At 69.1% G+C, this 48694-nt stretch carries 45 protein-coding genes (1 of these 45 cut by a window edge); 16 read left to right on the top strand and 29 right to left on the bottom strand.

From position 1 onward, the window contains the following. Positions 1-227: 227 nt before the first annotated feature. The 3 genes from AB0C30_RS24555 to AB0C30_RS24545 all read right to left on the bottom strand — a co-directional run bounded on the left by AB0C30_RS24555 (position 228) and on the right by AB0C30_RS24545 (position 2491). Positions 228-794 carry a hypothetical protein gene (locus AB0C30_RS24555; RefSeq protein WP_357948100.1) on the bottom strand — a complete coding sequence of 189 codons (567 nt, stop codon included), beginning with the start codon at positions 792-794 and terminating at the stop codon, positions 228-230. 333 nt (positions 795-1127) lie between these two features. Further along, positions 1128-1463, bottom strand: coding sequence for a helix-turn-helix transcriptional regulator (locus AB0C30_RS24550; RefSeq protein ID WP_357948098.1), 336 nt, complete (start codon positions 1461-1463; stop codon positions 1128-1130). Further along, on the bottom strand, positions 1460-2491 hold the full coding sequence (locus AB0C30_RS24545) for a site-specific integrase (RefSeq protein ID WP_357948096.1): 1032 nt from the start codon (positions 2489-2491) through the stop codon (positions 1460-1462). Before AB0C30_RS24545 ends, AB0C30_RS24550 begins: the two co-directional genes overlap by 4 nt. Positions 2492-2779: 288 nt before the next feature. Between AB0C30_RS24545 and AB0C30_RS24540 the strand changes: the two genes are divergently transcribed. Beyond that, on the top strand, positions 2780-3127 hold the full coding sequence (locus AB0C30_RS24540) for a DoxX family protein (protein WP_357948094.1): 348 nt from the start codon (positions 2780-2782) through the stop codon (positions 3125-3127). A 238-nt stretch (positions 3128-3365) separates the two neighbouring features. Here the strand turns inward: AB0C30_RS24540 and AB0C30_RS24535 are convergent, their stop codons facing one another. Both AB0C30_RS24535 and AB0C30_RS24530 read right to left on the bottom strand, forming a co-directional pair. Next, positions 3366-3578: a DUF397 domain-containing protein gene (locus AB0C30_RS24535; protein WP_357948091.1), complete on the bottom strand. Its 213-nt coding sequence runs from the start codon at positions 3576-3578 to the stop codon at positions 3366-3368. 13 nt (positions 3579-3591) lie between these two features. Then, a complete protein-coding gene (locus tag AB0C30_RS24530) occupies positions 3592-4443 on the bottom strand; it encodes a helix-turn-helix transcriptional regulator (protein WP_357948088.1) in 852 nt (283 codons plus the stop codon). Positions 4444-4923: 480 nt separating this feature from the next. Between AB0C30_RS24530 and AB0C30_RS24525 the strand changes: the two genes are divergently transcribed. Together AB0C30_RS24525 and AB0C30_RS24520 are read left to right on the top strand one after the other, a co-directional pair. Next, the gene (locus AB0C30_RS24525) at positions 4924-5397 is read left to right on the top strand and encodes an ATP-binding protein (RefSeq protein WP_357948086.1); all 474 of its coding nucleotides are present in this window, start codon (positions 4924-4926) and stop codon (positions 5395-5397) included. Between the two features lie 890 nt (positions 5398-6287). Further along, the gene (locus tag AB0C30_RS24520; protein ID WP_357948084.1) at positions 6288-7061 is read left to right on the top strand and encodes an aminoglycoside phosphotransferase family protein; all 774 of its coding nucleotides are present in this window, start codon (positions 6288-6290) and stop codon (positions 7059-7061) included. A gap of 83 nt (positions 7062-7144) precedes the next feature. Here the strand turns inward: AB0C30_RS24520 and AB0C30_RS24515 are convergent, their stop codons facing one another. Further along, positions 7145-7288 carry a hypothetical protein gene (locus AB0C30_RS24515; RefSeq protein WP_357948082.1) on the bottom strand — a complete coding sequence of 48 codons (144 nt, stop codon included), beginning with the start codon at positions 7286-7288 and terminating at the stop codon, positions 7145-7147. Between the two features lie 110 nt (positions 7289-7398). On the opposite strand from AB0C30_RS24515, the gene AB0C30_RS24510 reads away from it, so the two are divergent. From AB0C30_RS24510 to AB0C30_RS24500, 3 genes are all read left to right on the top strand, one after another. After that, positions 7399-8106: a DUF4386 domain-containing protein gene (locus tag AB0C30_RS24510; protein WP_357948080.1), complete on the top strand. Its 708-nt coding sequence runs from the start codon at positions 7399-7401 to the stop codon at positions 8104-8106. A 584-nt stretch (positions 8107-8690) separates the two neighbouring features. After that, on the top strand, positions 8691-10235 hold the full coding sequence (locus tag AB0C30_RS24505; RefSeq protein WP_357948077.1) for a serine/threonine-protein kinase: 1545 nt from the start codon (positions 8691-8693) through the stop codon (positions 10233-10235). Between the two features lie 9 nt (positions 10236-10244). After that, a complete protein-coding gene (locus tag AB0C30_RS24500; RefSeq protein ID WP_357948074.1) occupies positions 10245-10745 on the top strand; it encodes an NUDIX domain-containing protein in 501 nt (166 codons plus the stop codon). Here the strand turns inward: AB0C30_RS24500 and AB0C30_RS24495 are convergent. The 3 genes from AB0C30_RS24495 to AB0C30_RS24485 are packed head-to-tail and all read right to left on the bottom strand — an operon-like array spanning position 10731 to position 13848. Beyond that, positions 10731-11552 carry a carbohydrate ABC transporter permease gene (locus AB0C30_RS24495; protein WP_357948071.1) on the bottom strand — a complete coding sequence of 274 codons (822 nt, stop codon included), beginning with the start codon at positions 11550-11552 and terminating at the stop codon, positions 10731-10733. The two genes, AB0C30_RS24500 and AB0C30_RS24495, sit on opposite strands and share 15 nt — an antisense overlap. Then, the gene (locus tag AB0C30_RS24490; RefSeq protein WP_357948068.1) at positions 11552-12481 is read right to left on the bottom strand and encodes a sugar ABC transporter permease; all 930 of its coding nucleotides are present in this window, start codon (positions 12479-12481) and stop codon (positions 11552-11554) included. The genes AB0C30_RS24495 and AB0C30_RS24490 overlap by 1 nt, the downstream gene beginning before the upstream one ends. Continuing rightward, a complete protein-coding gene (locus AB0C30_RS24485; RefSeq protein WP_357948065.1) occupies positions 12478-13848 on the bottom strand; it encodes an extracellular solute-binding protein in 1371 nt (456 codons plus the stop codon). Before AB0C30_RS24485 ends, AB0C30_RS24490 begins: the two co-directional genes overlap by 4 nt. Positions 13849-13951: 103 nt before the next feature. Between AB0C30_RS24485 and AB0C30_RS24480 the strand changes: the two genes are divergently transcribed. Further along, positions 13952-15163: an ROK family transcriptional regulator gene (locus AB0C30_RS24480; protein WP_357948062.1), complete on the top strand. Its 1212-nt coding sequence runs from the start codon at positions 13952-13954 to the stop codon at positions 15161-15163. On the opposite strand, the gene AB0C30_RS24475 is transcribed toward AB0C30_RS24480, so the two are convergent. The 6 genes from AB0C30_RS24475 to AB0C30_RS24450 all read right to left on the bottom strand — a co-directional run bounded on the left by AB0C30_RS24475 (position 15141) and on the right by AB0C30_RS24450 (position 20873). After that, entirely contained in the window at positions 15141-15857 is a 717-nt protein-coding gene (locus AB0C30_RS24475; RefSeq protein WP_357948059.1) for a hypothetical protein, read from the bottom strand. The two genes, AB0C30_RS24480 and AB0C30_RS24475, sit on opposite strands and share 23 nt — an antisense overlap. 130 nt (positions 15858-15987) lie before the next feature. After that, on the bottom strand, positions 15988-16788 hold the full coding sequence (locus AB0C30_RS24470) for a 3-oxoacyl-ACP reductase family protein (protein WP_357948056.1): 801 nt from the start codon (positions 16786-16788) through the stop codon (positions 15988-15990). 16 nt (positions 16789-16804) lie between these two features. Then, positions 16805-17581 carry an SDR family NAD(P)-dependent oxidoreductase gene (locus AB0C30_RS24465; protein WP_357948054.1) on the bottom strand — a complete coding sequence of 259 codons (777 nt, stop codon included), beginning with the start codon at positions 17579-17581 and terminating at the stop codon, positions 16805-16807. Further along, complete coding sequence (locus AB0C30_RS24460; protein ID WP_357948052.1) at positions 17578-18903, bottom strand: MFS transporter; 1326 nt, start codon at positions 18901-18903, stop codon at positions 17578-17580. The genes AB0C30_RS24465 and AB0C30_RS24460 overlap by 4 nt, the downstream gene beginning before the upstream one ends. Before the next feature lie 81 nt (positions 18904-18984). Beyond that, entirely contained in the window at positions 18985-19860 is an 876-nt protein-coding gene (locus AB0C30_RS24455) for a polysaccharide deacetylase (RefSeq protein ID WP_357948049.1), read from the bottom strand. Between the two features lie 2 nt (positions 19861-19862). After that, positions 19863-20873, bottom strand: coding sequence for an asparaginase (locus AB0C30_RS24450; protein WP_357948046.1), 1011 nt, complete (start codon positions 20871-20873; stop codon positions 19863-19865). Between the two features lie 160 nt (positions 20874-21033). On the opposite strand from AB0C30_RS24450, the gene AB0C30_RS24445 reads away from it, so the two are divergent. Further along, entirely contained in the window at positions 21034-22056 is a 1023-nt protein-coding gene (locus tag AB0C30_RS24445) for a substrate-binding domain-containing protein (protein ID WP_357948043.1), read from the top strand. Between the two features lie 28 nt (positions 22057-22084). On the opposite strand, the gene AB0C30_RS24440 is transcribed toward AB0C30_RS24445, so the two are convergent. The 5 genes from AB0C30_RS24440 to AB0C30_RS24420 are packed head-to-tail and all read right to left on the bottom strand — an operon-like array spanning position 22085 to position 26502. Beyond that, positions 22085-22849: an amino acid ABC transporter ATP-binding protein gene (locus AB0C30_RS24440; RefSeq protein ID WP_357948040.1), complete on the bottom strand. Its 765-nt coding sequence runs from the start codon at positions 22847-22849 to the stop codon at positions 22085-22087. Further along, positions 22846-23793 carry an amino acid ABC transporter permease gene (locus AB0C30_RS24435; RefSeq protein WP_357948037.1) on the bottom strand — a complete coding sequence of 316 codons (948 nt, stop codon included), beginning with the start codon at positions 23791-23793 and terminating at the stop codon, positions 22846-22848. The genes AB0C30_RS24440 and AB0C30_RS24435 overlap by 4 nt, the downstream gene beginning before the upstream one ends. Further along, positions 23790-24719: an ABC transporter substrate-binding protein gene (locus tag AB0C30_RS24430; protein ID WP_357948034.1), complete on the bottom strand. Its 930-nt coding sequence runs from the start codon at positions 24717-24719 to the stop codon at positions 23790-23792. The genes AB0C30_RS24435 and AB0C30_RS24430 overlap by 4 nt, the downstream gene beginning before the upstream one ends. After that, positions 24719-25564, bottom strand: coding sequence for a nitrilase-related carbon-nitrogen hydrolase (locus AB0C30_RS24425; protein WP_357948031.1), 846 nt, complete (start codon positions 25562-25564; stop codon positions 24719-24721). Before AB0C30_RS24425 ends, AB0C30_RS24430 begins: the two co-directional genes overlap by 1 nt. Then, positions 25561-26502, bottom strand: a complete 942-nt coding sequence (locus tag AB0C30_RS24420) for a hypothetical protein (protein WP_357948029.1) — start codon at positions 26500-26502, stop codon at positions 25561-25563. Before AB0C30_RS24420 ends, AB0C30_RS24425 begins: the two co-directional genes overlap by 4 nt. A 94-nt stretch (positions 26503-26596) precedes the next feature. On the opposite strand from AB0C30_RS24420, the gene AB0C30_RS24415 reads away from it, so the two are divergent. Next, on the top strand, positions 26597-27961 hold the full coding sequence (locus AB0C30_RS24415; protein ID WP_357948025.1) for an aminotransferase class I/II-fold pyridoxal phosphate-dependent enzyme: 1365 nt from the start codon (positions 26597-26599) through the stop codon (positions 27959-27961). Positions 27962-28086: 125 nt separating this feature from the next. Here the strand turns inward: AB0C30_RS24415 and pip are convergent, their stop codons facing one another. The 4 genes from pip to AB0C30_RS24395 all read right to left on the bottom strand — a co-directional run bounded on the left by pip (position 28087) and on the right by AB0C30_RS24395 (position 33756). Continuing rightward, entirely contained in the window at positions 28087-29034 is a 948-nt protein-coding gene (gene pip / locus AB0C30_RS24410; RefSeq protein WP_357948022.1) for a prolyl aminopeptidase, read from the bottom strand. Positions 29035-29091: 57 nt separating this feature from the next. Next, the gene (locus AB0C30_RS24405) at positions 29092-31989 is read right to left on the bottom strand and encodes a M36 family metallopeptidase (protein WP_357948020.1); all 2898 of its coding nucleotides are present in this window, start codon (positions 31987-31989) and stop codon (positions 29092-29094) included. A 151-nt stretch (positions 31990-32140) separates the two neighbouring features. Beyond that, positions 32141-33058, bottom strand: coding sequence for an amidohydrolase family protein (locus AB0C30_RS24400; RefSeq protein WP_357948017.1), 918 nt, complete (start codon positions 33056-33058; stop codon positions 32141-32143). Positions 33059-33063: 5 nt separating this feature from the next. Beyond that, positions 33064-33756, bottom strand: coding sequence for a FadR/GntR family transcriptional regulator (locus tag AB0C30_RS24395; protein ID WP_357948014.1), 693 nt, complete (start codon positions 33754-33756; stop codon positions 33064-33066). 188 nt (positions 33757-33944) lie between these two features. Here AB0C30_RS24395 and AB0C30_RS24390 point away from each other — a divergent pair, with 188 nt between their 5' ends. Beyond that, a complete protein-coding gene (locus tag AB0C30_RS24390; protein WP_357948011.1) occupies positions 33945-36362 on the top strand; it encodes a glycoside hydrolase family 95 protein in 2418 nt (805 codons plus the stop codon). Here the strand turns inward: AB0C30_RS24390 and AB0C30_RS24385 are convergent. Further along, the gene (locus tag AB0C30_RS24385; protein ID WP_357948008.1) at positions 36338-37423 is read right to left on the bottom strand and encodes an FCD domain-containing protein; all 1086 of its coding nucleotides are present in this window, start codon (positions 37421-37423) and stop codon (positions 36338-36340) included. The genes AB0C30_RS24390 and AB0C30_RS24385 overlap by 25 nt on opposite strands. Before the next feature lie 142 nt (positions 37424-37565). Here AB0C30_RS24385 and AB0C30_RS24380 point away from each other — a divergent pair, with 142 nt between their 5' ends. The 6 genes from AB0C30_RS24380 to AB0C30_RS24355 all read left to right on the top strand — a co-directional run bounded on the left by AB0C30_RS24380 (position 37566) and on the right by AB0C30_RS24355 (position 45210). Then, positions 37566-38837 (top strand): extracellular solute-binding protein, encoded by a 1272-nt coding sequence (locus AB0C30_RS24380; protein ID WP_357948006.1) that lies wholly within the window; start codon positions 37566-37568, stop codon positions 38835-38837. Next, a complete protein-coding gene (locus AB0C30_RS24375; protein ID WP_357948003.1) occupies positions 38834-39763 on the top strand; it encodes a sugar ABC transporter permease in 930 nt (309 codons plus the stop codon). The genes AB0C30_RS24380 and AB0C30_RS24375 overlap by 4 nt, the downstream gene beginning before the upstream one ends. Further along, complete coding sequence (locus AB0C30_RS24370) at positions 39760-40566, top strand: carbohydrate ABC transporter permease (protein WP_357948001.1); 807 nt, start codon at positions 39760-39762, stop codon at positions 40564-40566. The genes AB0C30_RS24375 and AB0C30_RS24370 overlap by 4 nt, the downstream gene beginning before the upstream one ends. 1 nt (position 40567) lies before the next feature. Beyond that, complete coding sequence (locus tag AB0C30_RS24365) at positions 40568-42472, top strand: hypothetical protein (protein WP_357947998.1); 1905 nt, start codon at positions 40568-40570, stop codon at positions 42470-42472. Positions 42473-42634: 162 nt separating this feature from the next. Beyond that, entirely contained in the window at positions 42635-43402 is a 768-nt protein-coding gene (locus AB0C30_RS24360; protein ID WP_357947995.1) for a hypothetical protein, read from the top strand. 41 nt (positions 43403-43443) lie between these two features. Next, positions 43444-45210: a right-handed parallel beta-helix repeat-containing protein gene (locus AB0C30_RS24355; RefSeq protein ID WP_357947992.1), complete on the top strand. Its 1767-nt coding sequence runs from the start codon at positions 43444-43446 to the stop codon at positions 45208-45210. A gap of 182 nt (positions 45211-45392) precedes the next feature. Here the strand turns inward: AB0C30_RS24355 and AB0C30_RS24350 are convergent, their stop codons facing one another. The 4 genes from AB0C30_RS24350 to AB0C30_RS24335 form a co-directional block, all read right to left on the bottom strand. Then, positions 45393-47027, bottom strand: coding sequence for an IS200/IS605 family accessory protein TnpB-related protein (locus AB0C30_RS24350; RefSeq protein WP_357947989.1), 1635 nt, complete (start codon positions 47025-47027; stop codon positions 45393-45395). A gap of 404 nt (positions 47028-47431) precedes the next feature. After that, positions 47432-47887, bottom strand: a complete 456-nt coding sequence (locus tag AB0C30_RS24345) for a GNAT family N-acetyltransferase (protein WP_357947986.1) — start codon at positions 47885-47887, stop codon at positions 47432-47434. 82 nt (positions 47888-47969) lie between these two features. Continuing rightward, on the bottom strand, positions 47970-48632 hold the full coding sequence (locus AB0C30_RS24340) for a response regulator transcription factor (RefSeq protein ID WP_357947983.1): 663 nt from the start codon (positions 48630-48632) through the stop codon (positions 47970-47972). After that, on the bottom strand, positions 48629-48694 hold the 3' portion of the coding sequence (locus AB0C30_RS24335) for a histidine kinase (protein ID WP_357947980.1). Its footprint extends 1140 nt past the window's final position; only the last 66 of its 1206 coding nucleotides appear in the window; the start codon falls outside the window, past its right edge; the stop codon is at positions 48629-48631. Before AB0C30_RS24335 ends, AB0C30_RS24340 begins: the two co-directional genes overlap by 4 nt.

Here is a 48694-nt window from a genome sequence, read left to right as displayed (position 1 = left end):
GCCCCGGCCAGCCACATCGTCCACGGCCAGTCCTCGTCGAAATGGAACAGGTAGCCGCCCACGCCGCCGGTTCGCCGTGCCGGTCTAGCTCGCCAGCGCGAGTGTGACGGTCAGTGCCGCCGACCTTGGGTCGAGGTGGCACCAGCAATGGAGAAAACGGGTGGAGTGCCGTCACCGTGCTCATGTTCTTCAGGTCTTTAGCTCAAGCCCGGGGACGGATTGCCACATCATCGATCTGGAACGCGGGCAGCAGCGGGGCGGCGACGGCCGGTACGCCGAGCTTCTCGGCGATGTGTGGCCCGCCAAGAGACTTCCGATGGTAGACGACCATGTCGGCCGGGCGTGCGGCGAGCGCCACCTGGTCGTCGAGCAGGCGGCGGAGCATCGGCTTGACTGATCGGGCAGCGGTCCATCATGAACGCGTACATGTCGCGCATGAGCTCCAGCCGCCGTCTACGAGCCGGGTCGTCGCCGATCGCCCGCAGTCCCTGCTCGGCCAGAATGCGGAAGCTCTCGAACTCGGCCATCTTGGCCCCGACGGCGGGCAGGACGCCGCAGGCCACCAGGAGTTCTTCCAGGTGAGCGGCGACCCGCCAGGGCTGAAGTTCGTGGAAGGCGTCGTGGGTGAGGGGGATCTGCCCGAGAGCGAGCTGCTGCAGCAGCGCCGCCACGTTTCCCAGATGGTTGCGGCGCATTGCCAGCCAGGTCAGCCCGCTGCCGGGCTGTTCCATCGCCACGAGCAGGTCGAACAGGGGCCTCAGCTGTGGGCGGATGCGGCCGGTGCCGTCGTCCAAGACGGCGGTGAGCCGGTCGCTGAGAGTGCAGCGTTCGCAGAGCCGCCCGCCCCGGAGCTTGCCTTCGAACCCGCAGCGCGTAACAGTCGAACGTCTGGGAAAAGCCGGCGCAGGTGGTGCAGATTGTGGCGCCGTCGCTGCTTCGACGTCCAGGAAGAGCGCGGTCCTGGCCGCATCCAGGGCAGGCGCCCCGGATGCGGAGCGCGCGGTCGGCGCAGGTTCGGCAGACGTATCCGTCCGGCCAATGTCCAGCCTTATGGCGGCGACGGCCGCAGCGGCAGCACTCGGCCATGAACCACCGGTCGTATTGCTCGTCGGTGGCGTAGGAGCGGGTCACGCGTCGGGGAGGATGCGGGCCGGTCGTGGGCGCAGCTTCTCGGCCCCGGTGGGCGGGGTGGGTAGGTCGCCGGCGACGGTCTTGCGGACGCCGGCGTTCTCTGCGGTGGTGGCGACCAGATCGGCCGGGGTGCAGGAGAGGATGTCGCAAAGCGCGGACATCACCTGCAGCGACAACCGTTCGGGAGTGCCGGAGACCAGACGGTGGACTTGGGAGGCCGATAGGTCGACGCCGCGCTCGCGCAGCAGCGGCACCAGCTCGGTGGCCGTGTAGATGCGCCGGTCAGCCATGATCTCGCGCAGCTTCCAGGTGTAGCCGACCTTGCGTTTCATGAGTCTCCTCCCGTCTGGGCCTGGAGTGCGGCGGCGACGGTGGCGTCCAGGTGCCGGCGCAGGGTGCGGGTGCGGAAGTCGGAGCTGACGCAGGTGTAGATCGCGGTGGTGCTCGCGTGCTCGTGCCCGACCTGCTCCTGGACGAAGCGCGGGTCCCAGCCGGCCTCGATCAGGTGGGTGACGTAGGAGCGGCGAAAGGAGTGGAAATCCAAGCCCTCATCCAGGCCCAGCGCCTGGCGGTAGGCCAGGAAACGGGAGTTGAGCCGCTGGCAGCCGATCCGCAGCCCTCGCTCCGACGGCCAGGCCGCCGGGTTGTTGTCGGTGCCGAACAACGGGCGGACCTCGGTGAACCACTCCTGCAGGATGTCGGGGGTCCACTCCCACACGGTCAAGACGGTGCGGCGTTTGGGCGGCGAGCCCTTCTTCGCCTTGCCGTACCGAACCTGGCAGCGGCCGTACTCGCCGAACTCCGTGCCGTGCGGGTTGCGGCCGAAGTCGGCGGCGTCCAGCATCCGTGCCTCGTTGCGGCGTAGCCCGTAGGAGTAGGCGGTCTTGAACAAGGTGGCGTCCCGGAAGGCGGGTAGCCAGCCTTTGCGGCCGAAGGCCCGGATGCGGGCGACCTCGTCATCGCAGTGGGTGAAGAAGGCGTGCAACTCGGCCTTGGTGAACGCGCGTTTGGCCGCGTCGGCCTCGTGTTCTTGCACGTGGACCGCGGTGTTCCACTCGTGCACGATCTGGATGGGGTGGGTTCCGAACCGCTCTTCGCATGTCGCGGCCCACCCGTAGAGGGGATCAGTGACGAAGTGGCAGAACGCGCGTACCGCCTCGGAGTAGGAGCGGATGGTCGAGCGCTTCAACTCGCGCAGGGAGCGCAGGTCACCAAGCCATTCGTCCACCATGGCGGGAGCCCACTGCCACGGATAGGCGTTGACGTAGGCGGCGAACGCCTTCACGGTGTTCTCCCGTCCCTCCACGGTGGAGCGGGCCAGGTTCCGCGCCAGCTGCTGGTTGGCGAACCCCGTCAGCATCGCATGCACGATCAGGGGTATGCCGACATGCGAGCCCGACCGACATCGGCGAGTGACATGGACAGGTCGTGGGCCCGCGCCAACGCGGACTGGCCAGCTCGTTGGCACCACAGGTGGGCGACCTTCACCACCTCATGCACCTGGCGCTCAACCGATGTGACGCCATCCCTGGCGTCGGCCGACGGAGCCATGACCCAAGTCACACGCTGGGCATGTCACGTTCCCGGCGGCTCATCTCGTCCGTGTAGTGCGCAACCGCCTATCACTCACACGGACAAGGGGACCATCGTGTTCGCCGTCTACCTCGTGATCACTCTCCTCGCCTCGGCCGTCGTCGGCCTGGCCGCCATCGCCAACCTCATCGGCCATGAATACCCCAAGAAGCAGGCGGACCAGCTTGGCGTGCCTCGTTCCTGGATGCTCCCGCTGGGCATGATGCTGGCGGCAGGCTCGCTGGGACTGCTGGCCGGGTTCGCCGTTCCGGTGCTGGGCCTGCTCGCCGCCGCCGGCCTCGTGTTGTACTTCCTCGGCGCGTTCTGCGTTCATCTGCGGGCCCGTGACCACCACTTCGGCGCCTGGTCCGCGTTCTTCACGCTGGCGGCGGCCGCCCTGGCCGTGAACGTCGCCTACTACTGAGTTCCGGCCCAAACCGAGATCAGTTCGTCCGCGACGCCTCGGCCCGCAACCTTCTGACCTGCGGTGGAGCCTTATCGTTCAATTCCGGCCGGATAGTCCCAAGACCCCCTTAGTCCGTGCACACGATCGGCTCTCACGTCGCCCCCCGAAGGACTTCCGAAGTCGATCACTTAGACAAACAGATGCCCGGCCCCCTCGGAGGAACCGCCATGGGGACCGGGCAGCGCTCTTAGGCGACTTAAGGCTGATCGAACTCACCCAGTCGCACGCCTCCTGTGAAGGCTCGCCACTCGTCAACCGTGAAGATGATGCTAGGGCCGCCCGCGTTCTTGGAATGACGAACCGCCACATAACCATCAACGAAGGCAACGGCAACACATTGACCGTTCGTTCCGCTCAAGCTGCTAGTGCGCCACCGAGCTTGCGAAAGGTCAACATCCTTCTTTGCCACGCCGCACCTCCTCTCATTTCATGTTCGAGAGCACGTCGGCAATAAGATCGCGCGTTGCGTCAGGGCTGATCGATACTGCGCGAAGATGCTCAAATTCTAGGCTATACCGTGCTACATCCTCCTGGCTCTCCAGGAAGAGATCACTTGTACTCGTCTCGATATAGACGACATCGTGATGATATTCCTCCGGAAACTGGAGGATCACGAATGAACCGCGCATACCCGGATGCGCGCCAGCTCCAAACGGAACCACCTGCAACGTGACATGGGGATCCAAGCTGGCGTCAATCAGGCGTTGTAGCTGCTCACGCATGACGCGAGGCCCACCGACCTGCCGATGTAGCGTAGCTTCATCGATAATGGCCCAGACAACCAACGGTGGGTCTCGACGCTCTTGGCGGCTCATACGGGCGACAACCCGGTGCTCGACTTCGTCTTTCGGAAGCGTTGGGCCGGTTCCAACGGTAGCCGCCCTTGCGTATTCCTCGGTCTGAAGTAGGCCAGGCATGAACAGCGACTCGTAGTTGAGTATCCGTTGCGCTTCTTCCTCGAACCCGATGTATGTGGCGTACTGCTGAGGCAGATCCACGGCAGTCTGCAACCAGCCCTGTTCGTTCGCCGCCTTGAGGATGGCGAGCAGTTCCGTCCGCCGAGGCTCGGCCACCTGGTACACGTCCATCAACGTTTTCAGCGTGCGAACCTGCGGTCGAACCTGGGCCGTCTCAATCCTGTAGAGGGTCGCTCGGTTCATGGAGGTGATCTCCGCGACCCCCTCGCGAGACAGGTCGGAACTCTCGCGGAGCTGGCGGAGCGCCCTCGCGAGCTGTCTCAGGCGGACCGTCGGCGTCTGGTGCCTTTGGGGCATGCGAGCAAGGCTACCGAACGTCTATAGCGAGATGCACGTGCAACGGTTGCACCTTCCTTTGGTTCATGTGCATCATAGGAATAAGCAGCCTGTCACAGGCTCCCCTCCTCGGCGACAGGGCCGCCAGGTCCATGAACTCGCGCGATTTACACGGGCAAGGCATCGAACAGAGCGTGACCAAGTCGATCGACGCGGTCACTCGAAGGGGGCGTCAGCATGCGCTACTTCGATAACAGTGAGGAACAGTTTGTTCACTTAGTGCGATCGTCGTGGGATCTGTCCCAGCTCGAGCTGTCGCTGGCGGCGGAGTGCCCGTCGAAGGGTGAGCCGTTCATCGCCATACGCGGGGCGCGGGGTCCGCTGTATGTGAGGGCCGCTTTGAGGGGTGAGCGGTGGATCTTTCGCGTGGGGTCATGGTCGTGGTCGGTGGGTGGATGCGTACGACGTGGACGCGGCTACGCAGGTCTGGGAGGTGGCGCGGTGAACGAGCGGTTCCTTGGTGAAGTCGTGTTGCCGGGGGTGGCGCAGTCGGTAGCGGTGGCTCGTCACTGCGTCGTGGAGATGCTGGCAGCGGCAGGGCATCGGGGCCTGGAGGAGGTGCAGTTGATCGTGAGCGAGTTGACCAGTAACGCCCTAATTCACACCGCTTCGGGGCTGCATGGCGGGGTGGTTACGGTGGAGGTCATCGCCGTTGATACCGAGATCGTTCGCGTTGAGGTGACCGACGACGGGGCGGACACCGTTCCTCGATCGCGCGCGTCCGGCGATGACGACTGTCACGGGCGCGGTCTGTGGCTGGTCGAGCAGATCGCGCTCAAGTGGGGCGTGCGCCTGTTGGGCGCGGGGCAGCGCGCAGTCTGGGCGGAGATGTTCACGGGTCAGGCCGTGCCCGGCTGCGCCGGGGAAGGCGTGATGGCCGGGGTCGCCCGCAGAGAGCCTGAGGTGAAGAGGTGAACTGGGTGCTCGGCCCCTGGCAGTTTCCCCCTCATTGCACGGCGCCGCACGTGCCCGCCGTCCAGTCGCACCACGAGGAGCTGGTATGGAACGCTCCACGCGGGGGGGGAGCCGGACGGCCGGGTTATGCAGTGGACCTGCGACTGCGATGAGGTCTTCTACGAACTGATCGCGCTCGGCGGGTTGCGGTTCATTCGGCGGACAGCTCTCCGGACAGGGAAGACCGTCATTCATGAGAGTGATCGCTGGTCCTTCCATGCGGCAAATGCCATGTGGAGCGCTCTGCTGATGGGGCACGCGGGATAACTGGAAGATCATCGAGTTGGGCGCGCCGGCGAGTCCTTCCTCTCGCCACCATTAGGCGTCCGACGCTCCCATGGAATCTCGATACCAGAGCTGAGCGCCCGCGTCGTCGCACCTGCCGTGCGGAAGAGACTGGAAGGAGGCCGGCAGCCTTGCCCGCGGTGCGCAATTGGGAAATATTTGGCAAGTCGCGTAAATTTGTTCTTCGATAATGAGTGGACACAAACATCCACCCGAGCTGCATAAAAATGGGCGCGCCATGTCGTAGAGGATAGACTTGTGCGCCCAAAAAATTCCCTCAAAGAGGAGTGCATGACGATATCCGAACGGTCCTGACTCTTCCCGAAAACAGCGAGGGTCCCCCCGCCGTCATCGAGGCCGGACGCCCCACCATCGGCCGTCGGCCCTTGTGAGTGGGACGCACTGCTCGCGTTGGCGACAGGGACGCCTGCGGTAGTCTCAAGCCCTTTCCTTCCCTTCGCTGGGCGTGACCGGTCCTGTCCTCGGGTCTGAGGGAACAGAAAGGGCGACGCGAGCATATGACGGCTGGCCGATGCACTCACAGTCTCGAATTCAGCGACGACGTCGTGATCAAGCGCTACACGTCATGGGGACGAGGAGAGCCCCACCGGGAGTGGGCAGCGCTCACACTGCTCGCCGAACACGCGCCTGACCTCGCGCCCACGCCAGTGGAAGCCGCTCTCGACGCTCACCCACCCATGATCGTGATGACCAGGCTGCCCGGCCGTGTCCTGCGCGGCGAGCATGCCACTGACGAGCAGGTCAGCGCGCTGGCCACCGCCATGAACCGATTGCACCAGGCAATCCCCACTCAGGTGGTGGAAGCGGTCGAGCCCGCCCCCTGGGGACCCGCCGCGGCTCTGGGCAAAGCCCGCGTCTGGGCCGACAAGCGACCCGACCTCGGCGCGGACCCCCTTGTGCGGCACGCCTGCCAAGCGGGATCCGCCTGGCTGACATCCAGCGACCCTGACCAGCTCGTGACGAACCCCCATCCGCCCGTCCTCGGGCTAGCGGATGGCAACCACGCGAACCTGCTGTGGGACGGACACGAGCGACGCGTGCGGCTTATCGACTGGGAAGACTCCGGCCGCAACGATCGCGCCTTCGAACTTGGCGAGATAACCGAGCACATCTCCCGCATCGACGGCGCCCTGGATGCCGAGCAACTGCTGGCCCACATCGACCTGGCCCCGGGGGAAGCCGCGCGGGTGCGGGGCTTCCGCCGCCTGATCGCGCTGGGCTGGTTTCTCCAGCTCGGCCCCGATGGGCCGGCGATGCCTCATAACCCGGTAGGCACCCTCGAGCGCCAAGCCGAGAGGGTTCTGCGACTTTTCCGCTAAGTCGCGTACGTCTCCACATTGATCGGGGCTACCCCGCCGTGGTCCGCTCCAACCAGCCGACCGGGCGAAGCGTTCTTGGAAGGCTAGAGCGACATGGCCTCAACGTCGAGGCCGGCGTCGAGGCGGCGCATCGTCAGCGCCTTGATCCTCTCCGCATCCGCCAGGACGACCGCCGCCGCCAGCACGCGCTCGCGGCTGAGCGGCTCGCGGAATGCCTTCGCCGCCATCGGTCTTCCACCCCCTTGTCGGCGTCTTACATCGTAAGTTACCTTACGGAGTAAGGCACAGTCGATCTCCCGCGGCCGCCGCGCCGGCACAGCCCTCAAGGAGAGCCACCATGCACGCGCTGATCCGCACCGCCCGCATGACCGGGCTGCTCTACCTCGGCCTCGCCGTCACCGGCGCACTGGGCTTCCTGCTCATCCGGCCGCGGCTCTTCACGGCCGGCGATCCCGGTGCGACGCTCGCCCACCTGGTCGACCACGAATCGCTCGCCCGCGCCGGGGTCGCCTTAGAGTTGCTCATCGTCGTCACCCAAGCCCTCACAGCGGCATGGTTCTACCGCCTGTTCCGCACCGCACACCCGCTTGCCGCCAGCGGTATCGCCGCCTTCGGCCTCGTCAACGCGGTCGCGATTCTCTCCAGCGCGGCGCTGCTCGCCACAGCGGTCCAGATCGCGCTCGACCCGATCGGCGACGCGGCGGCCGTCGTCCAGGTCCTGTACCTGGTCAGCGGCAACCTGTGGGGCGTGGGAGCAGTGTTCTTCGGCCTGTGGCTCATCCCCATGGGCTCGTGCGTGCTCCGCTCGGGCTGGATGCCCCGCCCGCTCGGCTGGATTCTCATCGGCGGCGGCATCGGCTACCTGCTCAGCGCGTTCGTCGGATACCTCGTCCCCGACGCGCAGGGCGTCGCAGACGCTCTCACTGTCCCCGCGACCGTAGGGGAGTTCTGGATGGTCGGCTACCTGCTGGTCCGCGGCGTCCGCCGTCACGCGCTCGACCAAGCCCCGTCAGGTGCGCCCACGGCGGCACCCGCAGCGGGTTGACGGGTCCCCGGCCGCTACGAACACCAACGCGACCCCCACCTCATCGCCGCCTGGGGGTCAGACCCACGCAATCGGCCGTTGACAGCAGGCTCTCCTCATCAATCCAGCTTCGGATCGACTGTCACTCCAAGCTGGCAGCGTGTATGGCTTGGCGACGTTGACGGCCCTCCCTGGGGATATCCCCGCCTGACCAACGTCTGAGCAATCTGGAGGGCTACAGCAACAAGGAGACATCCCCGCGGGCCGGTCTCGGGGATAAAGGCCAAGTTGGTGCCGGTTTCAATGAATTGCGACCATGCTCAGTCCGCTCCAACCAGCCGACCGGGCGAAGCGTTCTTGGAAGGCAGTCCGAGCGCAGCGAGGCCCTTCAGGGGGCGGGCGCCAGCCCGCCTGGGAGAACGTCCGGAGCGAAGCGGAGGCCCTTTGAGGGAGAGCACCGATCGGCGCGACTCCGCAGTAAGTGCCCGCGCGGCAGCACAGACCCCTAATATCACTTCTGTCCGCATAGGACCGATAGCGGAGGAAGCAGTGGGTGGCCCCGGGACCGAGAACACGTCAGGACGTGCGCGAAGCGCGGCGGTCCGGTGACGCTGCTCGCGGGCCGCTACCGGCTGCTGTCCCCGCTCGGCCAAGGCGGCATGGGCACCGTCTGGCGGGCGATGGACGAACTGCTGCGGCAGGAAGTGGCCGTCAAGGAGGTCAGGCTACCTCCGGACCTCGACGAGGCGGCACGTACTGAGCTGGCCGAACGCACGTTACGCGAGGCGCGGGCCGCGGCGCGGCTGCGCTCTCACCCGTCGATCGTCACTGTGCACGACGTCGTCCTCGACGGTGGCCGGCCGTGGATCGTCATGGAGCTGGTCCGCGGACGCTCCCTCGACCAGACCGTACGCACCAACGGCCCACTGGCCCCGCGCCAGGTGGCCTGGATCGGCCTCCAGATGCTCGACGCGCTCGGCGCCGCGCACGCGTCGGGCGTACTGCACCGGGACGTCAAACCGGCCAACGTCATGCTCACCGACGACGGACGGGTGCTGCTGACCGACTTCGGGATCGCGACCGTCGCCGGGGACGCCGCGCTCACCCAGACCGGCCTGCTCACCGGCTCGCCCGGCTACATCGCTCCAGAGCGCCTGCGCGGCGAGACCGACGGCCCCCTCGCCGACCTGTGGTCGCTCGGTGCCACGCTGTTCACGGCGGTGGAGGGCGGGCCGCCGTTCGCCCGCGCCAACCAGGCCGCCGTGATGGCGGCCGTGCTCATGCAGCCGCCCGCCCCCGCCCGGCTGGCCGGCCCGCTCGCCCCCGTACTGGCCGCGATCCTGGAGAAGGATCCGGTACGGCGCTGCGCCCCCGGCCAGGCGGCCGACTGGCTGAACGCCATCGCCCAGGGCACCGTGCCGGCCCGGTCGGAGGTGGGCCCGGCGCCCGTCACACCCTCGTTCAGGACGGCCGGCACCGACCCGGCCCTGCACCGCGAGCGGACCCAGGCCGGCGCTGTGCCCAAGCGCAGCCGCGTGCCCCTCATCCTCCTGGGCGCCGGGCTGGCGGTCGTGCTGGCCCTGGCCACAGGGGTGGTGGTCTTGGTACGGGTCCTGCCGAACTTCACCGCCACCTTCAGCGAAACGATCGGCGACACCTCCACCCCGGCCCCGACGTCCCGCTCGACGGGGTCCGCCCGGGCGCTGTTCGGGCGCAACTTCGAGGCGTGTGGCCTGCTGACCAACGCCCAGGCGCGCTCACTACTCGGCGGCGCGGTGAAACGCCAGTACCAGACAGCCACTGCCTGTATGTGGACCCGCCCCGACAACGGCGCGTTCGTGAGCGTCACGGCGAACCGCCTGGCGGATGCCTCGGCCGCGCACACCGCCCAGGAGTACACGGTCAAGACGATGAAGGAGGAACCGAAGCGCAACCCGGGCACCAAGATCCGCAAGGGTCCGGACGTCGGCGACGAGGCGTACAGCTACACCCGGGCCGAATCCATCGTGGACACGATCTACCGGACCCAGATCTCGTTCCGCCTGTCGAACGTCTGGGTGGTCGTCTACCACACGGGCCGGCAGCCGGGGTTCACCACTGCCGACCGGACAGCCCAGCTCGTCGTCAAGGCCGTCAATCGGCATCGCTAGTCTCACCTCATGGCGATCAGGCACTCGCACTGCTCCTTTTGCGGCACGGCGTACACCCCGGACCAGCCCTGGCCGCGCACCTGCGCCGGCTGTGGCAACACCGCCTACCTCAACCCGCTGCCCGTCGCGGTGCTGCTGCTGCCCGTGGACGACGGTCTGCTGGTGGTCCGGCGCGGCATCGAGCCGCATCGGGGCGAGCTCGCCCTGCCCGGCGGGTTCATCGACGTGGGCGAGAGCTGGCAGCAGGCCGCCGCCAGGGAGCTGTACGAGGAGACGGCCGTCGTCGTCGACGCGGACCGCGTGCGGCTGTTCGACGCGCACAGCGCTCCTGACGGCACCCTGCTGGTCTTCGGCCTGGCACCGCCGACCGTCTCGGCCGCCTTGCCGCCGATGGTGCCGACGGCCGAGACCATGGAGTGGTCGGTGATGGACGAGCCGCGGGAGCTGGCCTTCCCGCTGCACACCCGGGTCGTCTCCGCGTACTGGGAACGCCGCTCAGCCCTTCACTGATCCGGCGAAGCTGAAGGAACCGGCGAGGTACTTGTTCACGGCGACATAGAGGGCCACGGCCGGGGTCGTGTAGATGATCGAGAACGCGGCCAGCTCACCGTAGGCGACCTGCCCGTACTGGGAGAAGAAGGTGTAGATGGTCACCGCCGCCGGCTGCTTCTCCGGCGTGTCGAGGAGGACGAAGGGGGCGAAGAAGTTCCCCCATTGGCCGACGAAGACGAAGATGGCCACGACCGCCACCCCGGGAGCCATCAGCGGCCCGACGATCCTGAGCAGCGACTGCACCCAGCCGGCCCCGTCGACCCAGGCGGACTCCTCCAGGCTCACCGGCACGCCGTCCATGAAGTTCTTCATCATCCAGATGGAGAACGGCAGCGAACTGGCGGCCAGGAACAGCACCATGGCCGGAATCGACCCGTACAAGTTGAACCGGAAGAACATCGAGTAGACCGGCACCATGATCGCCGTGACCGGAAGGCCGGTCGTGAACAGCAGCGTCAGCATGAAATGCCGCTTGAAGCGCAGGGTGTAGCGGGACAGGGGGTAGGCGGCGAGCCCGGCGACGATCACGGTGAGGATCGCCGTGCTGCCGGAGATGAGGATCGAGTTGATGATCGGGTGGTAGATGGTCTCCCAGGTCAGCACCGCGCTGAAGTTCTTGAGCGAGAACTGGAAGGTCGGCTGCGCGGCGAGGTTGGCGTCGGGTTGCAGCGAGGCGAGGAGCACCCACAGGAACGGCCCGAGGAAGGCCAGCGCGATCACCGCGAGCGAGATGAGTGCCGCGCCACGGGCGGCCAGGCGCGTCATCAGGTGTCCACCTTGATCAGTCGCAGGTACACGAGGGAGAACGCGGCGCCGATGACCAGCATCACCAGGGCCATCGCGCTGCCGTAGCCGATCTCGAAGTAGCGGAACGCCTGCTCGTACATGTAGAGCGGGGTGGTCTGGCTGTCCGTGCCAGGACCGCCGCCGGTGAGGGCGTAGATCAGGCCGAAGCTGGCCAGGGTCTGCAGCGTGATCAGCATGAGGTTCGACAGGATCGAGCGGCGGATCAGCGGCAGGGTGATGTGCACCAGCCGCCGCCAGGTGCTCGCCCCGTCCACCGCCGCCGCCTCCAGCAGTTCCCCCGGTACGTCCGACAGCGCGGCGGAGTAGACCAGCATGGAGAACGCGGTGCCGCGCCACACGTTGGCCAGGATGATCGCGATCATGGGCGCGCTGTAGAGCCAGTCCTGGGAGAAGCCGAGGGCGGCGAGCGCCTCGTTGAGCGTGCCCTCCTCGGCCAGGAAGGAGTACCAGCACGCCGCCGCGACCACCTCGGGCACCACCCAGGCCGCGATCACGATGCCGTTGACCACGCTCCGGACCGCTCGTCCCCGGCCCCGCTGGAGCAGCGCGATGATCAGGCCGAGGGTGTTCTGCCCGATGACGGCCGAGCCGATCACGAAGACGAAGGTCAGCAGGAGGGAGTTGCGGAAGTCCTCGTCGCTGAACATCTTGACGAAGTTGTCCACACCGACGAACTGCGAGTTCACCGACGCGGCGCCGGTCAGCGTCTCGTTGGTGAAGGCGATGTAGACGCTCCACAGGATGGGCCCGACCATGAAGATCACGAACATGATCAGGGCGGGCCCGAGCGGCAGCAGCCAGCGCAGGGTGCGCCGGGCCCGCCGGCCCGGCTCCCCCTTGTCGGGGGAGCCGGCCAGCCGTGGCGGCGTCACGGACGTGACGGTCATGAGCCGGGGATCACCTTGTCCGGGCCGCCGACGACGCCGGGCAGCGCGTCGGCGTACTCCTTGGCCGCCGCCTCCGGGGTCTTGGAGCCGGTCGTCATCGCCTCCATGACCTTCTGCACCTCGGCCGAGACCTTCGGATAGACCTCGTACGCCGGGCGGTAGTGCGTGACAGACGCCAGATCGGACCAGAACTTCACGCTCGGGTTGTCAGCGCTGTACTTCGGGTCGGCGGCCACGTCCTTGCGCGGGGCGAGGTCACCCGTGCCGATGGAGTACACCAGCGTGTTCTCCTTGTTGGTCGCCGTGGCGATGAAGTCCCACGCGTCCTTCTTGTCCTTGGCGTAGGAGCTCATCGCCATGACCCAGCCGCCCGACATGCTGACGGCGCCGGGCGCCTGACCGTTCTGGGTCGGCATGGCGGTCCAGCCCATCTTCTCGGCCCACTGCGGCCACGGTTTGGTGCTGGTGGGCCGCCAGCTGCCCGACATCCAGGCTCCGTCGAGGTCGATGCCGATCTTGCCGTTGGGGAACCAGTCGAGCCCGATCTTCTCCCCCAGCTTGGGGTTGAACGCGTCGGCCTTCTTCGGGCCGAGGTCCTCTCGGTAGATCGTGTTGATGAAGGCGAGCGAGTCGGTGAATGCCTTGCCGGAGGAGACCCACTTCTTCTGGGTGTCGTCGTAGAGCGTGCCGCCGGGGGTGCCGTAGAGCAGCATCTCGAAGCCCTGCATGGTGGCGGCCTCGCCGTGCGGCTTGGTGGAGTACATGCTAAAGGGGACGACGCCGGGCACCTTCTGCTTGATCGCGCGGGCCGCGGTCAGCACGTCCGCCCAGGTCTTGGGCTGCCACGGCAGCTGGATGCCGGCCTTGGTCAAGATGTCCTTGTTGTACCAGAGCCCTCGGGTGTCGGTGCTGATCGGCACACCGTAGGTCTTGCCGTCGGGGCCCTTGGCGGCCTGCTTGACCGAGTCGGGATATTGGGTGGCCCAGTCGGGCCAGGTCTTCAGGTAGTCGTCGAGCGGGGCGAGCTTGCCGGCGGCGACGTCTGCGTTGACCTGGAAGGTGTCGTGGAGGTACACGTCCGGAGCTGACTCGGCCGAGCGGTTCAGCAGGGCGAGCTTGGTGTAGTAGACCTCGTTGTTGCCCTGGACCGCGGTCAGCTTGATCGTCACGCCCTTGTGCGCGGCTTCGTACTGCGCCTTGGCCTGTTTGAGCATTTTCTCCAGGTGCGGCCAGGAGGGTTCCACCTTGTAGAGGACTTCGATCTCCTTGGCCCCGTTGGCGCTCTTCTGCGGCGTGTCCGCGCCACATGCGCCGGCCGTGGCGGCTAACGCGACTGTCAGGATCGAGGCCACCATCGCTCGTCTCATGGGACTCCTTCTCACCGGCCCACAGAACTGACTTGACGAGACGGTAAATCTTTTTGATTTATTAAGTCAACGACAGAAGCCCAAAAACACGGGGAGCAGCCATATGCAGAAGGGGACAAATCTTCCGAAAGTAGGCCATTTCAATCGGGCCGTCGTCCTGGAGGCGATCCAGGTCTCGGACGGCATCAGCCGCGTCCAGATCGCCGGGCGCGCCGGGCTCACCGCCCAGACCGTCTCCGTCATCGTGCGCCGGCTCCTGGAGGAAGGGCTCGTCATCGAGGACGGCTCGCTCCCGTCCCGGGGCGGCAAACCGCGCACGATCCTGCGGGTGGACCCGACCGCGGGCTACGCCGTCGGCATCCACTTCGATCCCGGCGAGATCTCGTACGTGCTGGCCGATCTGGCGGGGCAGCCGGTCGCCAAGCTGCACACCGCCGTACGCCCCGGCCTCGCGCCCGACGCGGTCATCCGCCAGATGGCCCGCACCGCCCGCCGGGTGCTGCGCGAAGCGGACGTACCCGACCGCAAGGTGCTGGGCATCGGCCTGGCCTGTCCGGGACCGCTCGACGCCGAGGGCATCATGAACGTCCCGCCGCGCCTGACCGGATGGGACCACGTGCCCATCAAACGCCTGCTGGAGGAGCACGCCGGCTTCCCGGTGACCTCGGACAACGACGCCACGGCGGCGGCGATCGGCGAGCGCTGGGCCGGGGTGGCCCGGGCCGCGCCGAGCTTCGCCTACCTGTATCTGGGGACCGGGATCGGCGGCGGGCTGTTCCTCGACAACCAGATCTACCGCGGCCGTTCCCTCAACGCCGGGGAGTTCGGCCACATCACGGTGGCGCCGGACGGCCCCGACTGCTACTGCGGCAACCGCGGCTGCGTCGAGGCGGTCTGCTGCCCGAGCGCGATCGAGGCGACCGTACGGGCGCGGCTGGCCGAGGGCGCCGAGAGCACGCTGAGCGCTGAAGGGCTCGACCACGCGGCGATCTGCGCGGCGGCCGCGGCCGGCGATCCCCTCGCCGGTACGGTCATCGGCCAGGTCGCGGCCCGGCTCGCCGACGCCGCCGTGAGCATCGTCAACATGCTCGACATCGATCTGCTGGTGCTAGGTGGCCCGGCGATGCACGAGGTCGCGGACGTCTACCGCCAGGTGGTCGCCGCGGCCGTGGCCACCCGGCCTCTGGCCCGCCGCCTCCACACGGTCCAGGTCGAGACCTCTCCCATCGCCGCCGACGCCGCCGCGATCGGCGCCGCGTCCCTGGTCTTCCACGCCACGTACGCCCCCCGGCTCAGTACGCTCCTGAACCGCTGATCTCCAGGCGTCCGTACGGTTGCGTACGGGCGCGGACCACGTGACCGGCGCGGACCTCCACGTCCAGCAGCGCCGCGTCGTCGTCGAGAGGGCAGCTCAGGGCGAAGGCCGTGCCGTCGAACCGGCCCGCCTGCCGCGCCCATTCGAGCCGGACGACCGCATCGGCGGCGAGCGCCGCGGATCCGGGCGGCGGCACGGACGGGCCGTCCAACGACCGTCCCCACGGCGCGCTCACTCCCTCGACGCGCTCCAGGTAGAGCCGTCGCAGCCACATCGGCGTGGCCAGTTCGGCCAGTACGGCGAGCGCCGCCGCCTCGTCCGGCACCACCACCTCGGCTCCCGCACCAAGAGCGGGACTTGGCGGCGCGAGGGGGTCTACGCGCAAGACGATCCCCGTCCGGCCGTCCGCTGCGGGAACCGGCAGCCGCCCCGAAGGACGCGCCGGGTCCAGCGGGCTGATCGCGCCGGACGACGCGATGCGCACCGCGGCGACGAGTTCGCCGAGCGTGGCGCAGACCACGGAGCCACCGGTGGGACGGACGACGAGCCAGCCAGCGGCGGCGGGCGAGATCCGCGCCCCTGGAGACGGCAGTACCCGGCTGACCGCGCGAGCCACCGCCGCACGGGCGACCGGCCCGGCCACCCAGGGCCGCGCCCAGTCCGCGTCCCCGCGCTCACCGCAAGCACCGCACATCAGCCATCACCACCCCGCCCGCACATCAGTGGGCTCTCCCGGCCCGCACGCGCCGCACATCAGTGGGCTCTCCCGGCCCGCAGCGCCGCACATCAGCCATTCGCTCTTCCCAGAAGGTCCGCCACACGGATCACGGCATGACGTCGCCGGAGTTGGGGCCGAGGGTCTGGCCGACGTAGAGGTTGCCGCCGGGGTCGCTGGCGAGCAGAACCGCCGTCGGCGCGATCTCCTCCGGGCGGCCGAACCGGCCCAGGGGCAGTTCCGCCCGCTTGGCCGCCTTCCACTCCTCGGTGATCCCGGCCACCAGCGGGGTCTCGATGGGGCCGGGCGCGATCGCGTTCACCAGCACGTTGTGCTCGGCGACCTCGAGCGCGAGCGACTTGGTGAGACCGATGACCCCGGCCTTGGCCGCCGCGTAGTGGCTGAGCGAGCGGCCGCCCTTGATGCCGAGCTGGGAGGCGATGTTGATCACCCGTCCCCAACGCCGCTCGACCATCTGTGGCACGACGTAACGGCAGCACAGGAAGACCCCGGTGAGGTCGACCGCGATCGTCTCCGCCCACGTCTTCGGGTCCATCTCGACCAACGGTGCCTCGGTGAGGATGCCGGCGGAGTTGACCAGGACGTCGATCCGGCCGAACCGGTCCAGCACGCTGGTGACGGCCCCGGCGACGGAGCCGGGATCGCTCACGTCGACGGCGACGTGCCCGGCCGCCCCGATGTCGGTGGCCGCGCGCTCGGCGTCCAGGTCCGCCAGGACGACCTGGGCACCCTCACGGAGGTACGCCTCAGCGATCGCCCGCCCGATGCCGCTCGCGCCACCGGTGATCAGCGCGGTCCGCTGTTCCAGAGCAAGCCGATGCCCCTGGGCGGGCCGGTACTTCTGGGTGGGCCGGTGCTTCTGGGTGGGCACGGGTTCGGACGCGGGCATGGGGTCCTCCTCAGGCTCAGGCGGGCATGCGGACGGTGAGCCCGCCGTCGACGACGATGTTCTGGCCGGTGATGTAGCCGGCGTCGGCCGAGGTGAGGAACCGGATGACGGAGGCGACCTCCGCCGGCCGGCCCACCCGGCCCCAGGGGATGTCCTGTCCGGCTCGGGCGAGGCCGTCGGGGCCGAGTGAGTTCACCGGGTCGGACGACTGCGGGGTTTCGATGAGGCCGGGGATGACCGAATTGACGCGGATCTGCCGGGGGGCGAGTTCCACCGCGAGGCTGCGGCACAGGCCGAGCACTCCGGCCTTCGCGGCGGCGTAGTGGGCGTGCTCGCCCCAGCCGTACACGCCGCCCGCGATGGAGGATACGGCGACCATCGCGCCGGGACCGGAGATCCGGGCGGCCGCCGAGCGCAGGGTGCGCAGGACGCCGGTCAGGTCGACCTGCAGCATGTCGTCCCAGGCCGCGTCGGTGAGCTCGGCGAGCGGGGCCCGGCGCAGCACGCCGGCGTTGGCCACCGCGATGTCGAGGCGGCCCCACTCGTCGACCGCGCGCTGGGCGAACGCCTCGACCTGCGCGGCGTCCCGTACGTCCACCTCGTGCACCACGCCGGCACCACCGGCCTGCTCCACCTGCCGAAGGGTCTCGGCGGGGTCGTGCGGGTCGCCGGGGAAGGTGCCGATGACCGTACGGACGCCGTGGGCGGCGTACGAGACGGCCAGCGCGCGGCCGATCCCGCTGGCGGCACCGGTAATAACGGCGACCCGTCCGTCAATGTCGGGAGCGGTCACAGCGCGGGCACCTTCCGCGCGCCGAACATCACGAATCCCGACAGGAACGTGCCCAGCGCGCCGACCAGCAGCGCGCCCTGGTTCCAGTCCGAGCCGGCGACCAGCATCGCGGTGATGATCGCGCCGGCCGCGATGGCGCCCGGCTGGCTGATCGCGTTGATGAACGAGGTCCCCGTGGCGCGGCAGCGGGTGTCGTAGCACTCGCCCATGAAGAACAGCATCGCCGAGTACGGCCCCACCAGGAAGAACATGCCCAGCGAGTACAGCGCGACCACGGCGAAGGTACCGCTGGCGACCAGCAGCATGAGCGCGAAGATGACGCCGGACGCCATCCAGCCGAACGCGATCACGTTGCGCCGGCCGAACCGGTCCCCGGCCCAGCCGTGGAAGACGTAGCCGACGTAGGCGACCGCGTTGATCACGATGAACATGAGCAGGGAGTTGGTGAAGCTGACGTTCTTGCCCTGGGTGAGCACCGTGGTGCCGAGCACGCTGAACACCTGGATGCCGAACCAGTTGACGAACCAGGCGAACCCGAGGACGAGCGTGTTGCGCAGCGCGGACCCGCGGAAGATCTCCAGGAACGGCGCCGACTTGGCCTCAGACACGCCGTACTCGCGGGCGAGGCCGGCCGCCTCTTCCGTACGGCCCTCCTTGCGCATCCGGTCCATCTTCTGCTGCAGCTCGAACTGCGGCGTCTCGCGCAGGCCGCGCCGCAGGAGCGCGATCACGATGGCCGGGAACGTCGCCAGCAGGAAGCACCCCCGCCAGCCGACCAGCGGCAGGAACAGCGCGATGAAAGCGGCGGCCAGCAGCGTGCCGAGCGGCCAGCCGCCCTGGACCAGGCTGTAGATCAGGCCGCGGCGCTTCTTGATCTTCTCGTCCTCGGTGACGGCGTAGATCTCGTTGAGGTACGTCGCGTTGACCGACTGCTCGGCGAGCCCGAGCCCGCCGATGGAGCGCACGCCGACCAGGTAGGCGGCGTTCATCGTGGCGGCCGACACCGCCGAGGCCAGCGCCGTGCCCGACACGGTGATGATCATGCCCTTACGGCGGCCCAGCCGGTCGACCAGCGGTCCCACTCCGAGGACCACGATCGCCGTCCCCACCGAGATCAGCGTGGAGATCAGTGACGCCTGCGCCGGGGACCACTGGAACTGGCCGGAGATCTCCGGCAGCAGCGTCCCGAACATGATGTAGTCGTAGACCGCGAAGATCCAGGCGAACAGCGCGATCACCGTGGCCTTGCGCGTCTGCCGCACCCCGACACGTGGGAAGGGCCGGGTGCCCGATTCCGGGATGCCCGATGAGGTGGTTGTCATGGAGATGCCCTTTCGGAGAAAGAGAGTGGGGGGTTTCGCGCATGCGTCATCACCGGACCGGCATGGACAGGCGCGGGGCCGCTACCGGGGTGAGCGGGCCTTGAAGTCGTCGGCGATCTCGTCGAAGGTCACCCAGCGCACGCCCTCGTGGCCGCTGATGTACTCGATGAGGCGCTCGTGCATGAGCAGGCTCTGCGGCCGGCCCGAGACGTCGGGGTGGATGGTCATGGTGAAGACCGCGTAGTCCGATTCGCGATAGACCCAGTCGAACTGGTCCCGCCACATCTCTTCGAGGTGGCGCGGGCTGACGAAGCCGTGGCTGTTCGGGCTGGCCTTGACGAACATCATCGGCGGGAGGTCGTCGAGGTACCAGTTGGCCGGGATCTCCACCAGGTCGGTCTCCTGGCCGCGCTCCAGCGGCTTCATCCACTCGGCCGCCGGGCGGGAGTAGTCGATCTTCGTCCAGGAGTCGCCGACGCGGACGTAGTACGGGGTGAAGTCGTTGTGCATGAGCGAGTGGTCGTACTTGATGCCCCGCTCCAACAGGAGCTCGTTGGTGACGGGCGAGAACTCCCACCACGGGGCGACATAGCCGGTCGGCCTACTGCCGGAGTACCTTTCGACCAGGTCGATGCAGTGGTCGAGGATCGCGCTCTCCTGCTCCCTGCTCATCGCGATCGGGTTCTCGTGCGAGTAGCCGTGCACGCCGATCTCGTGACCGCCGGCCACGACCTGGCGGGTCTGGTCGGGGAAGGTCTCGATGGAGTGGCCGGGGATGAACCAGGTGGTCCGCAGGTCGTACTTCTCGAACAGGCGCAGCAGCCGCGGGACGCCGACCTCGCCGGCGAACAGGCCGCGCGAGATGTCGCACGGCGAGTCCTCCCCGCCGTACGAGCCCAGCCAGCCGGCGACGGCATCGACGTCCACGCCGTACGCGACGAGAATCTCCTTGGGCATGGTCACTTCGTCCTTTCGATCGGAGAGGTATTCCAGGTCCGCGCGCGCAGGTCCGCGCGTACCCGTGCCGGGTCGCGATGGCCGCCGAGCAGCGCACTCAGCAGGACGCGCGCCTGCGGCGAGCGCAGGGTTCCGGTGGGGATGGCGCCGGCCTCGACGAGATCCGCGCCACCGCCGTTGCCGTACAGCGCGGCGACGGGTCCGGCGTCGACCCGGGTGGACAGGGCGACGACGACGCCGGCCTCGGTGATCCGGGCCACCTCGTCCCTGATCCGGGGGTTGCCGTTGCCGGCGCCCAGCGCCTGGAGGACGACCCCGGTGGCGCCCGCGTCGACCACCGCGCGCAGCGCGGCGGTGTCGCAGCCCGGGTAGAGGGCCACGATGTCGGTACGGACTCCGTCGAGGTCGAAGGTGTCGAGGTCCAGTGGCTTGGCCCGCGCGGGCGTCATCACGATGTTGACCTGGCCGTCGCGTACGCGCCCCAGCGGCCCGCTGTCCGGCGCGGAGAACGCCGACGAGGCGAGCGTGTGCGTCTTGCGGGTGCCGGAGGCGGCGAAGATCTGGCCGTCGAAGCCGATCAGCACCCCCAGCCCGCAGGCCCGGCCGCCCGCCGCCACCGCGATCGCGTCGGCGAGGTTGCGCGGGCCGTCGCCGTCCACCGCGTCGGCCGGCAGCTGCGCCCCCGTGAACACGACCGGCCGTGGGTCGTCATGGAACAGATCGACCAGGTAGGCGGTCTCCTCCATGCCGTCGGTCCCGTGGGTGACGACGACGCCGAGCACGTCGGGGTCGGTGAACGCCTCGCGGGTCCGCAGCGCGACCTCGCGCATGTCCTCGAGCGTGAACAGGTAGCTGCCCGCGCAGAGCACGTCCCGCCCGACGAGTTCCACCCCGGGATCGACCGGCAGACGGCCGAGCAGCTCGCCCGCCCGATCCTGGGCGAGACCCACCCCCTGCCCGTCCCTGCGGGTCGCGATGGTCCCTCCTGTGGACAGGACGATGACCTTGGACACTCGACGGCCTCCTCAGTTACCCAAACGTTTGCGCCAAACGTTTGGTAGCATCTGACCTGCGCCTACGAGATGTCAAGAACTTCACGTTAAAATCAAGAAAACCCCAGCCGGAAGCCGAGGGACATTGGGTGCGAAGAGGGCGCGGCCGGTTACGCTGCAGATGATCGCCGACCAGCTCGGACTGCACGTCTCCACGGTGTCGCGAGTGCTGCACGCCAAGCCCGGCGAAGGTCTGCGGGCGGCGTCGAGTCCGACCGTGGAGCGCGTACGCAAGCTCGCCGACGAGCTCGGCTACCAGCGCAATCCGCACGCGATGAGCCTGCGCACCCAACGCAGCAACCTGATCGGCGTGCTGGTCCCCCGGCTGTCCGACGTGGTGCTCGCGACCATTTACGAGGGCATCGAGGAGGCCGCGGCCGAGCAGGGGTTGTCGACGTTCGTCACCAACACGCGCGACCTGTCCGACGTCCAGCGCGCCCGTACGGAGATGGTCCTCGGCCGCCGCGTCGACGGCATGATCTTCGGCGACGCGCACGCGGACACGGGCTTCCTCGACGAGGTCGCCGCCCGTGGCGTCCCGTTCACGCTGGTCAACCGGCGGGCCGGGCGGCACCCGGCGGTCGTCTGCGACGACCGGCTCGGCGGCCGGATGGCCGCGGAGCACCTTCTGGGGCTCGGGCACGAGGAGGTGGCGATCGTCGCCGGTGAGCCGTACGCGAGCACCGGCATCGACCGCACCAGCGGCTTCGTCGAGAGATTCCGCGAGGCCGGGCTCCCGATCCCCGAGCACCGGATCGTGCACTCGCGCTTCGACGCGCGCGGCGGCCACGAGGGGGCCGAACGCCTGCTCGCGACGGGCCCGCTCCCGTCAGCGATCTTCGTGGTCAACGACTTCGGCGCCATCGGCACGATCGGCGCGCTGCGCGATCACGGGCTGCGGGTCGGGGCGGACATCGCGGTCGTGGGCTTCAACGACACCCCGCTCGCCGCCGAACTGCCGGTGCCGCTCACCTCGGTTCGCTCCCCCATGCACGAGATGGGCCGCCGCGGGCTGCACCAGCTCGTCCGGGTCCTTGAGGGCGAGCAGGGTGAGACCGAGCTGCTCCGTCCGGAGCTCATCGTCCGGGCGTCGAGCGACCCGGAGCTCTACGCCGCCCTCACCCGGAAGACGGCCGGCGCCTGACCATCAGATCAGGGGCCGGTTCCAGACCTCAGAGGACCTTGCTGAGGAAGGCGCGGGTCCGCGGGTTCTGCGGGTTGTCGAGCACCTCGGCGGGCGGCCCGGCCTCCACGATGACCCCGCCGTCCATGAACACCACCCGATCGGCCACCTCGCGGGCGAAGCCCACCTCGTGCGTGACGACGATCATGGTGAGGCCGTCGGTGGCCAGGCCCTTCATGGTGGCCAGCACCTCGCCCACCAGCTCGGGGTCCAGCGCGCTGGTCGGCTCGTCGAAGAGCATCAGCTTGGGCTGCATGGCCAGCGCGCGGGCGATGGCGACCCGCTGTTGCTGGCCGCCGGACAGCTGGCGGGGGTAGCTGTCCGTCTTGTCCGCCAGGCCGACCCGCTCCAGCAAGGCCAGAGCCCGCGTACGGGCCTTCGCGCGGGATTCGCCGCGCACGCCGACGGGCGCCTCCATGATGTTCTGCACCACGGTGAAGTGCGGGAACAGGTTGAACTGCTGGAAGACCATGCCGATCTCCCGCCGCTGGCGGGTGATGTCCCGATCGCCCAGGTGGTGCACCCGCCCGCCGTTGGCGCGGAAACCGATCAGCTCGCCGTCGACGTGGATGGCGCCGCCGTCGATGGTCTCCAGGTGGTTGACGCACCGCAGGAACGTCGACTTGCCCGACCCGGAAGGACCCAGGATGACGACGACCTCACCCCGCTCGACGGTCAGGTCGATGCCTTTGAGCACCTCCAGGTGGCCGAAGCTCTTGCGTACGGCCCGGGCGTGCACCATGGGCGTGCTCATGATGGCGTCTCCTCGCGGGTCGGGGCCGGCGCCGGCTGCCGTCGCCGGAACATCAGGAAGCTCCAGAAGCTCTGGGGAGCGTTCCGCGTGGCGCCGCGCGCGTAGTGGCGCTCGATGAAGGACTGGCCGACGTACAGGATCGACGTGATCACCAAGTACCAGACGCAGGCCACGATGAGCAGCGGGATGGTCTGGAAGGTGCGGTTGTAGATCGCCTGCACGGTGTACAACAGGTCGGCGAGGGCGATGACGCTGACCAGCGAGGTGGCCTTCAGCATGCTGATGACCTGGCTGCCGGTCGGCGGCACGATGAACCGCATCGCCTGCGGCAGGATGATCCGGCGGAAGGTCCGCCCCCGGCTCATGCCGAGCGCCGACGCGGCCTCGGTCTGGCCGGGGTCGACCGACATCAGGCCGCCTCGGATGATCTCCGCCATGTACGCCGCCTCGTTGAGCCCGAGCCCGAGGATGGCGGCCAGCAGCGGCGTGATCAGCTTGTTGGTGTCGGCCGTGAGGAACTCCGGGCCGAACGGGATGCCGAACGAGATCTGCGGCATCAGGGCGGACAGGTTGTACCAGAGCACGAGCTGCACCAGCACCGGCGTACCACGGAAGAACCAGACGTAGAGCCCGGAGACGATCCGTGCGATCGGGTTCTGGGAGAGCCGCCCCATCGCGACGATCACCCCCAGGATCACGCCGACGGCCATGGCGATCACCGTGAGGTAGAGCGTGGTGATGATGCCCGCCCCGATGACCTGCGCGTTGAAGTAGCGGGCGACCACGTCCCACTTGAAGTTGTGGTTGGTGATCAGCAGGTTCACCAGCTGGGCGGCGAGGATCAGCAGGATGATCGAGGCCACCCAGCGCAGCGGGTGCCGCGTCCGCGCCGCCCCCGCGACGTCCACTTCAGGGGGCGAGTGCCGCTCGGTGGCGGTGGTCACTGCTTCGCCGCCAGGTTCACGCCGGCCTGCTTGAGCATGTTGCCGCTGGTCCCCCATTTGGTCATGACCTTCTCGTACGTCCCGTCGTCGATCAGCTTCTGGATGCCGTCCTTGATCACATCCCGCAGCGGCGAGTCCTTGGCCACGACGGCGCCCTGGTAGAGGGTGTCGAATCCGTTGGGCTTGCCGGTGGCCGCCAGCTCCAGCTCACCGCCCGACTGCTTTACGAAGTAAGTCAGCGGCGCCTGCGAGGAGAAGAAGGCGTCGGCCCGGTTGGAGCGGACCGCGAGGATCGAGGTGGGCTGGTCCTTGTAGGACTGAACCTCGACCTTCTTCTTGCCGTCCTTGACGCAGGTGTCGGACTGCGCCTTGATCACCTTCTCGGCCGAGCCGCCGGCCATCACGGAGATCCGCAGCCCGCAGGTGTCGTCGATCGACTGGATCTTGTTCGGGTTGCCCTTCGGCACGGCGAAGACGACGAACTCCTGCACCCAGTCGACGAAGTCGTTGGAGGCCTGGCGGTCGGGGAAGTCGCCCACCGGCCCGAGGGCCAGGTCGTAGCGGCCGGCCGCGATGCCGGTAAGCTGGCTGGGCAGCCCGTCCACGGTCACGTGCTCGATCTTGACGCCGAGCAGGCCGCCCAGTTCCTCGGACAGATCGGCCGCGACACCGGTCAGCGACTTGCCGTCGGTGCCGGCGATCTCGTACGGCGGGAACGAGCCGTTGTTCACCGAGACCAGCTTGCCCGCGCTCTTCACCTTGTCGGGCAGGCGGTCGAACAGGGCCTGGTCCTTGGCGTGGCTGGCGGCGGCGGGCGCGGAAGGTGTGTCCCCGACGGCGCCCTGGCTCTCGGTCGGGTTGGCGCCGCATCCGGCCAGCAGCAGGGCGCCGGCCATGACGGCACCGGCGGCTTGGGTCTTACGCATTACGCTCCTTGGGCGATCGAGGTCGAGGGACCTGTCGAGGGGGTGGTGGGGAGGGGATTGACGGTGAAACGCCGGTTGGCGAGGACCGGCAGGCTCTCGCGGGCCCGGTCGAGCTCCTCGGCCGAGGCTTCGGACCAGAGCAGACCGGGTGTGTCGCCGTTGAGCTGGGCTCGGGTGATGCCGAGCGGGTCGACGAACATGCTGTTGCCGATGTTGCGCCGGCCGCACTCGCCGGACGCGGCCACGTAGTAGGTGTTCTCCAGGGCGCGGGCGGTGACCATGACCTCCCAGTGCCACTCCTTGGCGGGGCCACGTACCCAGGCCGCGGGCAGCGCGACCACCTGCGCGCCCTGGTCGGCCAGGAGCCGGGCCAGCTCGGGGAACCGGACGTCGTAGCAGGTCATCAGCCCGACCTTCCAGCCCGCGCAGTCGAAGACGACGGGGCTGTCCGAGCTGGCCACCACGTTGTTCGACTCGCGCCGGCCGAAGGCGTCGTACAGGTGCAGCTTGCGGTAGATGGTGATGATCTCGCCGTCGCGCAGCGCGACCAGCGTGTTGATCACCCGGCCGTCCTCGGCGGGCTGGTGCATGCCGACGATCACCGTGGTGGACGTCCCGCGGGTGCGCTCGGCCAGGCCGGTGACGAACGGCCCGTCGAGCGGCTGGGCCGCCTGCCGGATCCGTACCGGATCGTCGACGAACAGGGCCATCGCCCCTTCCGGGAGCACCAGCAGGTCCGCGTTCCCGGCGGCGGCCTCGTCGAAGAGGTCGCCGCAGGTCTTGAGGTTGGCCGCCCAGTCCTCTGATGAGGCGAACTGGCCGACCGCCACACGCAGGTTCTTCATGAGGGAAAGACCTCCTGGGGGTCGATGGGAGCGGGGGCGATCCCCTGGGCGTGCAGTTCCGCGCAGAAGGCCGCGGTCATGGCGGCGTTGGCGGCGGTGCCGTACGGCATCCAGTCCGCGCCGAAGACCTCCTGGGTCCGGCTCAGGTCGGCGAGCAGCCACGGGGTGGTGTCCGTCAGGAGCCGCCGCCGCGCCAGCCAGTGTCGCTTGGAGCGTTCGAAGAGCTCCTGTACGGCCTGCGGCAGGAAGGGGTGGCGCTCGACGACCTCGCGCTTGAGCGTCACCAGGTGGATGCCGGGGACGAAGCCGTTCTGGCGGTAGTAGTCGAGCTCGGCCGCCGGGTGGTCGGGCAAAAGGTGACGGAAGCGGCTCTCGGGGGTGAAGAAGCCCTCGGGCATGAACGGGGTCATGATCGCGTCGAGCCGTCCGGCGTCGAGCTGCTCGGCGAGCGAGCCGTCGGTCACGCTGACGTTGTCCGGCAGCTTCGCCGAGCCGACGCGGTCCTTGCCCGGCTCGGGCGCGTCCACGGCGCCGACCGTCCACTGGATCTCGGTGAGGTCGACTCCGGCCGCCCGGAGCAGCGCCCGCGTCCAGGTGTTGCCCGAGTCCGGCCAGCCGGTCAGGCCGATCCGGGCCCCCTTCAGCTCGGCGAACTCGCGCAGCTCGCTGTCACGCCGCACCAGCACACACCGCTGGCGGAAGCCGCGCATCACGAAGACGGGCAGTCCCACCAGCCGGTCGTCACCCTTGGCCCGGCCGAGAACGTACCTGCTGAAGGAGGTCTCCCCGCCGTCCAGCTCGGGCTCGCTCAGCACGTCCGGCGTGATCGACCGGGAATCGAGATCCAGGTCGAACGCCTCGGACGTCAGCGTCCCGGTCGCCACGGGCACGAGGTGATCCCAGTCCCGCAGACCAAGCCGAATGCCAGGTTTCGTCACAAAAACTCCCTTTAGTGATGTATTGGGCTGTACCTTATGTTCAGCGAAATCCGCTACACAAGTTGCTCTTTGTTCCTGAACAAAGCTTTGTCAGATGGGAGTTCTCGTGGAGGTCGATCCCGCCTGGCTGGGGCAGCAGGTTCGCGAACCGAGCGCGCGTGGCATCGCCACCTCTCTGATCGACCTGATCCGGCAGGGCACGCTGCGGCCCGGCGCGCGGCTGCCCACCGTGCGGAGTCTGGCCCGCGCGCTGGGCGTCAGCCCGAGCACGATCGCCGAAGCCTGGTCTGAACTGCGCAAACACCGGATGATCGGTACGGAGGGCCGCCGGGGAACCGTGGTGCTCGGACCTCCTGGCGTGCCCCACCCGGCGCGCTACGAGCGGATCGGCCACTTCGGCAGCCGGCTGGCGATCGACCTCGCCATCGCGGCGCCGGACCGGGCGCTCCTCCCGCCCCTCGACGCCGCGCTCGCCACGGCCACCTCCGCCGAGGGGTTCAACGGCTACGTCCGCGAGACGATCACTCCGCGCCTGCGGGCCGCGGTCGAGCCCACCTGGCCGTTCGCGGCGCAGAGCTGGCTGGCGCTCGGTGGCGGGTACGAGGGGGTTCAGCTGCTCTGCCAGACGACCGCCCTGCCCGGCGACCGCATCGCCATCGAGGAGCCCACCGCGGCCAGGCTGCTCGACATCCTGGAGATGATCGGCGTCGAGGTGGTCCCCGTCGCCTGCGACGAGGACGGGCCCATCCCGGCCGCGCTCGCCGAAAGCCTGCGCTCCAGCCCGGTGGCGTTCGTCTACCAGCCGCGCGGTCACTCGCCGTGCGGTTACGCGGTGCCCGAGAGCCGCTCCGCCGAGCTGGCCCGGCTCCTCGCGCCCACGAACACCCTCATTGTCGAGGACGACGGGATCGGCGATCTGTCCACCGTGCCGCTGAGCAGTATCGGCACGCGGCTGCCCGACCGGACGGTGCTGGTGCGCTCGTACTCCAAGTCACACGGGCCCGACCTGCGCCTCGCGATCATCGGCGGAGCGGCGGAGGCTGTGGAGCGGGTGCGGGTGCTGCGTAGCTACGGCACCGGCTGGACCAGCAGGATCCTCCAGGACGCGCTGGCCCATCTGCTCACCGATCCGGGCACGCAGTCGATCGTGGAGCAGGCTCGGATCGCGTACGCCCGGCGCCGGGCGAGCCTGGTCACCGCGCTGTCGGCTCGGGGTGTGCACACCGGGGGGCGGGACAGTCTCGTGCTGTGGGTGCCGGTCCATGACGAGTCGGAGGCTCTGGTCACGCTGGCCGCCCACGGCATCTCGGCGGCGCCCGGCAGCCGGTATCGGATCCGGCCTGGTCGGCCGCATCTGCGGCTGGCCATTGCCGCGCTTACCGAGGAGCCTGCTGAGCTGGGCGAACTCGCCGATGTGATCGCCCTGGCCGCCAAGCGACCGGGGGCCGACCGTCATTAGGGCTGTGACGGTCCGTTGTGGCTGGGGTCCCTTGGAGGAATACCCCCTTCGGGGGTGCGGTAGAAGCCGGTCCGTCGGGGCTGAGGACCCTGGAGAGGGACCCCCTCCGGGGGAAACGAAGAGGGTCAGGTCGCGAAGGCGTCCAGGGCGGCCATGACCTGCTCGCGCATGGTGCCGCTGCCGGTGTGGCCCGAGTCGTCCACCACGACCAGCCGGGCGTCGGGCCAGCGTTGGGCCAGGTCCCAGGCGGTCTCCAAGGGTGAGCCCAGGTCGAAGCGGCCGTGGAGGAGGACGCCGGGGATGCCGGCCAGCTTGTGCGCCTCGCGCAACAGGATGCCCTCCTCCAGCCAGGCGCCGTTGGAGAAGTAGTGGGCGCAGATCCGTACGAAGGCCAGCAGCGCCAGGGGCGGCCGGTCGCTGTAGGCGTTCGGCGAGCCGTTGACCTCCATGGAGATCACCGTGTCCTCCCAGGTCACCCACTCGTGGGCGGCCTTGGCACGGACGGCGGGGTCGGGGTCGGACATGAGCCGCGCGTAGGCGGCCAGCACGTCGCCGTCGCGGTCGGACTCCGGGACGCCCTCGCGGAAGCGCTGCCGCTGCTCGGGGAAGTAGCGGCCGACGCCGTTGTAGAGCCAGTCGATCTCGGAGCGGCGGGTCATGGTGACGCCGCAGATCACCATCTCCGACACCCGCGTGGGGTGCGTCTCGGCGTAGGCGAGCATGAGCGTGGACCCCCACGAGCCGCCGTAGAGCAGCCACCGGTCGACACCGAGGTGCTCCCGCAGCCGTTCCATGTCGGCGATCAGGTGGGGCGTGGTGTTGGTGGACAGATCAGTGGCCGGGTCACTGGCGTGGGGCAGGCTCCGGCCGCAGTTGCGCTGGTCGAACAGGATGATGCGGTAACGCTCCGGATCGAATCCGCGCCGCTGATTCTCCGAGCAGCCCGAACCAGGGCCGCCGTGGACGACGAGCGCGGGCTTGCCCTCGGGATTTCCGCAGACCTCCCAGTAGACGAGATGGCCGTCGCCGGTGTCGAGATGCCCATGGTCGTAGGGCTCGATCGGAGGATACATAGATCAACGGTACGGCCTGCGCCCGGTGGTGAGCGCAAGCCGTACCGTCTCCGCGGATCAGTACGAGAACGCCTGGAATTCGGCGGCTCGGGCCTGGTCGCGCGCCGGGCTGGCCGTGGCGCAGTCCGTCGAGGAGTTGGGATCGTTGTCCTGTTCACCGGCGTAGAGCGGGTTGCCGGTGCACTGGGTGGTGAGCGTACGGAGCATCAGGTGGGTGGCGGTGGTGGCGGGAACGGTGAACGACTTGATGAGCAGGTTCGCGCCACGGGGACGGGGCAGCGTGGTCTTGAAGGCGTCCGCCGGGCTGGTGTAGATCTTCCGGAAATTGGCCGGGTTCGCGCAGTCCTTGGCGCAGGCGAGCACCTCGAAGGAGCGCAGGGCGGTGAACCGGTTCTGCGCGCCGGGGTCGGCCGGGTCGTTGATGTTGGGTCTGAGCATCGCGCTGACCTGGACTCGGCGGATCTTGACCGGGCTGTCGCCCGCCAGGTCCACCGTGACCGACTTGCCGGCCGGCGCCCCGGTGAGTGAGGCCCAGTTCGTGGCCTCGGTCTCGTCGATCAGCTTGGCCTGGTTGACGCCGTCGCCCGAGGCCACCGCGCCGGCCGTGGCCGAGGCGAGGTTACGTGACAGCGGCAGGGGAAGCGGCAGCTTCGCGCCACCCACCACCGGGAACTTCAGCCGCGTGTGCCCGAACCCGTTGCCCGCCACCACGAAGTCGTAGACGCCGGGCGTCATCTCCACGGTGTCACCGAGCAGCGTCGCGGGGTCGGTGTCGGCGACCGGGACCACCCGTCCCTCGTAGTCGCCCACGTACAGGCGCAGCGCCGCACCCTTCGCCTCGCCCAGCGGCTTGAGCTGCAGCGAGCCGTTCTTGCCTGCCGGGTTGACGAAGCTCGGCGTGGGGTCGGGGTCGTTCGGGCCGACGCTGGCCGCCGTCGCGCCCAGGCCGTGCTCGGCGAACGCGCGCCACATGATGTCCTGGTCCGCGCCGTCGAAACGCATCGCGTCGGCCGCGAGCAGCGCGTCCCGGTGATCGACGTAGCTGACCGCGCCCGAGGCCATCAACAGCAGGGCGTCGAGGGAGAGCTGCGCCCAGCGCCGGTTGCCCGGGCACTTGTCCAGCGGCGTCTTGCCGTCCGCGCAGGCTCGCTGCTGCTTGGCGGTGCCCTTGCCATACCGCTTGACGAAGGCGTCGCGCACGTCGAACTGCGTGGCCGACCAGATCTCGCCGTCCGCGTGGACCTGCTGGCCGACGAGGTCGTAGGCGATGTCGCTGTAGTTGAGCGGCGACTTGGACATGTCGTAGTTCCGGATGCCCCGCTCGCGGTCGCCGGTGACATAGCCGCCCGTGACGTACGGGGTCAGGCCGGAGGGCCGGAAGCCGTACTCGAACAGGTACTCCATCGCCATCAGGTCGGAGGTGCTCTCGTTCATCGCGCCGGCCTGCGCGCCGCTCCAGCCGGCGTTCGGGCCGCCGATCATGCGGCCGGAGATGGCGTGGGTGTTCTCGTGGCCGATGACCGACATGTCGTAGTCGCCGTCCACGCACGGGGAGTAGAACGAGCCCGCGATCGGCTGCCACAGGTACATGTTCGTGATCGGCGCCACCCCGTCGGGCCCGGTGATCTGGTTGGCGTTGTCGCGCACGGTCAGATCGCGGGCGCCCGCCTGGGCGTTGCCCTGCTCGGGGTCGTTGCCGATCCCGCCACGGTCACCGTTGTCCACCTGCATGTTCCACGCCGTCTCGGTGAAGCCGAGCCGGTAGGACCAGTCGTGCATGCGGTTGTGCATGGCGTTCAGGTTGGCGATGGCGGCTTCGAGGTCGTTCTCACCGCTCTGGTCGAAGACCGCCGGGTTGCACTTCGCCTCGTGCCACTGGTTCCGCCACGGGTAGGCGTAGTTCCGGCTCGGCGTGAGCACGTTACTGCGGGTGCCGACCGAGAACGGGTCGGGGTTCGCCCGGTTCTCGACGGTCTTCGCCGCGTTGCCGACGCTGGTGGTGGTGGAGGTGTTCGTGGCGTGGTCGACGTCCCACGCCTTGCCGGTCGGCGGGTCGCCGCCGGTCACGTAGTCGCAGCCGGAGGCCGCCGCGAAGCACCAGGTCTGGCGGGTGTCGGTGGAGGAGTAGTCGTCCGGCGGGTTCGACGGGAAGGCCGACCAGGTCGGGTTGTCCGGGTCGAAGTGCTCGACCAGGTTCTCCCGGACGAGGATCGCGCCGCTGACCGCGTCCACGTGCGTGGTGTATCCGGCCGCCTCGCCCTGACCGCCCATCAGGACGACCTGGTACGCGCTGTGCACCCCGTCGGGCGCCGGCACGGCCACCGCGCTGACCTGCTTGGTCACGGCCGTGGCCAGGTCGATGCCGTCGTCCCTGGCCGCGATCTCCATGGCCCGCTGCGCGGTGATCGTGGCGGCCGGGGGCGCCGCCGTGTCACGCGACAGCGAGGAGGTCACGTGCCTGATCTTGCCGCCGGCCACGCCGATCGCGACCAGGCCGTCCACGCCGGCCGGCAGACCGCCGAAGCGCTGGCGCAGCAGTACGGCATGGCCCGCGCCGATCGGGTTGACCGCGACCTTCTCCAGGGCGTCGACCGACGCGGCGGACAGGCCGAAGACCCGCTCGTTGTTCTTGAGATAAGCGCGCGCGGCCTGCTCCGGGTCGGCGCCCAGCCCTTCGGCCAGCGGCTCGGCGCTGGTGATGGCGGCGGGGGTGCCCAGAACGTTCCAGCGGATCTCGGCCGCCGGTCCCGCGCTGCGGGCGTTGATCCCGACCGGCGGCGGGACTCTGCCTTGCCGGTTGTCCAGGTCGGGCTTGCCGGGCTCGCCCTCCTGAACGCCTTGGACTTGGGGAGCCGTCGCGCCCGGTTCACTCCGGGCGGCTCCGGTGAGGGGTAGAGAGGACGCCGTGATGGCGAAGACGACGACAGTGCTGCGTAACCAGGGTCTGCTCGACACCTTTTCCTCCTGCACATCCTTTTCCTGAACGTCCAGAGGCGCGGGAACTCGTGTCCCGCGCCTCCGCAAGAGTTAACACTGGTTTTATGCGCTGACAAGATCTTGTAAAGCCCGAAATATCGGCGTATGGGGGCATAGGTGGGGGTCCGCGTCAGCGGTTCCCGAGCCGATATGCCCGGCAGGCCGTACCGCCGAAGACGTCCGCGCGCTCCCCCGCCGACAGCCCCGCGCACAGCTCCTCGGCCACCGACACGACCCGCTGGTAATCAGCCGCGAGCAGGCAGACCGGCCAGTCCGACCCGAACATCACCCGCTCCGGCCCGAACGCCGCCAGCACGGTCTCGGCGTAGGGCCGCAGGTCGGCCACCCGCCAGGACGTCCAGTCGGCTTCGGTGACCATCCCGGACAGCTTGCAGTACACGTTCGGGTGTGCGGCCAGCTCCCGGATCCGGCTCGCCCACGGTTCGAGTTCCCCCGAGGCGATGGGCGGCTTGGACAGGTGATCGAGCACGAACGTCAGCTCGGGCAGCGCGGCCACCGTCTCGATGGCCGCGGGCAGCTGGTGCGGCAGCGTGAGCAGGTCGTAGGCCAGACCCGCCGACGCCACGGCGGCCAGCCCACGGCGGACGTCGGGGCGCGTGAGCCAGCCGGGGTCGGGCTCGGCCTGCACGCCGTGGCGGATCGCCACCAGCCCGCCGGGCCGACCTGCCTGGCCTGCCCTGCCTGACCGCCCGCCGGGCAGGCCGGCCAGCGTCTCGGCGACGGCGGGCGCGGTGAGATCGACCCAGCCCACGACCCCCGCCACCAGCTCGGACGCCGCGGCCAAGGCCAGGAACTCCACGGTCTCCGCCAGGTCGGGCAGCACCTGCACCAGCACGGTCCCGCCCACTCCCGCCGCGGCCGCGTGCTCGGCGAGCCGGTCGAGGGTGAACGTGCGGCGGATCGGCGCCAGCTTCTCGGCATCGAGCCAGCCGTGGGCCCGAACCCCGAGGTCCCAGACGTGGTGGTGCGCGTCTATCCGAGGCGCCTCTATGCGCGGCGCGTCCACCCCAGACGCAGGCGCGTCCATGCCGGTCATCGCGGCGGCTCGGTGGCGAGTACCAGGCGGAACCAGCTCTCGGTCGTGCTGACGTGCATCAGCGCCGCCGCCTGGGCCAGCGGGGCGTCCCGTGCGGCGAGGGCGTCGTAGATCGCCTGGTGCTCGGCCAGCGTACGGTCCGCGCTGCCCGCCACCACGCTCCCGCGCCACACCCGCATCCGCGTCGTCCGGCCGGAGATGCCGTCGAGCAGCGTGCACAGCGTCTCGTTGCCGGTCGCGGCCACGACCGCGCGGTGGAAGGCGGCGTCGAAGTGGTTGAGCTTCTCCACGTCGCCGCTGACCTCCCGCATGGCCGCCAGCTGCTCTTCGATGACCGCCAGCTGGGCGTCGGACACCCGGGTGGCGGCCAGCGCCGTGGCGACCGGCTCGAACAGCCGCCGGGTCTCGATGACCTCCATGAGTGTGTCGTCACGCAGCAGCTCGATGGCGATCCCGAGCCCTTCGAGCAGGAGCGCCGGCTCCAGGCTGGTGACGTACGTGCCGTCGCCCCTGCGCACGTCGAGGACGCGCGCGACGACCAGCGCCTTGACGGCCTCGCGCAGTGGGTTGCGCGAGACGCCGAGCTGGGCGGCGAGCTGCGGTTCTGGCGGCAGCCGCGAGCCGGGCGGCAGGTCTCCGGACTGGATGAGCTGCCGGATCCGGGCGATGGCCTCGTCTGTCAGGGACATCTGATCCTCTCGTTCGCCAGCTGGAATCTAACAAACGTCCTATGTTCTGGCCACCCCTATGCGCCGGACGTGGGGAACTAGACAGCGGACGATGATCGAGCGTACTAATACATCCCACGTCCGCCTTGGCCCATCCGCGTTAACCACCGCGCAACAACCTCCGCGAAAGCGAAACAAGAGGAGTATTGGTGACCCACGGCTACACACGCAGGGGCGTGCTCACGACCGGGCTGGGAGCCGCCGCCGGATCCCTGCTCACGAGCGGCATCGCCGCAGAACCCGCGCGGGCCGAGCTGTCCGCGCGGGACAACCCCCTCACTCTCTGGTACGGCAAGCCCGCCGCCGCCTGGCTGGAGGCGTTGCCGGTCGGCTGCGGGCGGCTCGGCGCCATGGTCTTCGGCGGCGTGGCGACCGAACGTCTCCAGCTCAACGAGGACAGCATCTGGGCCGGTGGCCCGCACAATTACGACAGCCCCGAGGCGCTGGCCGCCCTCCCGCAGATCAGGCAGCTGGTCTGGGAGGACAAGTGGCAGGCGGCACAGAACCTGGCCGACCAGAAGTTCCTCGGCCGGCCCAGCGAGCAGGCCCCGTACCAGGTGCTCGGCGACCTCACGCTGACGTTCCCGGGGTCGGCGGAGTTCACCGAATACCGCCGCGAGCTCGACCTGACCCGCGCCGTCACCACGGTCACCTACGTCCGCGACGGCGTCCGCCACACGCGCGAGGTCTTCGCCAGCAATCCCGACCAGCTCATCGTCGTCCGTCACACGGCCGACAAACCGGGCGCGGTGTCGTTCCAGGCGGCCTTCTCCAGCGCGCAGAGCTCCACAACGGCCGCGGCCGGCCGGGCCACGATCGCGCTCGACGGGGTCAGCGGCGACACCCAGGGCATGAAGGGCGAGGTGCGCTTCCAGGCCCTGGCCAGGGCCGAGGCGAAGGGCGGCACGGTCCGTACCGACGGCGGCACGCTGGTGGTGGAGGGCGCCGACGAGGTCACGCTGCTGATCTCCATGGGCTCCAGTTACCGGAACTTCAAGGACGTCGGCGGCGACCCGGCCCAGGTGGCGGAGCGGCATCTGAAGCGGGCGAGCGGGCGGCCGTACGAGGTGCTGGCGCACCGGCACGTACGGGACTATCAGCGGTTGTTCGGGCGGGTGGCGATCGACCTGGGCACCTCGGAAGCGGTCGCGCTGCCGACCGACGAGCGCATCGCCCGCAAGCAGCTCGACACCGACCCGCAGCTCGCGGCGCTGTACTTCCAGTACGGCCGCTACCTGCTGATCTCCAGCTCCCGCTCCCCCGGCTACGCGGCCAATCTGCAGGGCATCTGGAACGACTCGCTCACCCCCGCGTGGGAGTCGAAGTACACCATCAACATCAACTGCGAGATGAACTACTGGCCGGCCGCGCCCGCCAACCTCACCGAGTGCATGGAGCCGCTGTTCGACCTGATCAAGGACCTGGCCGAGTCGGGGGCCAAGACTGCCAAGACGCAGTACGGCGCGGGTGGCTGGGTGGCCCACCACAACACCGACGGCTGGCGCGGCACCGCGCCCGTCGACTTCGCCTTCTACGGTGTGTGGCCGAGCGGCGGCGCCTGGCTCTGCCTGACGATGTGGGAGCACTACCTGTACACGGGCGACGAGCGGCGGCTGCGCGAGCACTTTCCGCTGATCAAGGGCTCGGTCCAGTTCTTCCTGGACACGCTGCAGACCGACCCCAGAACCGGCTACCTGGTGACCAACCCCTCGCACTCCCCCGAGGTCGGCCACCACGAGGACGGCGGCGAGAACGTGAGCATCTGCGCCGGTCCGACCATGGACATGCAGATCTTGCGGGACCTCTTCGGCGCCTTCGAGGAGGCCTCGGCGATCCTGCGGCTGGAGGAGGGGATGCGGGAGCAGGTGAAGCAGGCCCGCTCCCGGCTGGTACCCACCCAGGTGGGTCACCTCGGCCAGATCCAGGAGTGGCAGGAGGACTACCGGGGCGACGCCGCGTTGTCGCGCAGCCGGCACATCTCCCACCTGTGGGGCCTGTTCCCGAGCCACCAGATCGACCCGCGCCTGTCCCCCGAGCTGGCCACGGCCGCCCGCCGGACGCTGGAGCTGCGGGGGGAGGCGGGCGCGGGCTGGTCGCTGGCCTGGAAGATCAACTTCTGGGCGCGGCTGCTGGACGCGCCCGAGGCGTACAAGCGGCTGAGCAACCTGTTGCTGCCCGCCCGGACCGCGCCCAACATGTTCGACCTGCATCCGCCGTTCCAGATCGACGGCAACTTCGGCGGGACCTCGGGGATCACCGAGATGCTGCTGCAGAGCCACGGCGACCAGGTGCACCTGCTGCCCGCTCTGCCCTCGGTCTGGCCGGCCGGGTCGTTCCGCGGGCTGCGGGCCCGAGGCGGCTTCGAGATCGATCTGGAGTGGGCCGGCGGGGCCGTACTACGCGGGAAGATCCGCTCGGATCTGGGACGGAAGCTCACGCTGCGCACCGCGAAGGAGGTCACGGTGACCGAGCACGGCAGGCCGGTCAAGGCCGAACGGCCGGAGCCGGGGGTGATCGTCTTCGACACCCGGCGCGGCGGGGTCTACGAGGTGGTTACGTCCGCCTGACCAGGCCGGGTGCGGGGCGGGGTGCGGGACGCCTCGCCCCTGGCGTGGGCGGCGAACAGGCGGGCCGCCTCGTCCGGGTCGCCGGAGGCCAGCGCCGCCAGCAGGTCGTCGTGGTGGCCCGCCATCGCGCCCCAGTCACCGCCGTAGAGCGGGTTGCCGACCACGTGCAGGCTCCACAGGTTGGACTCGATGGTCCGCCACAGGCGCAGCAGGAAGGAGTTGCCACAGGCGGCGCAGACGCGCCGGTGGAAGGCCAGGTCGGCGTCCCGGAAGGCGCCGATGTCGCCGTCGCCCGCCGCCCGCCGCATCGCCTGCACGTCGGCGGCCAGCTGCCGCAGCGTCTCGGGCCGGACGCGGGTGGCGGCCTCGCGGGCGGCGTACTCCTCCAGCAGCACCCGGATGTCGCGGACCTCGCGGGCCTGCTCGTCGGAGATCTCCGCGACGTAGCTGCCCCGGTTGGGATAGGAGATGACCAGGCCCTCGTGCGCCAGCCGCTTGATCGCCTCCCTGGCCGGGGCCTGGCTGGTGCCGACCCGGCGGGCGATCTCCGACTCCACCAGCCGCTGCCCCGCCACCAGCTCGCCGGCGACGATCCAGCCGCGCAGCAGCTCGTAGACCCGGTCGGACAGCAGTTCCCTGGGCACCTGCCGGGCCGCGGGCGGCGCGACCTGCTGCTCCTGCCAGATGCGCGCCACCGTGGACTGCGAGAGGCCGAGCTGCCTGGCCATCGTGCGCGTCGAAGGGACGGCCGGCCCGGTGGCCGCGGCCGCGATCACCCGTTCGGCCTCCCGCCGCTCCGCGGTGCGCGGGCGGCCGGGGCGCGGGGCGTCGGCCAGGCCGTCGAGGCCGCGTTCGACGAAGCGGTCGCGCCACTTGGCCACGGTCGCGGGGCTCACCGCCAGCCGCGCCGCGATCTCGTTGCGGGGCAGGCCCTCGGCGCACGCGAGCACGATGCGACTGCGCAGGCTCAGGCTTTCACCGGCCCCCTCCGCCCACGCCCGCAGGGCGTCCAGCTCCTCCGCGCCCAGCACCAGCCGCTTGCCGTCCTCGCGTCCAGCCATCCGCCCATCCTAACGTATTTATGACTCAGGCAATCCGCTCGCAACCTATTTACGTGGCTCTTGACGAGCATATGTGACCTACGTATTAAATAATCGTTAATCGAGTGACGACCCATTAAAAGGCGTCTCCCCTGGAGGTGCGATGCGCTCCCCACGTCCAACCCACGCCCTGACCGCTCTCGGCGGCCTGCTCCTGCTCGCCGGCTGCGGCGGGGGCGGCTTCGCCGGCGGCTCGCCGGCGCAGCAGAGCGAGGGGGGCCAGGTCACCGTACGGATGCTGGTCAACATCACCCCGAACCTCACCCAGGCGTACTGGGACGGGCTGGTCAAGCCGTTCGAGCAGGCCAATCCCGGCATCGACGTCAAGATCGAGGCGCCGACCGGCAAGGGCGTGGCCGACACGCTGCCCCAGCAACTCGCCGCGGGCAACGCCCCCGACGTGGTCGAGACGCTGACGGCCGACGAGACGCTCTCCAAGCAGATGCTCGACCTGACCGACCAGCCGTGGGCGAAGGACACGCCGCTGGTCAAGGAGGCGAGCCTGAACGGCAAGGTCTACACGGTCGGCGTCGGCGTACAGGCGCAGTCGCTGGTCTTCTACAACAAGGCCACGTTCGAGAAGGCCGGGATCGACAAGCCGCCGACCACGCTCGACGAGTTCGACACGGTCATGGGCAAGCTCAAGGCGGCCGGGACGCTGCCGCTGCAGACCGGCGGCGAGTTCCTGACCGGGCTCCAGCTGCTGCAGCTGTCCAGCCCGTCGCGCGCCCAGGCCCACCCCACCTGGCAGCAGGACATCAAGGCGGGCAAGCTCAAGGCGGGCGAGTCGCTGCTGCCGTTCCTGGAGCGCTACCGCACCTGGATCGACAAGGGCTACGTCGACAAGAACGCCCTGGGCATGAAGTACGCCGACGCCGAGACCGCCTTCCTGTCCGGCAAGTCGGCGATGTACGTCATGGGCAGCTGGTTCACCGCCGCCGAGGCCAAGTCCAAGAAGGACTTCGAAGTCGGCGTCTTCCCCGCCCCGGTCGACAAGGGCCTGAGCTACCCGGGCCCCCAGGGCGCCACGATGGCGGCCCCGTACATGATCCTCAAGTCCACCCCGCAGAAGGACGCGGCGGTCAAGCTGGTGAAGTGGCTCGTCACCGACCCGGCGGCGGTCAAGAGCCAGCTCAAGCAGGACGGCAACTTCCGCAGCGGCGTGGAGCGCGAGTTCACCCCGCTGGAGAAGCAGGTGCAGCAGATCCTCGACGGCGCCCCCTCCGGGGTCCCGCAGGGTGAGGGGTACGGGGACGCGACCCTGCCCAAGGGCTTCAACGCCGCCTGGAACACCGAGGTCCAGGGCCTGTACGTGGGCAAGTCGCCCAAGGAAGTGGCCGAGGGCGTGGACCGCTGGCTGGCCGGCCGTTCATGACGCTCACCCAAGAAGCACCCGTCGTCACCACCACGGTCGTGCGGCGCAAGCCCAGGAACCGCGACGGATGGGCCACCGCGATCATGGTCGCCCCCGCCACCGTCCTCTACACCGTGATGCTGATCATCCCGGTCGGCCTGGCCCTCTACCTGAGCCTGACCGACTGGGACGGCTTCAGCGCCAACCCCGCCTTCGTCGGCGCCGCCAACTACGTCAACCTCCTGGACGACCCCGAGCTGCGCCGCGCCGCCCTGGTCACCCTGCTGGTCGCGGCGGCGGGCACAGCCGGGCTCAACCTCCTGGGCCTCGGCTTCGCCCTCCTGGTGAACGGCGTCTCCAGGGCGAACACGTTCTTCCGGATCGTGCTGTTCTACCCGCACGTGCTCAGCGCCCTCGTGGTCGGCTTCCTCTGGTCGGCGATCCTCGGCACCACCGGCGCGGTCAACAACCTGGTGACCACCTGGGGCGGCGGGGTGCTGCCGTTCCTGTCCGATCCGACGTGGGCCACGATCACCATGATCGCGGTGCTGGTGTGGGCGGGGTTCGGCGTCAACGTGGTGCTGTACCTGGCCGGACTGCAGGCCGTACCGCACTCGCTGATCGAGGCGGCGCGCATCGACGGCGCGACCCGATGGCAGGTGTTCAGGAACGTGACGCTGCCCGCCCTGGGCCCGTCCGTGACGGTCAACATCGTGCTGTCGCTGGTGACGCTGCTCAAGACGTACGACCTGGTGGTGTCGCTGACGGCGGGCGGCCCGGCCGGTCAGACGCAGACCGTCGCCTACCTCATCCTGTGGAACTCCTTCCACGACGCCCGCCTCGGCTTCGGCTCGGCCCAGTCGGTGCTGCTGATGCTGGTGACGGCGGCGCTGGCGTTCGTGGTGACCCGGCTGCGCAGGCGCGGCGAACTGGCGGTGCACCAGTGAGAAAACCCTTCCTCTGGGCGACCGTCGCCTTCATGCTCATCCCCCTGTACGTGCTGACCGTCAACGCGTTCAAGGGTCAGCAGGACATCCTGGGCAACCCGTTCGGCCTGGGGGGCCTCACGCTGGAGCCTCTGGGCAGGGCACTGACGAACCCGCAGTTCAACGTGGTCAAGGGGTACGCGGTCACGCTGCTGTTCGTGGTGGCGGTCAACCTGCTCTCGGTGGTGCTGGCCGCGCCCGCGGCCTACGTGATCGCGCGCAGCCCGAAGCGCCGCTTCCGGGTGCTGATGCTGTTCTTCCTGGCCGGGACGTTCATCCCGGGCCAGGTGCTGGTCATCCCCGTCGTGTACGTGCTCAAGACGCTCGGGCTGATGGGGACGATCCGCGGGTTCGTGCTGTTCGAGACCGTGCTCACGCTGCCGTTCTCGATCTTCCTGTACGCCGGTTACATCGCCACCGTCCCCGCCGTGCTCGACCAGGCGGCGGCGGTGGACGGGGCCGGGCGGCTGCGGACGTTCTGGCAGATCGTCTTCCCGCTGATGCGGCCCGCGGTCGCCACGATGGTCATCCTCAACACCTTCTCGGTGTGGAACGACTTCGTGAACCCGCAGATCATCCTGGGCCCCGGCAGCGGCCTGTACACGGTGACCACCGGCGTCTACGCGGCGGTCAGCCAGTACTCCACCGACTACACGGTGGTCTTCCCGACACTGCTGCTGGCCATCGCCCCGCTCCTGGTCTTCTTCGTCTTCATGCAACGGCACATCATCAGCGGCCTCACCGCCGGGGCCACGAAAGGTTGACATGCGGGAGATCACCGCGACTGTCCCTCTTGGCGCGCCGCCCGCCTGGGCGGTGCTCGAACGCCGGCTGTTCGACGCCCTCGACGAGGCGTGGCGGGCCTTCGCCGCCCGCTACTGCGGGCCCGACGGACGGCTCATCTACCACGGCACCACCGAGGACCGGGACGGCGCCGACGACTTCTACGAGGCGTTCTTCAACTGGCCTGCGCTCTACCAGGTCGGCGGCGCCGACGACCTGCTCGACGCGGCCAAGCACCACTGGGAGGGCGTGACCGCCCAGCTCACCGAGCTCGGCTACCTGGTGGACGAGTTCGAGCGCGGCTACGACTGGTTCCACCAGGGCGAGTCGCTGCTGCTGTTCTACGGCATCTGCGCCGCAGACCCGCGCGACGAGCGCTACCGCGAGCGGGCTCGGCGGTTCGCCGAGCTCTACCTGCCCGGCTCGGCCAACTACGACGCCGATCTCGACCTCATCCGGGCCCCGCACAACGGCGCCGGCGGCCCCCGCTACGGCATGCAGCGGGAGTGGGCCTCCTACCACGCGGGCCTGACCAGCATGCGACCGTACGGCCTGCCGCTGCGCGACCTGCCCGGGATCACGAGCTGGGCGGACCTGGCCGACCCCGGCAACGCCGCCCGCATGGGCGCCGCGATGAGCGAGCGGATCGGCCGCGGCGACGTGGCGGTCAACCTGGCCGCCACCAGCCTGGCCGTCAACGCCTGGCTGTACGACGGCGACGACCGCTACCGCGACTGGGCACTGCGCTACATCGGCGCCTGGCAGGAGCGGGCCACCGCCAACGACGGCGTACTCCCCGACAACGTCGGCCCGTCGGGCAAGGTCGGCGAGCTGCACGGCGGCCGGTGGTACGGCGGCAACTACGGCTGGCAGTGGCCGCACGGCCTCTACAGCGTCGGCGCCGCCGCGGCCGTCGCCGCCGTCAACGCCCACCTGCTGACCGGCGACGATGCCACGCTCGCCATCGGCCGCGACCCCCTGGAGAGCGTGTACGCCCACGCCAGGCAGGCGAGCGTGACCGGCACGGAGATGAGCACCAGCGACCGCTGGCTGGCCGAGCTGGGCGAGGAGGCCGGGCAGCCGACCATGCTGGTGCCCAACCGGCACGACGACGGCGGCTGGTTCGACTTCCAGCCGCCGCAGCTCGGCCTGCCCGTCTGGCTGTGGCAGGCGAGCCGGTCCGCCGAGGACGCCGACCGGCTGGACCGGCTGCGCGCGGCCTCGGGCTATGACTGGACCACGGTGCACCCGTTCCGCAACAAGGAGGAGGCCGGGCACGAGGCGCCCTGGCTGGAGTACCTGCGCGGCGCCAACCCCGGCTTCCCCGAGGCCATGCTGGCCACCGCGCTCGGCCAGGTGCAGCGGCGGATGGCGCTCATCGACGCGGACCACGCGGACCTGGCCACCGTCCACGTGCACCACTGGCAGCGGCTCAACCCGGTGCTCACCGAGGCGCTGCTGCAGCTGGTCACGGGCACGCCGCAGGTCCTCTACAACGGCGGGCTGCTGCCGACGCGGCTGGCCTACTTCGACGCCGACCGCCACCGCCCCGGCCTGCCCGCCGACGTGGCCGCGCTGGTCGACTCGGTACGTCCCGACGGCGTCCGCGTCGAGCTGGTGAACCTCGGACTGAGCCGGACCCGCCGGGTCGTGGTGCAGGCGGGCGCGTTCGGCGAGCACGGCATCGACCGCGCGGTGGTGACCGGGGCCGAGCCCGGCTATCCGGGCGATCCGCGCTCCTACACCGCGCCCCCGATCAGTGAGGCCGAGCGGGAGGTGGCGGTGGGCGGTCCGCGACTGGTCGTGGAGCTGCCGCCCGGCCGCCGGATCCGGCTCGACCTGCACACGACGGCGCGCGTCCGCACCCCGTCGCACCAGCACTACTGACCCGCACCTCTCGCCGTATCAAGCCTCTCGCCGTATCGAGACCGAGGCCGGGCCTATCCCCGGGCCCTATCGAGTCACGGGCCCCACCCCGAGCCGTACCGAGCCCTATCGAGTCACGGGCCCTACCCCGAGCCGCACCGAGCCCTTCTACCGAGGAGTTTCATGGACGACCCCATCTGGGACCTTCCCGTTCGCGGGCCGCTGCCCGCCGAACCCGATCCCGCCCTCGTGGCCGGGCTGTCCCGGATCAGCTCGGCCACCGCCTGCGCGAAACTGCACGCCCAGGGCATCCGGCGGACCTTCGTCGAGGGACCGCTCCCGCTGGCGCGGGGGCAGAAGATCGCCGGCCGGGTCCGGACGCTGCAGTTCATGCCGCAACGCGAGGACATCGCTTCGGGCCTCGGCCAGGAGTACGTCGAGCGGCACACCGCGCTGTGGGCGGTCCTGGAGGAGGTGCGGCCCGGCGACGTGCTCGTCGTCCAGGCGTACGGCAGCGCCTACACCGGCTGCTTCGGCGACATGCTGGTCCGCTACTTCAAGCGCAAGGGCGGCGCGGGCATCGTCGTGGACGGCCGCATCAGGGACCTGCCCCGGGTCGCCGAGCTGGACGTGCCGATCTGGTCCACGGGCGCGACCCCGCACTACGCCTCGCAGGCGGAGCTGTTCCCGTGGGCCTATGACGTGCCGGTCGCCGTCGGCGGGGCGCTCGCGCTCCCCGGTGATCTGCTCGTCGCCGACGACGACGGCGCCGTGGTGGTACCGCGCCGCCGGGCCGAGTCGGTGATCGAAGCCGCCGCCGAACACGAGCAGTGGGAGCGCTACAGCCGCGCCCGCATCGAGGACGGCGGCGCCCTGTCGGACTACTACCCCCTAACCCCCCAAACCCGCGCCGAGTACGAGCAGTGGCGGGAAGCAAAGGAGAGCCAGTGATCCTCAGGTCCTTGGGTGCGGTCGTCTTATTGCTAGGCAGCTTGACCGCACCAGCGACGGCGGCGGAGAAGGCCACGTGCGACTACTACGTGTCCCCCACGGGCGGCGACCGGGCCGACGGCAGTGCCCAGCGTCCGTGGAAGTCCATCGAGCAGGCCCGCGACCAGCTGCGCGCCAAGAAGAAGCACCAGAAGTGCGACATCGTGGTCAACGTCAAGACCGGTGACTACGTCGTCGACAAGACGATCACCTTCACCGAGGCCGACTCCGGCGAGAACGGCCACAAGATCACCTACCGCAGCGCCGACGGCCCCGGCAAGGCCAGGCTGCTCGGCGCCAAGCCGCTGACCGGCTGGCAGAAGTACAACGACACCATCTACAAGACCAAGGTCGACCGCAACTTCTACACCCTCTTCGAGGACGGCAAGCGCGCCACGACCGCCCGCTACCCGAACAGGACCAGCGACGACCTGTGGTCGCCGTATCTGTTCTCGGTGACGCCCGAGGCGGAATACCAGGCCGTGCACAACTGGCTCTTCTTCGACGCCAAGGACATCCCGAAGGAGTGGGACGCCGACTTCGACAAGAACGCCCAGATGGTCGTCTGGTCCGGCGGTTCGTGGAGCTGGTTCTCCGACACCGTGCCACTCGGCGGGGCCGACTTCCGCAAGAACTTCTTCACGCTCAACCACGACGCCCGCTTCACCCTCGTCAACAGCCGCAGCGGCTCGCGCTACTTCCTGCAGAACACGCTGCGCTTCCTGGACCAGCCGGGCGAGTATTACTTCGACTTCGCCAACAGCGAGGTCTATTACTGGCCGAAGGGCTCGATCGACAAGGTCATGGCGCCCACGGTCAAGACGATCATCTCGCTGGCCGGGTCCTCCCCCGACCGGCGCGTCCAGAACCTCGCCTTCGACGGGCTGCAACTGCAGTACTCCGACTTCGTCGACTGGTATCGCTATGCCTGGAACGCCCCGGGCGACTCTGGCTACGAGCACAAGTACCCGATCTACGACCGGCAGATCGAGATGCCGCGCAACAGGTTCGGCATGATCACCGTGACGAACTCCCGCGATATCGACCTGACCAGGCTGCACCTGTCCGACAGCGGCTTCACGGGCGTCTTCCTGCTCTTCGCCAATGAGCGGGTCAAGGTGTCGGACAGCCTGCTGGACAACCTCGGCGGCGACGGCATCAAGGTGGAGGGCGGCTACCCCGGCGAAGGTGATATCTCCGGACATCACACGATCACGAATAACTATATCTACCACGTCGGCGAGCTGGTCCCCGGCGACGCGGCCGGCATCGAGCTGATGAGCACGGGCAACAACACCGTCAGCAACATCGTCGTCAAGCACAGCGCCCGCTACGGCATCAGCCTTGAGGTCCGCCCCGAGATCAAGAACGAGGACAACTACGCCCGCAACAACAAGTTCTCCTACATCCGCCTGGAGGAGACCGGCCTCGACAGCGGCGACATGGGCGCCTTCTACACCTACGGCGTGCACAACGTCGAGCCGCACCCGATCGACAACTACGTCACGCAGATGGTGATCGGCGACGTCCTCAACGACCCCGCCGGGCAGATGCCGGACTCCGGCACCCGCGGCGTGCACATGGACGCGGGAGGATGCGGCTTCGCCATCTCCAACGTCGAGGTGGGCAAGGTCAGCGACGACAAGTACCAGGCGTACAAGTGCAACGAGGTCACCAACGCCAACTGGGCGGACGGCTTCGACACCTCGAAGATGGAGTACGACAAGATCGGCGTGACGAGCGCGTTCCCGTACCCGATCCCCAGCTGAGCGCGTTCCCTCAGCCGATCGTGAACTGAGCACGCTTTCCGCAACCGATCGTGAACCGGACGACGACCGGTGGAGCCGGGCCTCGCGGCGATTGCCGCGGGGCCCGTTCCCATAGCGCCGCGATATGCGTGGATGGTATGCCCCTCGCTGATCGGCCCCGTCATACCGTGACGGCACCGTTCCTAGGGACTGAGCGGGAATGGGTCCTGTTGCCAGGGCTCATGCTCAGCCGCGCGCCCCGAACGGTGGTGGGCGTGCTGGTTGCCCGCGTACTGGCCGCGTCCGGGCAGCGCGGATCGTGTCCGTGGTCCGGGTATGCGGGGGCGGGGTTCCTCACGCCCAACGGTCTCCGGTTGGGCCTGGACGGTCCGATGCCCGCGACGATCGCTCTGGTCGTCGTGGGGCGGTGTCATCCGTCGCCGAATCGGGTGCCCTTGGGCGCGCCTGCCGATCGCGATGCTCGCTGCATCGTGTCGGCTGGTCTTACGGTTGGTCGAGGTGAGGGGCTTTTGCCAGTGCTGCCCGCCCCACTTGGAGGTGTAGGCCGGGTCCACGGCGATGATCGCGATGCCGGTCGCTTCGGCCATGCTGGTGAGGCGGGCGCGGAGTTTGCCGGTGGGCATACCGGAGATGAGCTGCCGGAATCGCCGGTTGCGGCCCTGTTTCTCTCGGGTCTTCTCGGCAGCGAAATCGAGGTCCTCGACGGCGATGGCGCGTACCCCGCACGCCCGAGCCCAGTGCAACAAGCGGGTTAGGGCGTGCCGGACCTGGGCGTCGCGGTGCCTGGCGGTGCCGGACAGGTCGTAGCCGAATCGGCGCGGGTTGCCGATCGGGTTACCGTGCACGTCCAGCCGCCAGGCGGCCAGATGGTCGGCGTTGGTATCGACGCCGATCACGCCCTCGGCCAGGGCGGCGGCCATCGGGATGGTTTGGGTAACCGGATAGGACCAGGAAGCGGTCACGTACCAGCGGCCGCGGGCGACGTCCAGGTGGATGCGGTAAGCGACGGCTCGGTTGGCTTCCACTCGGTCGGCCCACTCCTGCCCGCGGTGCGGGAAGCGCACCTTCCCGGCGAGCACATACCGGCCGTGCTCGGCGTTGGCGTAGGCGGCGAGCGGGGCCGGGAGCTTGAGGGAAACCTCGCCGTCGGAGGTGATGCGGATCGTCTCGTTGCCGTAGCGCTTGCCCGACTCGCCATCGGCTTGCAGGAACCACCGCTCGGCCTGCCACCGATCGCGCCACTCGGCCTCGGTGAGCTGGGCGGCGGCAAGATGGTGCCGGTTGCGGGCGAGCCGCTTGCCGCCCCGCACCACCCGCACCCGCCCGGACTCGTAGTCGGCTCGCTCCCGCTCCAGCCGGTGGGTCAGCATGTGCAGGCGGCGGGTTTTGGCATGCCACTCCCGCCTGCTGCGGTAACCACCCGGCGCCTTCCTCGAACCCTTCGCGCCGATCGGCTGAGCCAGCCGGTGCGCGATCGTCCGGATGGCCGCCTCAAGCGAGCAGATGTGGGCCAGCCCGGATCGGCGAGCCAGCGCCCACTGATCATGGGAGGCCTTCGTGATGCTGCCCGCCCAGCGCGACGACGACAGCGGCGTCAGTTCCCGCTTGCGGGCCGCCCACGCCTGGGGGGAATGCTCCAGCCCAGCACGGCAACGCACTGCCAGATCCCGCGAAGCCAGCACGCCGAGATGCGCACCCACCAGCCGCAGCACCTGCTCATCCTGCGCCGTCAAGCCCTTGAGCCGGTCGCGGATCGCCACCCCGGACGGCCCCAGAGCGACGAACGGCGCAGCGATCGCCCGCAGCGAGTCAGCCATGCGTGCAGCCTCCAACGCCGGGCGGGCACGTCTGTCCACCGAACGGCGCCCATGCTGGTGGCCGCACCATGACGTCACCGCATACACCAAGGAAGCCAACCGCTATGCCTGCGATGACCCGCACCCCTCAACTTTCACGGACAGTGACCATAAGATTACCAATATTTGGTTGTGCAAGCTAGAACGCATGAGCGGCACTTGGACACCAGGCGCTTATGATCCATGCGCCTACCACGGCTGATATCCGGGCCGACTATTGCTCGGCAGCCCCGACCGCGTATGAGGCCAGCGAACGAACACATCACCACAACCGGGCATTCGGTACGCTTGGCCATGATGATCCCCTCGCCTTTCGACTGCTCATTGCAATCGTATGACTACGCTTCGAAGTCGATAGGGGATGCCTATAGCGTCCTTGTCATGAACGCGCTGTTCGGGTCGGGCCGGTAGTCCGCGAACGGCTCGCAGTAGGCGAACCCGAACTTCTCGTACAGCTTCCTCGCCGGCAGGAAGAACTCGTCGGAGCCGGTCTCAAGGCTGAGCCGGGTGAAGCCCATGCGCGTGGCCTCGGCGATGATGTGCCCCAGCAGCAGGGACGCCACCCCGCTGCGCCGGCGCACCGGCCGGGTGCGCATGGACTTCACCTCGGCGTGTTCGGCGTCCAGCCGCTTGATCGCGCCACAGCCGACCAGGGTGTCTCCGTCGACGACCGTCCAGAACGTCACCTCGGGCGCGCGGAGCGCGTCAAGGTCGAGGGCGTGCTTGCTCTCCAGCGGCGTGATCGACCGCATCTGCTGGAGATGTTCGTCGAGGAACGCGGCGATCTCCGGACCGGAGAGGTCGTCTACGGCGATCTTCATGGACTCCGTCCCCTTCTTATCCCCGAACGGACTTATCCCTGAACGGTCTTATCCCGAATGGGCGGTTCGGAGATTACCAGGGCTACCGGGAGGCTGGTCTGACCAGGCCACAGTCGTAGGACAAGACGATCACCTGGGCGCGGCTGGTCAGTCCCAGCTTGGCCATCAGGCGGTTGAGGTGGGTCTTGACGGTGCCCTCGCTCACCGACAGCCGCTCGGCGATCTCCTTGTTGGACAGGGCGTGCCCGACCAGGCCGAGCACCTCGGTCTCACGGCTGGTCAGGCGGTCGAGGGCCGGTGGCGGGGTCTCGACGGCCGGCGGCGGGTCGACGAACGCCTCGATCAGCCGCTTGGTGGCGACCGGGGCCAGCAGGATATCGCCGGAGACGACCGTGTGGATGGCGGCGATCAGGCGTTCGGGCGGCGTGTCCTTGAGCAGGAAGCCGCTGGCGCCCAGCCGCAGCGCGTTGAAGACGTACTCGTCCAGGTCGAACGTGGTGAGGATGAGCACCTTGGGCGGCGTCCCCTCGGCGGCGGCCAGGATCCGCTCGGTGGCCGTGATGCCGTTGATGCCCGGCATCCGGATGTCCATCAGGATCACCTCGGGCTTGACCGCGGCGGCCAGGCGCACCGCCTCCTCACCGTCGGCGGCCTCGCCCACCACCTCCAGGCCCGCCGCGCGCAGCAGCGCGGCCAGACCGGCACGGATGAGCACCTGATCGTCGACCACGAGCACTCTGATCATGAGCTCGCTTCTTGAGGCTGATCGTCGGGCGGGGACAGCGGGAAGATCGCCAGCACCTCGAA

This window comes from Nonomuraea sp. NPDC048901, from assembly GCF_040649695.1.
GTDB lineage: Bacteria > Actinomycetota > Actinomycetes > Streptosporangiales > Streptosporangiaceae > Nonomuraea.
The sequence above is the reverse complement of the archived record's forward strand: the minus strand, read 5'-3'. Positions and strand labels throughout refer to the sequence as shown.

Excerpts from the sequence above, each read along its gene's own strand:
- AB0C30_RS24550 (WP_357948098.1), bottom strand. The coding sequence starts at position 1,463 with ATGAAACGCAAGGTCGGCTACACCTGGAAGCTGCGCGAGATCATGGCT.
- AB0C30_RS24545 (WP_357948096.1), bottom strand. The coding sequence starts at position 2,491 with ATGCTGACGGGGTTCGCCAACCAGCAGCTGGCGCGGAACCTGGCCCGC.
- AB0C30_RS24530 (WP_357948088.1), bottom strand. The coding sequence starts at position 4,443 with ATGCCCCAAAGGCACCAGACGCCGACGGTCCGCCTGAGACAGCTCGCG.
- AB0C30_RS24515 (WP_357948082.1), bottom strand. The coding sequence starts at position 7,288 with ATGGCGGCGAAGGCATTCCGCGAGCCGCTCAGCCGCGAGCGCGTGCTG.
- AB0C30_RS24510 (WP_357948080.1), top strand. The coding sequence starts at position 7,399 with ATGCACGCGCTGATCCGCACCGCCCGCATGACCGGGCTGCTCTACCTC.
- AB0C30_RS24500 (WP_357948074.1), top strand. The coding sequence starts at position 10,245 with ATGGCGATCAGGCACTCGCACTGCTCCTTTTGCGGCACGGCGTACACC.
- AB0C30_RS24495 (WP_357948071.1), bottom strand. The coding sequence starts at position 11,552 with ATGACGCGCCTGGCCGCCCGTGGCGCGGCACTCATCTCGCTCGCGGTG.
- AB0C30_RS24490 (WP_357948068.1), bottom strand. The coding sequence starts at position 12,481 with ATGACCGTCACGTCCGTGACGCCGCCACGGCTGGCCGGCTCCCCCGAC.
- AB0C30_RS24485 (WP_357948065.1), bottom strand. The coding sequence starts at position 13,848 with ATGAGACGAGCGATGGTGGCCTCGATCCTGACAGTCGCGTTAGCCGCC.
- AB0C30_RS24480 (WP_357948062.1), top strand. The coding sequence starts at position 13,952 with ATGCAGAAGGGGACAAATCTTCCGAAAGTAGGCCATTTCAATCGGGCC.
- AB0C30_RS24475 (WP_357948059.1), bottom strand. The coding sequence starts at position 15,857 with ATGTGCGGTGCTTGCGGTGAGCGCGGGGACGCGGACTGGGCGCGGCCC.
- AB0C30_RS24470 (WP_357948056.1), bottom strand. The coding sequence starts at position 16,788 with ATGCCCGCGTCCGAACCCGTGCCCACCCAGAAGCACCGGCCCACCCAG.
- AB0C30_RS24460 (WP_357948052.1), bottom strand. The coding sequence starts at position 18,903 with ATGACAACCACCTCATCGGGCATCCCGGAATCGGGCACCCGGCCCTTC.
- AB0C30_RS24455 (WP_357948049.1), bottom strand. The coding sequence starts at position 19,860 with ATGCCCAAGGAGATTCTCGTCGCGTACGGCGTGGACGTCGATGCCGTC.
- AB0C30_RS24445 (WP_357948043.1), top strand. The coding sequence starts at position 21,034 with ATGATCGCCGACCAGCTCGGACTGCACGTCTCCACGGTGTCGCGAGTG.
- AB0C30_RS24440 (WP_357948040.1), bottom strand. The coding sequence starts at position 22,849 with ATGAGCACGCCCATGGTGCACGCCCGGGCCGTACGCAAGAGCTTCGGC.
- AB0C30_RS24430 (WP_357948034.1), bottom strand. The coding sequence starts at position 24,719 with ATGCGTAAGACCCAAGCCGCCGGTGCCGTCATGGCCGGCGCCCTGCTG.
- AB0C30_RS24425 (WP_357948031.1), bottom strand. The coding sequence starts at position 25,564 with ATGAAGAACCTGCGTGTGGCGGTCGGCCAGTTCGCCTCATCAGAGGAC.
- AB0C30_RS24415 (WP_357948025.1), top strand. The coding sequence starts at position 26,597 with ATGGGAGTTCTCGTGGAGGTCGATCCCGCCTGGCTGGGGCAGCAGGTT.
- pip (WP_357948022.1), bottom strand. The coding sequence starts at position 29,034 with ATGTATCCTCCGATCGAGCCCTACGACCATGGGCATCTCGACACCGGC.
- AB0C30_RS24400 (WP_357948017.1), bottom strand. The coding sequence starts at position 33,058 with ATGGACGCGCCTGCGTCTGGGGTGGACGCGCCGCGCATAGAGGCGCCT.
- AB0C30_RS24395 (WP_357948014.1), bottom strand. The coding sequence starts at position 33,756 with ATGTCCCTGACAGACGAGGCCATCGCCCGGATCCGGCAGCTCATCCAG.
- AB0C30_RS24385 (WP_357948008.1), bottom strand. The coding sequence starts at position 37,423 with ATGGCTGGACGCGAGGACGGCAAGCGGCTGGTGCTGGGCGCGGAGGAG.
- AB0C30_RS24380 (WP_357948006.1), top strand. The coding sequence starts at position 37,566 with ATGCGCTCCCCACGTCCAACCCACGCCCTGACCGCTCTCGGCGGCCTG.
- AB0C30_RS24375 (WP_357948003.1), top strand. The coding sequence starts at position 38,834 with ATGACGCTCACCCAAGAAGCACCCGTCGTCACCACCACGGTCGTGCGG.
- AB0C30_RS24365 (WP_357947998.1), top strand. The coding sequence starts at position 40,568 with ATGCGGGAGATCACCGCGACTGTCCCTCTTGGCGCGCCGCCCGCCTGG.
- AB0C30_RS24360 (WP_357947995.1), top strand. The coding sequence starts at position 42,635 with ATGGACGACCCCATCTGGGACCTTCCCGTTCGCGGGCCGCTGCCCGCC.
- AB0C30_RS24350 (WP_357947989.1), bottom strand. The coding sequence starts at position 47,027 with ATGGCTGACTCGCTGCGGGCGATCGCTGCGCCGTTCGTCGCTCTGGGG.
- AB0C30_RS24345 (WP_357947986.1), bottom strand. The coding sequence starts at position 47,887 with ATGAAGATCGCCGTAGACGACCTCTCCGGTCCGGAGATCGCCGCGTTC.
- AB0C30_RS24340 (WP_357947983.1), bottom strand. The coding sequence starts at position 48,632 with ATGATCAGAGTGCTCGTGGTCGACGATCAGGTGCTCATCCGTGCCGGT.